Source organism: Streptomyces sp. NPDC056734 (genome assembly GCF_042790455.1).
In the GTDB taxonomy this organism is placed as follows: domain Bacteria; phylum Actinomycetota; class Actinomycetes; order Streptomycetales; family Streptomycetaceae; genus Streptomyces.
Window position 1 is genome coordinate 178,928 of the sequence record NZ_JBHTZD010000002.1, and the last position, 56,489, is coordinate 235,416.

Sequence of the window (56,489 nt, forward strand, 5' to 3'; positions counted from 1 at the left end):
GGAACGCTCGGGGCCGATACCGGCAGGCTCGGCAGGGACGGCAGGGACGGCAGGCCCGCCAGGTCGGGGGCGGGGAGCCCGCCGCCGAGGAGCGCGGCGGCCAGGACGTTGACGAGGCCGGTGACCACGCCGGTCGCCGCGGGCGCGACCTTGCCTGCGTCGCCGGAGGTGGCCGCCGCGATCAGGGCGTCGACCGACTTCTGGAGCGCGGCGAGCGCGTCCGCCTCGATACCGGCGGTGCCCGCGGGCGCCCTGTCGTCGGCATCGGCGGCGGCATCGTCATCGGCGGCGTCGCCGCCGTCACGGGCGGGCGGTGCGACCGGGGCGACCGGAGCGACCGGCGCGGCGGCGCTCACCTCTCCGATGGCGCTCTTCGCCGCGTCCGCGAGCTTGGTCGCCTGGTCGGGGGTGAGCTGGCCGTTGTCGGCGTTGAGCGCGGTGCCGAGGAGTTCGGTGACCGGGGTGAGGACACCGCCGAGGCCACTGAGACTCCGGGTCTGGGCGAGCAGCGTGTCCACGCCGGGGACGAGCGCCAGGGACGCCGCGGTGACATGTTCCCCGGCCGGTCGGTGCTCGGCCGCGACCGCCGGGGCGGCGATCCCGAGGACGAGGGTGGCGCAGAGTGCGGTGGAGGCGATACGCCGCTTGGACAGACCACGCATGCGGATTCCTTTCGAGTGACGCGCACAGCGCGGCCGCACTGGTGTGCGCGGCCGTCACCCCACCGTGCGAGCGGTCGTCGCACTCCGCAACCGAGCGGGCACGTGGCACCACACCCCGGCCGCCGCGCCGCCTCCCCCCGGACGACATCGGCCCTGCTGGGACGGTCCCCCAGGCCCCCCGCGCCGACTCCCGTGACCCACACCCCCATTCGGGGCAGCGCACCGGCGTGGCCACACACGAACCGGCCGCCCTCCCCGGCGGGGGGAGGACGGCCGGTCGCGAAGAGGCGGCGTGACGTCAGTCGTTGACGCAGACGTTGCCGAACGCCGGGTTCAGCAGACCGATGACGTCGATGGTGTTGCCACAGACGTTGACCGGAATGTGGACCGGGATCTGGATGACGTTGCCCGACAGCACACCCGGGGAGTGCACGGCGGCACCCTGGGCGCCACTGTCGGCGGCGGCGACACCGGCGCCACCGGCGACGGCCGCGGCGGCAACGGAGGTCAGGACCAGGCCCTTCGCGATACGCGACATGGAGAAATGCTCCTTGGGATTGACACAGACATGCGGGCGGGATGCCCGGCGCTGTGTCAACGGACCACGCCCTTCCGGGTTGTGCCGCCAAAGGGGTGATGTCCCCCGCGCAACAAGCTTCACGATTCCGACACACTTGTCCGCTTTCGGTGGATTAGTACGGATAGCAGCTAGAGTTGCGGACCGTTCGACGTCCCTGTACAGCGCCCGTCAGCCCGTCCATCGCACGAAAGGGCACGCCGGTCATGCCGCACTCCCTGGGTCCGCTGCGTGGGCCCGTCCGGTGGATCACCGCGACGCCACGGCGATCCGCCACGCGGGCCCTGGGCCGTGCGACGGTCGGCGGTGTCGCCCTCGCCGGGCTGCTCGGCCTCGCCGCGCACACCTCGCTCTCCGCGCTCGCCTCACCGGACAGCGCCTCGGCCCCGCCCGCCGCCGAGGCCGAGCGCCTCGCCTTCGCCGAACGTCACCGCGCGGTCCAGCACGGCGGGTTCGTGCGCGCCGCCAACACCTCTCTCACCTGCGGTACGACCCCGTCCTGCGACGGCGCGCGGGACGGCCGGGCCGGCGCCAACGACGACTTCGCCATGGAGTACGTCGACATCGACGACGACCCGCGCACCGCCAACTCCTCCCGGGCGGAGGTCCGCCTCCCCACCGGCGCACGGGTCACGTACGCGCGCCTGTACTGGGGCGGCAATCTGCTGGCCGGCGAGCGCAGGGCGGCGAAGGACAACGCGCGCGTACTGCTCGCGGCACCCGGCGGCGCCTATCACGAGGTCCGCGCCGACACCGTCGTGGGCCACCGCACCGCCCGAGGCGCGGACGCCTTCCAGGCATCGGCGGACGTCACCCGACAAACCCACACGGGCGGCCCCGGCCTGTACACGGTCGCCCAGATCAACGCGGCACGGGGGCGGTCGGGGGGCGGGGCGGGGGTCGAGGGGGCGGGGTCCGGCAAGGCACAGCCCGGCAAGGCCGGGTCCGCGGCGCAGGGCGCCGGGGCCTGGGCCGGGTGGACGTTGGTGGTGGCCTATGAGCATCCGGCCGAGCCGCTGCGGCGGCTGGTGTTGTGGGACGGGTTCGAGGCGCTGGACCGGGCCGGGCACGAGATCCGGGTGACCGGTCTCGGTGCACCGCCCGGCGCCTGGGGACAGGCGGGCCTGGTCGCCTACAACGGCGACCGCGGGCGCGGCGGCGACACCCTCACCGTCTCCGCCGACCGCCGGGCGCCCGTCCCGCTCGGCGACGCCTCCAACCCCTTCGACGACGTACTGAATTCCACCGTGACCGGCGCCCCGGGCCGACGCGAACCCGCGTACGAGCAGACCCTCGGCTACGACTCCGACGTGTTCGAAATCGGGTCCGCGCTCCGGCGCGGTGGTGACCAGCTGGCCTTCCGGCTCGTTTCCCAGCCGGACGCGGCCTGGGCCGGGGTGCTCTTCGTCGCTGTGGATGTCCCGAGGTAGGCGCGTTCCCGCCCGTTTGCCAGCACCAGCCGTGAGCGAGGAAAACCGCGCCATGCACCAGCCAGCACCCGTCCCCCGGCCGCGCGTCCTCCATCTGACGCAACCCGTCGACGGCGGGGTGGCCAGGGTCGTCGCCGAGCTGACCCGCGCTCAGCTCGCCACCGGCTGCGCGGTCACGGTGGCCTGTCCCGAGGGGGCGCTCGCGGCCGAGGTGAGGGCGCTGGGCGCCGGAGCGCGTTCCTGGCGTGCGTCGCGCGCGCCGGGGCTTTCGCTGCTCCAGGAGGTCCGGGATGTCGCACGGATGATCGAAGCCGTTCGGCCGGACGTGGTGCACGCGCACAGCGCCAAGGCGGGGCTCGCCGGGCGGCTGGCGGTGCGCGGGCGGATCCCGACCGTGTTCCAGCCGCACGCCTGGTCCTTCGAGGCCGTCGGCGGGGCGACCGCGGAACTGGCGCTGCGCTGGGAGCGGTTCGCGGCGCGCTGGGCGGCGCGCACGGTGTGCGTGAGCCGGGCCGAGCGGGAGACCGGCGTCGCGGCCGGGATCGCCGCGCGCTGGACGGTCGTACCCAACGGCGTCGACACCGAGCGCTTCCGCCCCGCCGCCCCCCGGGCCGTTCGGGCGTCGCTGCTGCCCGGCGTCGCCCCGGACGTGCCGCTGGTGGTGTGCGTGGGGCGGCTGTGCCGGCAGAAGGGGCAGGACGTGCTGCTGGCGGCGTGGGAGGCCGTGCTGCGCCGGGTGCCGGGCGCGCGCCTGGTGCTGGTGGGCGACGGACCCGACCGGGACCGGCTGGCGGCGGCCGGGGGCGGGCGCGTGCTGTTCGCGGGGGCCGTCGCCGACCCCGTGCCCTGGTACCGGGCCGCCGATCTGGTGGTGCTGCCCTCGCGCTGGGAGGGCATGGCGCTGGCGCCGCTGGAGGCGCTGGCGTGCGGGCGGCCGGTGGTGATGAGCGAGGTGGCCGGGGCGCGCGAGAGCCTGCCACCGGTGCTCGCGGCGCACGGCCTGGTGCCGCCGGACGATCCGGCCGCGCTGGCCCGCGCGATCACCACGCTGCTGCTCGACCCGCCGCTGGGCGAGGAACTGGGCGCCCGGGGACGTACCCACGTCCGGTCCGCGCACGACGTGCGGCACATGACCGAGGCGGTCGCCCAGGTGTACGGCGATCTCCTCGGCGCCGGCCAGGCGGAGCGCGTCGCGCCCCCCGAGTACAGGGAGTCGATCCACTCGTGACTGCGGAAAGCACTGCGAAGAGCACCGTGAAGAGCACTGCGAAGAGCACCGGGCAGAGCACCGTGAGGACCACTGCGAAGACCACTGCGAAGACCACCGGGCAGAGCACCGGGCAGAGCACCGCGGAAAGCCCCTTTCCCTTCCCCGGACCCCCCGGGCCCCCCGGACCCCCCGGGCCCGGCTCTCCTCAGTCCGCCGGGAAGTCCCCAGGGAAGCCCGGAGGGAAATCCCCGGGGAAGTTCCCCGGCATGCCCGCAGGCAAGTCCGCAGGCAAGCCCGCAGGCACGTTCCCCGGGAAGTCACCCGGACCCCAGACCCGGGAGCGCAGACCCTCGGCCCTGGCCGTCCTGCCGCATCGGCGCCGCGACGGCGCCTTCCGGATGCCGGTGCGGCGGCGGCCCCCGGCCCGCCCCCTGATCCCGTCGCCGCTGCTGCTCGCGGACGGCGCCGCCGCCCTGCTCGGCGCGCTCGCCCTGCTCGGCCACCGCCTCGTCCTGCCCGCGCTCCTGGTGGCCGTATCGATACTGCTGCGCCCGCACCGCCCACCCCGGCGGCTCCAGGGTGTCCTGGACGAACTGCCCACCGTCTGCGGCCGGATCGCCGTCGGCTGGCTCGGCCTCGCCGCGCTGGTCGCCGCCCTCGCCCCGCACCAGGCGCTGTCCGCCCGCACCCTCGCGCTCGGCCTCGCCGCACAGACCACGGCCGCCTGCGCCGGACGCGCCCTGGTGCACCGGCGCCGCCGCGCCCGGCTGCGCCACCATCCGCGCGCCGCGCTGGTCGTCGGCCCCGCGCCCACCGCCCAGCGGGTGGCCGCCGCGGTGCTGCGCCACCCGGCGTGCGGGGTGCGCCCGGTCGGGATCGTCGCCCAGGCGCCGGACGGCCCCGACGGGCTGCCGGTGCTGACCACCGGCGAGGAGGTGCAGCGGGCGCTGATCCAGAACGGCGTACGGGAGGTGCTCACCGTCCATCCGGCGGTGCGCCGGGAGCACGGGCCGCTGCTGCGGGCGCTCGCCGAGTCCGGGTGCGCGCTGTGGGAGCTGGACGCCGACTCACCGTCGTACGAGGCGCGCGAGCAGCTCGCCGGGTTCGCCTGCCGGCGGCTCGACCTCGGGTCGGGGCGGCGCGGCGACCTCGGCAAGCGGGCGCTGGACGTGATCCTCGCCGGGCCGGCGCTGCTGCTGGTCAGCCCGCTGCTGCTGGTGTGCGCGGTGGCGCTGCGGCTGATCGACGGGCCGGGGGTGGTGTTCCGGCAGGAACGGATCGGCAAGGACGGACGGCCCTTCACCCTGCTGAAGCTGCGCACCCACCGACCGGTCGACGAGCACGAGTCGGCGACCCGGTGGAGCGTCGCCGAGGCGCACGGCATGTCATGGTTCTGCCGCTTTCTGCGCCGGGCCTCGCTGGACGAGCTGCTCCAGCTGTGGAACGTGGTGCGCGGCGACATGAGCATGGTCGGCCCCCGCCCCGAACGCCCGTTCTTCGTCACCCAGTTCAGCCAGTCCTACCCCGGCTACGCGGCCCGCCACCGGATGCGGACCGGCATCACCGGCCTCTCCCAGATCAACGGCCTGCGCGGGGACACCTCCATCGAGGACCGGGCCCGCTTCGACAACGCCTACATCGACAACTGGTCGCTGTGGCAGGACGTCTGCATCCTGCTGCGCACCGCGACGGCGCTCGTGCGCTCGGCGGGGAGCTGAGCGATGACTCTCGCGCCACCGCTGCCGCCCCGCCGGGTCCCGCCGCCGCGCCGGGCCCTGCCACCGCGCCCACCGCTGTCCCGGGTGTCCCCGGTGTGGCCGGTGGTGGCCGTCATCGCCCTGCTGGGCCTGCCGCTCACCGGCGGCGAGGGCGGGGCCGGTCCGGCCGACGCGCTCTCGGCGCTCGTCGTCGGCTTCTGTGTGATCCGGCTGCTGCGCGGACGCCGCCGCCCGCTGTCCCGCGCGGCGGCCGTGGTGTTCGCGCTGCCCGTGATCGGGCTCGCGGTGGCCGCCGCCGGGGCGTCCTCGCCGGACGCCGGGCTGACCGGGCTCGGCCGCTATCTCCAGATCTTCGTCCTGGTCCCGGTCGCGGTCGCGCTGCTGATCCGGGGCCGCGCCGACTTCCGGCTGCTCGCCTGGACGTTCGTGGCACTGGCCGGCTGGGAGGGCGCGGTCGGGGTCCACCAGTACGTCACCGGCACCGGCGCCTCCTACCAGGGGCAGCTGATCCGGGCGGTGGGCACCTTCGGGGCGCAGGACGTCATGGGGATGGCGACGGTGGTGTCCCTGGGCGTGATCTGCGCGACCGGCCTGGCGCTGGGCGCCGGTCCGCTCCGGCGACGGGCGCTCGCGGCGGCCTGCGCGCTGGCGCTGCTGCTGCCGCTCGCCCTGTCCTTCAGCCGGGGCGCCTGGATCGCCACCGCCCTGACCTGCGCGGTGCAACTGCTCCTCGCCGGAGTGCGGCGGGCCCTGAAGGTGACGGCCGTGGCGGTCGCCGCCGGGGTCGTGCTGGCCGGCGGTTTCGGGGTGGGCTCGGCGCTGCTCCAGGAGCGGATCGGCAGCATCACCCAGGTCACCGCGGCGCCGGACCAGTCGGTGACGGACCGGTACGCGATGTGGGCGGCGGCCGGTGCCATGTGGCGCGAGCACCCGGTGACCGGCGTCGGCCTCAAGGGCTTCCCCGAACACCGCGACGCGCACGCGTCCCTGGCGCTGTCCGCGGGCAGCGACACCGAGAGCGCGGGTGAGGCGTTCCGCCGCCAGCCGCTGCTCTCCCCGCACAACATGTATCTGCTGGTCCTCAGCGAACAGGGCCTGCTCGGCCTGCTCGCCCTGGCGGGCAGCTGGCTCGCCCTGCTGGCCTGCGCCCTGCGCGCCCTGTTCCGCGCCGGGCCGGACGGCCGGGACTGCGGCCTGATCGCCTGCGGTCTGCTCGTCTGGCAGCTCACCGACTTCGTGTACGCCGATATCGGCGGCCCCACGACCGTCCTGACGGCCGTGTGCCTGGGCCTTGCCGCCTGGTGGGGCCTGGTGGACGCCGAGCCGCCCGCTCCGGAGGGGACCCCGGCCCCGTGTCCGCCGGTCCGGGAAGGGGCCGGAGCCCGATGAACGTGCGTGACGCCGAGCCCGGTACGGGGAGTGCGGCCCCCCTGGTCCCCGCGCCCCGCGCCACGGCCGCCCCCTCGCTCTCCCCCTCGCTCGAGCCCTCCGAGGAACCGGGCCACAAGGAGCCCGGCACGAAGGAGCCCGGTACCAGGGAGCCCGGCACGAAGGAACCCGGCAACTTCCTCGCCCGCGCCGCGCTCCTGACCGGCGCGCTGTCGGTCGCCGGGGCGCTGCTCGGGCTGGTCCGGGACCAGGCGCTGGCCCGGCTGTTCGGGGCGGGGGCGGAGACGGACGCGTTCCTGGTGGCGTGGACCGTCCCGGAGTTCGCCTCGACCCTGCTGATCGAGGACGGGCTGGCGTTCGCCCTGATCCCGGCGTTCAGCCTGGCGCTGGCGCGGCGGGCGCGCGGGGCCGCCGGGGACCCGGTACGGGCGCTGGTCGCGCGCACGCTGCCCCGCCTCACGCTGGTCCTGATCGCCGTCGCCGCCGCCCTCGTCCTGCTCGCCCCGTACCTGGTGCGGGCGCTGGCCCCCGGGCTTTCCGATCCCGCGCTCGCCGTCGACTGCACCCGGCTGGCCGCGGTGTGCGTGGTCGGCTTCGGGCTCGCGGGCTACTGCTGCGCCGCGCTGCGCGCCCACCGCCGCTATCTCGCCCCGGCGGCGATCTACGTCGCCTACAACACCGGCATCATCACCGCGATGTTCGTCCTCGGCGGCCACTGGGGCGTGCGCTCGGCGGCGGCCGGGGTCGCGGTCGGCAGCGTACTGATGGTCGCGGTGCAACTGCCGTCGCTGGTAAGGCGGTTGCGGCGCAAGGGCGTCGCCGAGGTGCCCGCCGGGGCGGCGACGCCGGAACCGTCGGTCGGGCTCGGCCTGGTGGCCGCCATCCTGCTGTTCGCGCTGTGCCGTCAGTCGCAGGTGCTGATCGAGCGGTTCCTCGCCTCGCATCTGGAGTCCGGCGCGATCTCGCACCTCAACTATGCGCAGAAGGTCGCGCAGATCCCCATGACCCTGTCGCTGATGCTGGTCACGGTCACCTTCCCGGTGGTCGCGCGGGCCCTGGCCGAGGGCGACACGGAGAAGGCGCGCGGGCGGGTGGAGCGGGATCTGGCGCTGGCCGGCTGCATGGTGCTGTTCGGCACGGCGGCGGTCGTCGCCTGCGCGCCGCAGATCGTCGAACTCCTCTTCCAGCGGGGCGCGTTCACTGCCGAGGACACCGCGGCGACCGCCTCCGTGATGCGGGTGTACGCGCTCGGACTGCTCGCCCAGACCCTGGTCGGCGCGCTGATCCGGGCCTACTTCTGCGCCGGGCGCCCCACCTGGTACCCGCTGGCCGCGATGACCGTCGGGGTCGTGGTGACCGCCTGGATCGGCGCCTGGGCCGTCGGCCCGTGGGGCGTGTCCGGCATCGCCGCCGCCAACGCCGCCGGCATCACCGTCACCGCCGCGCTGCTGCTGTCCGGCACCCGTTCGACCGGGACCCTGCCGATCCGCCGCCGGGCGGTGCTGGCCGAACTGAGCCGCCCCGTGCGCGCCGCGCTGCTCGCCACGGCCGCCGGGGCACTCGCCGCGAACGCGCCCGCGTCACCCGCGCTGGGGCTGGCCGCCGGGGGTACGGCGGTGACCGTCGTGTTCGTCCTGACCGGCGCGGGCCTGGGCGCCCAGGGCTGCGCACCCGCACTGCACCTTGTAGGCACCGCGACCCGAAGGCTCCGCCATGCGCTCTTCCACTGACCCCACACCCTTCCCCGACCCAACCGGCGCCACGGCCCTCGCCGAGTCGGCCGGCCCAACGACCCTGGCCGAGTCGGCCAGTCCGACAGCCCTGGCTGACGCCACCGTCCCCGCGGCCTTGGCCGACCCCGCCAATCCCACAGCCCTGGCCGACCCAACCGGCTCCACCGCCTCCGTCAATCCCGCCAACCCCTCGGCCCCGGCCGACCCAACCAGCCCCACGGTTCTCGTCGACCCCGCCAACCCTGCGGCCCCCGGCTACCCAACCGGCCCCACGGCCCCCGCCGACCCTGCGGCCCTCGCCGACCCCGCCGACCCCGCGTCCGCGGTCAACCCCACCGCCCCCGCAACCCCCGCCGACCCCACGGCCCCCGCCACACCCTCCCCACTCACCACACCCACCACCCCCACCCCCACCCCCACCCCACCCGCGTCCCTCCCCTGGGTCGCCATGTATCACTCCGTCAGCGACTGCTCCGACGACCCCTACCGGATCACCGTCACCCCCGACCGCCTGGCCCGCCAACTGCGCTGGCTGGACCGGCGCGGTCTGCGCGGCGTGTCGATGAGCGACCTGCTCGCGGCCCGCGCACGAGGTCAGGGGCAGGGCCTGGTCGGGCTCACCTTCGACGACGGGTACGCCGACTTCCTCGACCACGCCCTGCCCGTACTGCGCCGCTTCGGCGCCGGCGCCACCCTGTTCGTCCTGCCCGGCCGGTTCGGCGGCGACAACGCCTGGGACCCGCTGGGCCCGCGCAAGCCGCTGCTGAGCGCCGACGGAGTACGCCGGGCGGCCGACGAGGGCATCGAGATCGGCTCGCACGGACTCACCCACGTCGACCTCACCCGCGCCGACGACCTCACCCTCAAGGCGGAGGTCGAGGACAGCCGGGCCCGGCTCGCGGAGCTGACCGGCACACGGATCGCCGGGTTCTGCTACCCGTACGGCACGATCGACACCCGCGTGATCGGCGCCGTGCGCGACGCCGGGTACGGCTACGCCGTCGCCATCGACCCCGGCCCGCTCGGCTCCCGCCACGCCCTGCCGCGCGTGCACATCGGCCGGCAGGACACCGCCGTACGGCTCCATCTCAAGTACCGGCTGCACCGGCTGCGCCGCCGACCCGTGGCGGGGGTCTGACATGCGGGCCCTGCACATCATCACCGGCCTCGGCGTCGGCGGCGCCGAACAGCAACTGCGGCTGCTGCTGCGGCATCTGCCGATCGAGGCGGACGTCGTCACGCTCACCAACCCCGGCGCGGTGGCCACCGGCCTGCTCGCCGACGGGGTCCACGTCACCCACCTCGGCATGGCCGGCAACCGCGATCTCGCCGCACTGCCCAGGCTGGTCCGCCTGATCCGCTCCGGCGGCTACGACCTCGTCCACACCCACCTCTACCGCGCCTGCGTCTACGGCCGGCTCGCCGCCCGGCTCGCCGGGGTCCGCGCGATCGTCGCCACCGAACACTCCCTCGGCGACTCCCAGATGGAGGGCCGCCCGCTCACCCGGGGCGTGCGCGGGCTGTATCTGGCGAGCGAGCGGCTCGGCCGGACGACCGTCGCCGTGTCCCCGGCGGTCGCCGGCCGGCTGACCCGCTGGGGCGTCCCCGCCCCCCGGATCGAGGTGGTGCCCAACGGCATCGACCTCGGCCGCTTCCGCTTCGACGCGGTCCAGCGCCATCGCGTCCGACGCCGGCTGGGCCTGCCCGAGGAGGCGTTCGTCGTGGGCGCGATCGGGCGGCTCACGGCGGGCAAGCGCTTCGAGGTGGCGGTGCGCGCGCTGGCCGGGCTCCCCGGCGACTGCTGGCTGCTGCTCGTGGGCGGCGGCCCGGAGGAGAACGTGCTGCGGCGCACCGCCCACGAGGCCGGTGTCGCCGACCGCGTGCTGTTCGCCGGGGAGCGGCCCTACCTCCCCGACGGCACCCCCGGCCCCGATCTGCCGTCCCTGGTCTTCGCGATGGACGCCCTGGTCTCGCCGTCCCCCGAGGAGGCGTTCGGCCTGGCGATCGTGGAGGCGCTGGCCGCCGGGCTGCCGGTGCGGTACGTGTCCTGCCCGGCGATCGACGGCCTGCCCCCGCACCCGGCCACCGACGCCGCCCGCGTGCCGTGCGACCCCACCGCCTTCACCCACGCCCTCACGGAGATCCGCGCCCGCGCCCCACGCCCCCGCACCACCCCCGACGCCGCCCACCACTACTCCATCACCCACAGCGCGTCCCGGCTCATGGAGGTGTACGAGGGTGCGGTGGCAGGGCGTGCGGTGGCAGGGCGTGCGGTGAACGGGGACGGAGACGGGGACGGGGACCCGGCCTCGCCGTCACCGGTCATGCCGACGCCACCCCCCGTACCCTCACCGTCCCCGCAGCCGCCGCGCCCCCCGGCACCCCTCTCCTCCCCCGCGTCCCCCTCCCCCACGTCCCCCGCGTCATCCCTTGGAGTCAGCCCGTGATGTCCGACCGCCGCCGCTCCTCCCGGCCGCAGCGCCCCGCCGCCCGCGTGCTCGCCCGTGCCAAGGCACTGCCCCCCTGGTCCCTGCTCGCGGCCGGGATCGTGGCCGGCGGACTGGCCGGCGGCGGCTACGGCGCCCTGAGCACCCCCTCCTACACGGCGACCAGTTACGTCGTCGCCGTCCCCACCGAACCGTCCGACCCGGCCGCCGCGCTGGGCTTCGCGCAGGCGTACGGCCGGGTCGCCACCCAGCTCGCGGTGCTCGGGGACGCCCAGGTCTGGGCGGGCGTGCCGGTCCGCACCCTTCAGGACAATGTGACGACGGCGACCTCGCCCGACGCCCCGATGGTCGCCATCACGGCCACCTCGCCCCGCCCCGACCTGGCCGCCGACATGGCGAACGCGGTCGCCCGCGCGCTGACCGGACACGCGAGCGACAGCAAGGACGCGACACACGTCGAACTCGAGCAGTTCGCACGGGCGGTGAAGCCGACCGCGCCCTCCTCGGCGGGCCCCGTCATGACGGGGCTGGTCGGGGCGTGCGCGGGCGGGCTGCTGGGCGGGCTCGCGCTGCTGGTCCGGCCGCGCCGGGCGGGCGACGCCGGGGCCCCGCACGGCAGCGGCGGCGGCAGCGGTGACGGGGACGGCGGACGGGCGGCGGCCGTGCCGGGTCCGGCGGTGGCGGCGGACGCGAGCGGCCGGCTGTGACGCCGCGATTCGATACACGGGGTGTGAAGCCGGGGAGCAGCACACCCCCTGTGAATCGCGTTCACACCCGAGGGGACCGCAGCGGGACCACCGCCAACACCCCCGTGAACTGCGTTCACACCAAGGACCGGGACGGAACACCACCCCCACACACCACCCCCTCCCCCACCCCTTCCCCCTCCCTCACCCCTTCCCCCACCACTCACCCCACCCCCTACACCACCCACCTCTTCACCGACGCGGACGCCTTCGCCGCCCTCGCGCCCGACTGGCGGCGGCTCTACGGCCGCTGCGCCGCCGCGACCCCCTTCCAGAGCCACCCCTGGCTGCACTCCTGGTGGCTGTCCTACGGCGGATCCGCCCGGCTACGGGTGGTGCTGGTCCGCGACGACGGCGGCCGGCTGGTCGCGGCGGCCCCCCTGATGCGCGTACGGCGTCCGCTGCCCGCGCTGGTCCCGCTCGGCGGGGCCATCTCCGACTACACGGACGTCCTCCTGGACGACGAGCACGGCCCGGCCGCCGCCGACGCCCTCACCGCCGCGCTCGCCACCGCCGCCCGCACCGCGCTGCTCGACTTCCACGAGGTCCGCCCCGGCGCCGCCGTCGAGCAGGTGTACGACCGCTGGCGGGGCCCCCGCCGCCGGGTGGACGACTCCGTCTGCCTGGAACTGCCCGCCCTCCCCCTGGACGACCTGATCACCCGGCTGCCCTCGGCCAAGGCCCAGCAACGGGTGCGCGCCAAACTGCGCAAGCTGGAGGCGCTCGGCGTGCACCGCCGGATCGCCGGGCCCGACGAGGTGGACGGGGCGCTGCGCCGGCTGATCGAACTGCACCGGCTCCAGTGGCAGGGCCGCAAGGTGACCACCGAACACCTCCAGACCCGGTTCAGCGACCATCTGGTCCGCTCGGTCGGCCCGATGGTCCGCTCCGGCACGGCGGTCGTCACCGAGTTCCGGATGGACGGCGAGGTGGTGGCCGTCGACCTGACCCTGATGTCCCCGCGCCTGGCGGGCGGTTACCTCTACGGGGCCCACCCCCGGCTGCGCGAACGCAAGGCGGACGTGGCCGTGATGCTGCTGGACGCCTGCGCCACGCACACCCGCGTGGCCGACGGCGGCCCGGACACACTGAGTCTGCTGCGCGGCAACGAGCCGTACAAGCATCACTGGCGGCCCGAACCGGTCGTCAACCGGCGGCTGCTGCTGGCCCGAAGACACACCGCCCCGCTGCTGGCGGCGGCCCTCGCCGACGCGACCGCGCGGGCCCGCGGCAAGGAGTTGCTGCTGCGCTGGAAGGAACGCGACGGTGGCGGCGGATCCTGAACGGGCCCGCCGCCACCGCGGACTCAGTGCCGGTTCACCGGCTGCGCGACCACCAGTCGAGCCGGACACAGAGCTTGCCGCCCAGCCAGTGCTCCACCCAGTCGCCCAGCTCCAGCGGCGAACAGCGGGGCGGATCCACCGGCGTCGGCTGCGGCGTCGGCTGCGGGGTCGGCACGGGCGTCGGTACCGGCGTGGGCTCCGGAGTCGGCTGCGGGACGGGCTCGGTGACCGGCCCGCCGCGCCCGGACAGCACACTGCGGTACACCTCGGACGCCCGCGGGTTGTTCTCGCACTGCCACACACCGTGCGGGCAGTAGTCGGTCAGCGTGTTGTACAGCGGCTTGTGCTCATCCATCCAGGCGAGCATCCGCCGCATGTAGTCGGGGTTGTCCCCGTTGCGGAACAGCCCCCACTCCGGGTACGAGATCGCCTTGCCGTGCTCCTTGGCGAACTCCACGTGGTCGCGCAGCCCGAAGGGTTCACTGATCTGCTGGTCGAAGGACATCCCGGACGGCTGGTCGTAGGAGTCCATGCCGATGATGTCGACGGTGTCGTCCCCCGGGTAGCAGCGCGTCCAGGCGACGGCGTCCCGGCCGCGGCTGGGCGTCCAGTCGAACTTGAACTGCTGCCCCGGCACCGCTCGCATGGTGGTGACGATCCGGTTCCAGTACTTCTTCCACGCCTGCGGGTCGGGACCGCAGCGGTGGGTGTAGGTGATGCCGTTCATCTCCCAGCCGAGCACGATCACCGTGTCCGGCACCTTCAGCTCCACCAGCCGCTCGGCGAGTGCCCGGTAGTGCTGGTCGAAGGCCCCGGCCGCGCCCTGCCGCAGCAGCCGGCGCACCTCGGCGTCGGAGACGCCCTCCTCGTTGCGCTCCAGCATCGGCACGTTGAGCACGAACATCCGGTCGGCGTCGGCCCGCCGCCAGTCGGCCCACGGCTGAAGGAACTCGGGCCGCCCCTCGATGTTCGACCACAGATCACCGGGCAGGTAGGTGTGCCCCACCCGCAGATCGGCCCCGCCCAGCCACCGGCTCAACTCGGCGATCCGGGAAACCCCGCGAGGCCCGTAGTCGAGGTAGGCCCCGAAGGCGGGGATGTCTTGCACGGGCACGTCGGCAGACTCCTTCACGGCCTCCTTGACCGGCTCCTCGCCGACCCCCTTGACCGGCTCCCCCGCGGGCCCCTTGGCGGGCTCCTCGGCGGCCTCCTGCGACCCGGCGACGGGAGCGGCCGACTGCCCCGCCTTCCCGGACTGGCCGGCCTCCCCGGACTGCCCTGCGGGCCCGGTCGGTGGTGGCGCCGCCGCGGCCGGTTCCGGAGCGGGCGGATCGGCGACGACCACCACCCCGAGCCCCGCGGCGAACACCGGTCCGGACGCCAGGGCCGCCGACGCGGCGACCGTCGCCGCGATCAGAGCCACCCGCCGGGACCGGGACCGTCGCTGCTGCTGTGGGGCCATGCCAGCTCCTCTCTCCACACGCGTACTTTCTGACGTGCTCTCTCATTCCGTCCGCATGCCTGTTACTGACACTCAGTCATATAAAAGCCCGTCACGCCACCGCCGTTGCGGCGTCCGAGTGCCCCACTCGCCCGCACGGGTGACACCGGCCGAAGGAACCGAACGAAAGGTGCCCGAGCCGCCGCACACATGCGAAAGCCCCGGACGACGGTCAACTGTCGTCCGGGGCCCGGTGTCCCGCTGCTCACCGCCGCGAGGCGACCCGGCCTCGCCGGTAGAGCAGGGCCCCACCCGCGATCAGCGCGGCACTGGCCAGTGAGCCACCGAGAAGGGAGACATCACTACCGGTCTGCGCCAAGGTGGGCGGCTGCTCCGGACGCCCACCGCGCGGGGGCTGATGCTCGCCGCCGCCGGGAGGTTGCTCACCGACACCGGGAGGCTGCTCCCCACCGCCGGGCGGCTGCTCGCCGCCACCAGGGGGCTGTTCTCCCCCACCGGGGGGTTGCCCGCCAGGACCGGGGGGCTGTTCTCCCCCACCGGGGGGTTGCCCGCCGGCACCGGGGGGCTGTTCTCCCCCACCGGGAGGCTGCTCACCGCCACCAGGAGGCTGCTCACCATACCCACCAGGCGTGTCGTCGTCCCCGTACCCGGAGTCGTCGCCATACCCGGAGTCATCCCCGTACCCCGAGTCACCTCCGTACCCCGAATCCGACCCGTACCCGGCCTCGTCCGCGTGCCCGGAGTCACCCCCATATCCGGAGTCGTCCCCGTACCCGGAGTCGTCCCCGTAGCCGGAGCCACCCCCATAGCCGGAGTCACCCCCGTACCCGGAGTCGTCCCCATACCCGGAGGAGTCACCCCCGTAAGAACCCTCCTCGGCCGAATCCCCCGCATTGGCACAGGAGTTGCCGAAGGCGGGGTTGAGGGCGCTGGCCACGTCGACCGTGTTGCCGCACAGGTTGACCGGGACTGTCACCGGGGCCTGGAGGCTGTTGCCCGAGACAACGCCGGGCGAGCCCTGCGCGGCCCCGCTCGCCGAGGCGTCGGCGAGTACGGGGGTGGCGCAGAGGGAGAGAATGCCGGTCGCGGCAGCCGCCGCAACCATCGACCTGCTCAAGGTCTGTCGCAATCTTGATCTTTTCCTGTCCTGCTCGATCAAAGAGCTTGCAGAGTCGGGAAAGGCCGACCCTGGGACCGGAAACCGAGTGGTCCGAGGGCCGGCCGTAACGCAGCCGGTAAGGCTGGTGTCACACCGTCACTTGTTGATGCAGGTGTTGCCGAACGCCGGGTTCAGCAGACCGATGACGTTGATGCTGTTGCCGCAGACGTTCACGGGGACGTGCACGGGGATCTGGATGACATTGCCGGACAGGACACCCGGAGAACCGACGGCGGCACCCTCGGCACCGGAGTCGGCGAACGCCGGGGCGGCCCCGCCCAGGGCAAGGATCGCGCCCGCGAACACGGCAGCGGTCTTCTTCATGAACTTTCCCTTCTCTGCGGTCATGCCCCTATGACGGCCGAAACCGAGCGAGCACAACGGATGGCTCGCACCATGACCGGCAGGCTGTAGAACGAGGGATAGACAGCGGAAGAAACTCCGGAACGTGTGTCGCAGGGTAATTCACTCGAACGCCAAGACATCGTTGACGCGGCGATCGACCCGGCCGTCGACCCGGCCCCCGACACGAGAGGAAACGCTTCGCCTGAGTGGCGGAGAGAAAGACAAAGAATTGCGGTGGGGCGTTTGGGGAACGAATTTTCGCGGCGCTTCAACGCCTTTCGGAGAATCCGTTGACGCATTCGGCAGAATCCGCCCCGGACGGCCCGCGGGGGAGGTCGCGGGCCGTCCGGGCGGATGCCCTGCGGCGTTCGTCAGTTGTTGGCGACGCCGTTGCCCGACAGCACCGAGATGTCGTCCAGGATGTGCGACAGCGGCTCGTCGCCCTTGGCCTGGGTGGAGTTCTCGGCGCACTGCTGGTTCTGCGGGGCCGACAGGATCGGGATGTCCTGCACGGCGACCGGCACCAGCAGACCGAACAGCGGACCCACGTTGGCCTTGGCCGGCAGACCCACGCACAGCTTGTTCAGCGAGCCCTGGACCAGGGTGGCCTGCGGGCTCATCTTGCCGAACGTGGCCGAGTTGCCGAACGCCGACGACGCTCCGTTGCCGCTCGCGGACGTGGTGCCCTGGTCGTTACCGATGGCAAGCGCCTGCGGGGCGGCCATCGCCGTCGCACCGACCACGGACGCGGCGACCGCCGCCGCGGCCATTGCCTTCTTCAGCATTTCCGTTTCCTTTCCGACGCGGACACCCACTGCCGGTCCGTATGTTTTCCGGCCCGGTCGTCACGGGGTGTTCCTGCCCTCGCATCAACCCGGGGCACGGCGAATGGTTGCGGCCTTTCACTCGTACGGTGCTCGCGATTTCGGTGAACCGACGGGGGGAGAACTCGCAGCACACGTCGGGGGCGCTCGCCGCAGCCTGTGCGCCGTCGGCCATCGGAGTGAATGGGGGCAACCAAGCGGGCTCTGGGGAGTTGTCCAGAACGCTCCGGTGGACGGGGTTTCTTCTGAAGGGACTAGCAAGTGATCAAGAAGGTTCTGGCTTCCGCCGCGGTCGCCGCTTCCGTCGTCGGCGCGTCTGCTGCCGCCGCTCCGTCGGCGCTCGCCATCGGCAATGACAGCGGCACCACGTCCGCCAGTGGCAACGGCGCGTCGCAGGTGTACGGCAACTCGGCGACGTACGGGAACATGAGCCCGCAGCTGGCGCTCATCCAGGGTTCGTTCAACAAGCCCTGCATCGGTCTGCCCGCCAAGGCGAACGTCGGCTCGCTGATCGGCCTGATCCCGATCGCCGTGCAGGACGTCCCGATCCTGTCGGCCCCGCAGAACCAGCAGTGTGTCGAGAACTCCACCCAGGCCAAGGGCGACGAGCCGCTGTCGCACATCCTCCAGGACATCTCGCTGCTCGCGGGCAACGGCGCCGCCAACAACTGAGCCGCCCCCGCCCCAGCGGGCCGCCGGTCATCCGGCGGCCCGCTGTTCCATGTCAGGCCCCATGTCACCCCCCATACGACCCCCGTCATACGGCGTTGACCCCGACGTGAACATCACGCCGGACATTCATCCCATTATGGGAAAGAACTGAGCCAATCGGGGCAAAACCCACAACCCGCGGCGCTCCGGAACCGTTGATGATCACGCAACTCCCCACCGGAGTCCGCTTTTCGAAGGGAAAGAACATGAAGAAGCTGTGGGCCACCGCGGCTATCGCCGCCTCCGTCGCCGGCCTGGCGGCCACGGCCGCCCCCCAGGCACTGGCCATCGGCAACGACAACGGCACCACCTCCGCCAGCGGCAACGGCGCTTCGTCCGTGTTCGGCAACTCGGCCACGTTCGGTCACCAGAGCCCGCAGCTCTCGCTGATCCAGGGTTCGCTGAACAAGCCGTGTGTCGGTCTGCCGCTGAAGGCCAACGTCGGCTCCCTGATCGGTGCCGTGCCGATCGCCGTGCAGGACGTCCCGATCCTGTCGGCCCCGCAGAACCAGCAGTGCGTCGAGAACTCCACCCAGGCCAAGGGCGACGAGCCGCTGTCGCACATCCTGGACGACATCTCGGTGCTGTCGGGCAACGGCGCCGGCAACCGCTGATCCGTACCCCGCACCCGCGAAGGCGGGCCACCGGTTCCCCCGGTGGCCCGCCTTCGTCATGTGCGCCCCCGTCACAGCAGACGGTCCGCCCGGTCGATCGTCTCCGCCAGTTCCGCGACCGCCTCGTCCTCCGTGTCCCCGGCGAGGCCGTGGGCGAGCTGGGCCAGGTCGTCCAGCGTGGGGGCGCCCGGCAGCCGGGTGGCGCGGGAGTCCTCGCGGCGCAGGGCGTCGGCGAAGTAGGCGGCGACGGCGGTGATCTGGAAGCGGTCGGAGGCGCTGCCCATGCCGTCGGCGAGGCCGGCGCCCTCCAGTGAGCCCGACTCCTCGTGCGGGGTGCGGCTGTCGGGGTCCTGCCAGCGGACGGTGGCCGTGGCGAGATGCCCGGCGGCGCCCGGCTCGGTGCGCACCGCGTACAGCGCGGTCACCGTGTGGCCGGGGCCGATCTCGCCGCCGTCCACGCTGTCGTCGCGGAAGTCCTCGTCGGCGACCTGCCGGTTGTCGTAGCCGATGAGCTGGAACTCCTCGACGGTCTCCGGGTCGAAGGCGACCTGGGCCTTGGCGTCGCGGGCGGTGAGGTCGATGTTGCGGGGCAGGTCCTCGCAGAAGACCTCGCGGGCCTCCTCGGAGGTGGACACATAGGTGGTGTGGCCGTCGCCACGGTCGGCGAGCTGTTCCATCAGGTCGTCGCCGTACTCGCTGCCGACGCCGACGCCGAACAGGGTGATGCCGTGCTCGGTGCGGGCCTCGGCGATGTTCTCCAGGATGGTGTCCGCGTCGGTGTCGCCGGTGTTGGCGAGCGCGTCGGAGACCAGCACGACCCGGTTGGTGGCGTCCTCGCGCAGGCCCTCGACGGCGGTGGCGTAGCCGGTCTCGACACCGGCGCCGAGGTTGGTGGACTGCTGGGTCTCCAGCTCGTCGATGGCATCGTGGATGTCGTCGCGGTTGCCGTCGAGCCGGGTCATCGGCAGCACGATCTCGGCCTCGTCGGTGAAGGTGACCAGGGCGATGGAGTCGTCGTCGCGCAGTTGGCCGGTCATCACGCCGAGCGCCTCCTTGGCCAGGTCGAGGCGGCCGGGCTCGGCCATGGAGCCGGAGACGTCCAGGACGAAGGTGAGGGCGGCGGGCGGGCGTTCGTCGTCGTCCCCGGCCGGGCGGGTGGCGAGTCCGACCCGGACCAGGGACCACTCGTCGTCGCTGGTGCGGGCGCCGTCGACGGTGACCGTGAAGCCGTTGCCGTCGGGACGCTCGTAGTCCTGGCGGAAGCTGTTGACGAATTCCTCCGGGCGGACCGTCGCCGGGTCGGGCACCTGGCCGTCCGCGAGGGAGCGGCGGGCGTAGCCGTAGGAGGCGGTGTCGACGTCCAGGGCGAAGGTGGAGAGGAAGTCGGGCTCGGGCGCGATGTCGCGTTCCGCGCTGTCCCACTCGTCCGTGCCGTCCGTGCCGTCGTCGGGAAGGACCTCGCCGCCGTCCGGCGCGGCGGGCGCGGGCCAGCCGTCGCTCTGCCCGTGCGCGTCGCTGGTCTCGGCCCGGCCGCCCCCGCCGCAGCCCGCGAGCAGTGCGCAGGCCGCGGTGACGGCGAGCAGCCCGCCGCCCAGCCGTCGTGTCCGGTGTCGCTTCATCTCCGTTGCCCCCAGCGTCCATTGCGGCCGATGTCAGTGACTGTGACGGCGCCGGGGGCCGGAATGTGCGTTCCGGGGAGTTGCGGATGGGTCTCGAAGTGGGCACGGAGGGCGCCCGCCGAGACCGGTGGGTGACCCTCCGTTGACCTACGGGACATTCACATAGGACAGGTTGGCCTACGAGACGTGGCCTACGACACGATGTCCTTGCGGGCGAAACCCCTGAACGCCAGCGCGAACAGGATGAGCGCGTACGTGACCGAGACCGCGGCGCCCTGGATCATGCCGGACCATTCGAGGGTGGGCTGGACGGCGTCCGCCCAGGCGAACTGCCAGTGCGCGGGCAGGAAGTCACGCCAGTCGCCGAGGGCGGTCACCTGGTCCAGGACATTGCCGACGATGGTCAGTCCGACCGCGCCGCCCACCGCGCCCAGCGGCGCGTCCGTCTTGGTGGAGAGCCAGAACGCGAGCCCGGCGGTGACCAGCTGGGAGACGAAGATGTACGCCACGACCACCACGAGCCGCTGCGCCGCCGTCGCCGGGTCCAGCTCGCCGCCGGTCGGGATGTACAGCGGGCCCCAGCCGTAGGCGACGGTGCCGACGGCCAGCGCGACCAGCGGCAGCAGGATCATCGCGGCCAGGCTCATGCCGAGCGCGACCACCAGCTTCGACCACAGCAGCCGCACCCGTGGCACGGGCGCCGCCAGCAGATAGCGCAGCGAGGACCAGCCGGCCTCGGCGGCCACCGTGTCCCCGCAGAACAGGGCCACCGGGATCACCAGCAGGAAGCCCGCCGACACGAACAGCGCGACGGCCCCGAAGTTGGCGCCGGAGGCGGTGGCCGTGTCCATCAGGGTGACCGAGTTCCCGCGGCCCTCCGGATCCCCGCCGACCGCGAACGCGATGACCAGCACGAACGGCAGCAGCGCGAGGATCGCGCCCATGACCATGGTGCGGCGCCGCTTGAGCTGGCGGATCAGCTCGACGCGCAGCGGCAGGGTGCGGCCCGCGCGATAGCCGGTGGCCGTGTCGCCGGACGGGGGCGCCTCCGCCGGGGTGCCGGGGTCCCGGGGTTCCGTGTTCTCGGCGTCCACGACGTTCTCGGCGTTCTCGGCGTTCTCGGCGTTCTCGGCGTTGTCGACGGCCGTGCTCACGACGAGCCTCCGATCAGGGTCAGGAAGGCGTCTTCCAGGCGGCGGTTGGGGCCGACCGACTCCACGGGCACCTCCAGGCGGACGAGTTCGGGCACCAGGCCCGCCGCCGTGCCGCCCGCGTCGAGCCGGACCAGGAGCCCGTCGTCGGTGCGCACGGCCGAGGCGACGCCCGGCAGCGCGGCGACCTTCTCGGCGAGCGGCCCGTCCACCGGCGTACCGGTGCCGACGAGCAGGGTGTCGCCGGAGCCGATGATCTCGCTGACCGGGCCGGCCTGGACCAGTCGGCCGCGGTCCATGACCACGAGATGGGTGCAGGACTGCTCGACCTCCGCCAGCAGATGGCTGGAGACGATCACGGTCCGCCCGGCCGCCGCGTACCGGATCATCACCTCGCGCATCTCGCGGATCTGGGGCGGGTCGAGTCCATTGGTCGGCTCGTCCAGGATCAGCAGGTCCGGCAGGCCGAGCATGGCCTGGGCGATGGCCAGGCGCTGGCGCATGCCCTGGGAGTAGGTGCGCACCGCGCGGGCGAGGGCGTCGCCGAGTCCGGCGATCTCCAGGGCCTCCTCGATGTGCGCGTCCCCGGCGGGGCGGCCGGTGGCGGCCCAGTACAGCTCCAGGTTCTCCCGCCCGGAGAGATGCGGCAGGAATCCGGCGCCCTCGACGAAGGAGCCGACCCGGGACAGGACAGGTGCGCCGGGCCGGATGGCGTGCCCGAAGACGCGGATCTCGCCGCCGTCCGGGGTGATCAGGCCCATCAGCATGCGCAGGGTCGTGGTCTTGCCCGCCCCGTTGGGTCCGAGCAGACCGAGCACCTGGCCCTGTTCCACCCGGAACGACAGGTCCTGGACCGCGTACCGGTCGCTGGAGCGGGAGTAGCGCTTGCTCAGCTCGGTGATCTGGAGCGGGACCTCGGCGAGCGCCGGGTCGGGGGCCGGGGCGCTGGTGCGGCGGCGGGCGGTGAACAGCAGCAGCGCGGCGATCACCGCGCCGGTCAGCGGCAGCCACCACACCCAGGACGGCAGGCCGCTCTCGCCGGTCGTCACCTCGGGGGCGGTCGGCACGCTCAGGCCGCCCTGGACGGAGACCGTGTAGGTGGCCGGGGCCGCCGGGGAGGCGTAGGCGAGGTCGGTGGAGGCGAGGACCAGGCGCAGCCGGTGGCCCTGCTGGACCTCGTGGTCGATGGCCGGGAGGGTGAGGGTGACCTCCTGGCCCTCGGCGGCGTCCGTGATCCGGACCGGGGTGACCAGCTGCGAGGGCAGCACCTGCTGGCGGCCGTCGGGGCCGACGTCGTACACCTTGGCGAACAGGACCGCGTCCTGGCTGGTGGAGGTGACCTGGACCGTTGCCGTGGGGGAGCCGGTGATGCGCAGGTCGTCGGCGAGCGGGGCGGAGTCGAAGGCGGCGAACTGGCCGGGGAAGTCCAGCGAGACGCCGACGCCGAGGGAGGACAGCTGGGACAGGCCGCCGCCCGCGCCGAGGCCGGGCAGCGCGGAGATCGCGGGCGGGCTGGCGCCGGCCGGGTTGGTGATCTCCTGCTCGTCGCCGGTCAGGGCGAACTCGCGGGGGTCGGAGCGCAGGCCCGGGTAGCTGTCGGCGCTCGCGCCGCGCAACTGGGCCTCGCCGTCGGTGGAGTCGATGCCTCCGGTGCGGGTGACGCGGAAGGCGGGGCCGGTGGCGGCGGCCGTGTCCTCCTTGAGATACCGGTCGAACCACTCGGTGACCCGCTGTTCGACCCGGTCGGTCTCCAGGTCCCCGCCGTCGTGGCCGCCGGAGATCCAGTCGACGTCGACGGGGGCGCCGTTGGCGCTGATCGCCGCCGCGGCGGCGTCGGCCTGCCCGAGCGGGAACAGCGAGTCGCTCTGGCCCTGGAACAGCAGGGTCGGTACGTCGATCCGGTCCGCGACGGCCGACGGCGAGCGCGCTTCGAGCAGTTCACGCGCCTCGGCGTCCGGGGTGCCGGACTCGGCGACCCGGTTGTACATCTGGCACAGCTCGGTCTCGAACTGTGTGCAGCCGCCGCCGGAGTTGAAGAAGATGCCCGCCCACAGCTTCTTGAAGACATCGTCCGGGAACAGGGCGTCGGCCAGGTTCCAGTACGTGATCGCGGGGGCGATGGCGTCCACCCGGTCGTCGTACCCGGCCGCCAGCAGCGCGATCGCGCCGCCGTACGAGCCGCCCGCCAGGCCCACCCTCGGGTCGCCGTCCGTGTCCAGCTCGACCTGCGGCTGTTCGGCCAGCCAGTCGAGCATCCGGGAGACATCGGCGACCTCGGCGTCCGGGTCGTTCAGCCCGATCTGCCCGGTGGACTCGCCGAAGCCGCGCGCCGACCAGGTCAGCACCGCGTAGCCGTCGCGGGCGAGGTCCTCGGCCTGCGCGCGCATGTCGTCCTTGCTGCCGCCGAAGCCATGGCCCAGCAGCACGGCCGGGCGTCTGGTGTCCGCCGGACCGGAGGTGAAGTACGCGGTGTCGACGCTCACCCCGTCACCCATGTCCATCATCCGGTCGCTGCGCAGCACGGGGGCCGCGTCCTGTGACGCGACGGCCGTCCAGGTCCCGGCGCCGGCGAGTACGACGACGGCGGCAGCGGCGGCCAGCAGCCTCCGCGACCGCCGTGCCCGCCGTATCCCGCGCAGCCCGGGGAGTCGAAGATCCATGGCGCCCACAGTACGGGGCCCTGCTGTCGGCCCGGACAGCTTGCGGGCGGAGGCCGGACGCCTCCCAGGGGCGTACACGGGACGGGTGGCGTACTGCGAGCGCGGTACGCCACCCGGGGGATGCGTCAGGGGCGGGGACGGGGCGGGGGACGCGGGACGGAAAACGACGGGGTGGCGACGGTCCGGCTGGCCGAGATCGTATTCAGTCCGCCGTTCGGGAGGCCACTCGATGCGCTGAAGGATCGGGTAAACCCGCATGTCGCGCGCGATCACGGCTTTGCCTGGGACGGTCGGCCCCCTGCGAACGGAGACGCCCTGTGCGCATCACTGACATCCAGCGCTGCGAGGTCCGGCCGGGACGGCTCGTCGAGTGGACGCTGAGCCCGGAGACCGTCGCGACCGCGGCGGGCCTGCCGGACGATATCCGGCCACCCGCCTATATCCAGGAGTCGCATTTCAGAACGGCGCGAACGGTGCGCGAGGACGGCCTGTTCGTGCCGACCTGGCTCGGCGCCGCCTTCGATCTGCCCGGCCCGGTCGACCTGGACGCCCTCCAGGAGGCGCTGTGCGGCTGGATGCGGCGGCACGAGACGCTGCGCAGCGGCTTCCGGCTGACCGCCGGTGACGAACTGCGCCGGTTCACCCTGGACAGCGCGTCGATGTCCCTGCACCGGGAGGTCGTGGGTGACTTCACCGACCCGGCGGTGCTGATCGCCCATCTCCAGCACCGTTTCGATGTGGCGGCGGACGCGTTGCGCTGGCCCAACCTGATCTTCACGGCGGTCGTGCGCGAGGCCGACACCAGCGTGTACATGGCGTTCGACCACAGCAATGTCGACGCCTACTCCCTGCACCGCATCCCGTCCGAGATCCATGAGCTGTACGCGGCCGCGGTCGCGGGCCGGGTCCTTCAGGGGCCGCCGGTCGGCAGTTACATCGACTTCTGCGAGAGCGAGCGGGCGGACGCCGACCGGATCGACGCGAGCCATGAGATCGTCGGCCGCTGGCGGGAGTTCATCCGGCGCTGCGACGGACAGCTGCCCGGGTTCCCTGTGGATCTGGGGCTGGAGCCGGGCGGCGGCCCGCTGCCGCCGCAGAAGCTGCTGCGCGAGCCGCTGGTGGACGCGGCAGCCGCCGCCGGCTTCGAGGCGCGGTGCCGTCCCTACGGCGGCAGCGGCGTCGGCGTGCTCGCGGCGACGGCGCTGGTGCTGCGGGAGATCGGCGGGCAGCCGGTGTACCGCACGGTGCTGCCGCTGCACACCCGGGCCAAGTCCCGCTGGTCGGAGTCGGTCGGCTGGTACGTCGGCGGCGCCCCGATCGAGGTCCCCCTGGACGCCGACCTCGACTTCTCCTCCGCCCTGCGGACCGTACGCGCCGAACTGCACGCCAACCGCTCGCTGGCCCGGATGCCGCTGGCCCGCGTCCTGAGCCTGCTGGGCACGGACTTCCGGCCGACCTCCCCCGACATGTACTCGATCGTCTCCTACGTCGACGCCCGCTCCCTGCCCGGCGCCGCGGACTGGGCCCGGCTGTCGGCGTACGGGCTGATCAGGGTGTCGTACGGCGATCAGGTGTGTGTCTGGATCAACCGGGTGCCCGAGGGGCTGTGGCTGGCCAGCCGCTATCCGGACACGGACATCGCGCAGAAGAACATGCGGTGGTACGTGGAGCGGCTGCGGGATGTGATCACTTCGGTGGCCGCCGGGGACTGAGGTGGCGCGTGCGGGGGCGCGTCCTCGTGCCGGGGTTCTCCGGGGTTCTCCGGGGTTCTCCGGCGGTGAACGGCGTCATCCCCGCCGCGCGGCTCTCCGCACGACGGGGATGACGGTCGGCCGGGTCGGCCGGGGTGCTGCTCAGTGGTTGCGCGGGAAGCCCAGGTCGACTCCGGTCGGGCCCTCGGAGGGGTCCGGCCAGCGGGTCGTGACGACCTTGCCGCGGGTGTAGAAGTGGGTGCCGTCGTTGCCGTAGATGTGGTGGTCGCCGAAGAGGGAGTCCTTCCAGCCGCCGAAGCTGTGGTAGCCGACGGGGACCGGGATCGGGACGTTGACGCCGACCATGCCGGCCTCGATCTCCAGCTGGAAGCGGCGGGCGGCGCCGCCGTCGCGGGTGAAGATCGCGGTGCCGTTGCCGAACGGCGAGGCGTTCATGAGGGCCAGGCCCTCGTCGTACGTGTCCACCCGCAGCACGCACAGGACCGGGCCGAAGATCTCGTCCTGGTACGCCTTCGCGGTGGTCGGCACCTTGTCGAGCAGCGAGATGCCGATCCAGTGGCCGTCCTCGAAGCCCTCCACGGTGTGGCCGGTGCCGTCCAGGACGACCTCGGCGCCCTCGGCGGCGGCGCCCGTGACGTAGGAGGCCACCTTGTCGCGGTGGGCGGCGGTGATCAGCGGGCCCATCTCGGAGGTGGGGTCGTTGCCGGGACCGATCTTGATCTTCTCGGCGCGCTCGCGGATCTTCTCGACCAGTTCGTCGCCGATCGCGCCGACGGCGACCACCGCGGAGATCGCCATGCAGCGCTCGCCCGCCGAACCGTAGGCCGCGGAGACCGCCGCGTCGGCGGCGGCGTCGAGGTCGGCGTCCGGCAGCACCAGCATGTGGTTCTTGGCGCCGCCCAGGGCCTGGACGCGCTTGCCGTTGGCGGAGGCGGTGGTGTGGATGTGGCGGGCGATCGGGGTGGAGCCGACGAAGGAGATCGCCTTGACGTCCGGGTGGGCGAGGAGGCGGTCCACGGCCACCTTGTCGCCGTTGACGACGTTGAAAACGCCGTCGGGCAGACCGGCCTCGGCCAGCAGCTCGGCGATCTTCAGGGAGGCGGACGGGTCCTTCTCCGAGGGCTTCAGGACGAAGGTGTTGCCGGTCGCGATGGCCAGCGGGAACATCCACATCGGGACCATCGCCGGGAAGTTGAACGGCGTGATGCCCGCGACGACGCCCAGCGGCTGGCGGATCGAGGCCACGTCGACGCGGCTCGCGACCTGCGTGGACAGCTCGCCCTTGAGCTGGACGTTGATACCGCAGGCCAGGTCGACGACCTCCAGGCCCCGGGCGACCTCGCCGAGCGCGTCGGAGTGCACCTTGCCGTGCTCGGCGGTGATCAGCTCCGCGATGGCGTCCCGGTTGGCGTCGAGCAGCGCGCGGAACCGGAACAGGATGGTCGTGCGCGCGGCCAGCGAGGACTGGCCCCAGGTGGCGAAGGCGTCCTTGGCGGCGGCCACGGCCGCGTCGACCTCGTCCACGCTCGCGAAGGCGACCTTGGTGGTGACGGCGCCGGTCGCCGGGTCCGTGACCGGCCCGAACGTGCCCGACGCGCCTTCGACGGTCTTCCCGCCGATCCAGTGGTTGACGATCTTCGTCATGACCGAGTACTCCTTCACAGATGGCGGCGTCGGGTGGAGACGTGCCGTTCATACAGCTCACGGGCCTTGATCGCGGACGGTCTGGTCGCGGTCTCGGCCACAGGAACATCCCACCAGGCTTGCGCGGGGGGCGCTCCCGACACTGTGTCGGCCGTTTGGGTCTCCGCGTAGACAGATGTCTCCAGGTCGGCGCCTGTCTGCACATCGGCGCGGGTCTCCACATAGACGCAGGTGGGGGTGCGGGCGTCGCGGGCCTCGGCGAGTGCCGCCCGCAGTTCGCGTACGGTACGGGCGCGCAGCACCCGCATGCCCAGGCTCTCGGCGTTGGTGGCCAGGTCCAGGGGCAGCGGGGCGCCCGTGAAGGTGCCGTCGGGGGCGCGGTGGCGGTAGGCGGTGCCGAAGCGCTCGCCGCCGGTCTCCTCGGAGAGGCCGCCGATGGAGGCGTACCCGTGGTTCTGCACCAGGATCAGCTTGATCGCGATGCCCTCCTGCACGGCGGTGACGATCTCGGTCGGCAGCATCAGATACGTGCCGTCGCCGACCAGCGCCCACACGGGCCGGTCGGGCGCGGCCAGCTTCACGCCGATCGCGGCGGGGATCTCGTAGCCCATGCAGGAGTAGCCGTACTCCACGTGGTACTGGTCGAAGGACCGGGTCCGCCAGAGTTTGTGCAGGTCACCGGGCATGGATCCGGCCGCGTTGAGCAGGATGTCCGAGCCGTCCACGAGCGCGTCCAGGGCGCCGAGGAGCTGGGGCTGGGTGGGGGGCGCGTCGGGGTCGGGGGCGGTGTAGGCGGCGGTGACGCGCCGCTCCCAGCGCGCTTTGTCCGCGGTGTAGGCGGTGAGGTACGCGTCCGTCACCGTGTGGTCGTGGACGAGGAGGGCCTCGGTGAGTTCCGCGAGGCCGCTGCGGGCGTCGGCGATCAGGGGGAGACCGGCGAGCTTGTGGCCGTCGTAGGGGGCGATGTTGAGGTTGAGGAAGCGGACGCCGTCATCGGCGAAGAGGGTGCCGGAGGCGGTGGTGAAGTCGGTGTAGCGGGTGCCGACGCCGATCACCAGGTCGGCGGCGCGGGCGAGGTCGTCGGCGGTGGCGGTGCCGGTGTGGCCGATGCCGCCGACGTCCTGCGGATGGTCGTACGGCAGTGAGCCCTTGCCCGCCTGGGTGGCAGCGACCGGGATGCCGGTGGTCTCGGCGAACTCGGCGAGCGCGGCCTCGGCGCGGCTGTGGTGGACGCCGCCGCCCGCGATGACGAGGGGCCGGCGGGCGGCCCGGATCGCGGTGACCGCCTCGGCCAGCTCGGTCGGGTCGGCGCCGGGCCTGCGGACCGTCCACACCCGCTCGGCGAAGAAGCCCTCCGGCCAGTCGTACGCCTCCGCCTGCACGTCCTGCGGCAGGGCGAGGGTGACGGCTCCCGTGTCCACCGGGTCGGTGAGGACGCGCATGGCCTGGAGGGCGGCCGGGATCAGGGCCTCGGGGCGGGTGACGCGGTCGAAGTAGCGGGAGACCGGGCGCAGGGTGTCGTTGACGGAGAGGTCGCCCGCGTAGGGGACTTCGAGCTGCTGGAGCACCGGGTCGGCCGGGCGGGTGGCGAAGGTGTCGCCGGGGAGGAGGAGCACCGGGAGGTGGTTGATGGTGGCGAGGGCGGCGCCGGTGACCAGGTTGGTGGCGCCGGGGCCGATGGAGGTGGTCACGGCGTGGGTGGAGAGGCGGTTGGACTGACGGGCGTACCCGACGGCCGCGTGGACCATGGCCTGTTCGTTGCGGCCCTGGTGGAAGGGCATCGCGTCCGCGTACTCGACCAGCGCCTGCCCGAGCCCGGCGACATTGCCGTGCCCGAAGATGCCCCAGGTCGCGCCGATGAGCCGCCGCCGGACGCCGTCGCGCTCGGTGTACTGGGAGGTGAGGAAGCGGAGGAGGGCCTGGGCGACGGTGAGGCGGGTGGTGGCGGAGTGGTGGGAGGTGGGGGTCTGGTGGGTGGGGCCGGTGGGATTCTCGGGGGCCGTCATCGGTATCCCTCCGTGCTCGCTGTGTGGTCGGGGTGGAAGCAGATCCGCCATTCCCGGGTCGCCCCCGGGCCCGCCATGACGTTCAGGTAGTACATGTCGTGGCCGGGCTGGGCGATGGAGGGGCCGTGCCAGCCGTCGGGGACGAGCACGGCGTCGCCGGAGCGGACCTCGGCGAGGACGTCGGCGCCGCCCGCGCGGGAGGGGGAGACGCGCTGGTAGCCGAAGCCGGGGCGCGCGCGAGTCCCGTCGATCCCGGGGGTCCCGTCGGTCATGGCGCTCGCGGCGATCTCGAAGTAGTAGATCTCCTCCAGCTGCGACTCGACGCCGGGCCGGTGCTCGTCGTGTTTGTGCGGTGGGTACGAGGACCAGTTGCCGCCGGGGGTGATCACCTCGACGGCGATCAGCTTGTCGCAGTCGAAGGCGTCGGCGGAGGCGAAGTTGCGGACCTGGCGGGCGCAGTTGCCGCTGCCACGCTGTTCGACGGGGACCTCCGACGCGGGGCCGTAGCGGGCGGGGAGTCGTCGCTCGCACTTCGCTCCTGCCAGGGCGAAGCGGCCTCCCGCGTCGGAGGAGATCTCTGCCCGGGCATCACGGGGCACGTACGCGAAGTCGGTGACCGACGCGAACACGCTCTCGCGGCCCAGGAGTCGGAGGGTTTCGCCCCCGACCTGCACGGTACAACCGCCTTCGAGAGGCAGCACGATCCATTCGCTGTCGCCGGCCGTGAGGATATGGACACCGCCCGGCTCCAGGGCGACGATCCGAAGGCCGCTGTGCGTCCAGCCGGCCAACTCCGGGTCGATGGACAGGACGTGGCGGTCGTCGGCGGTACTGCCGCCGGGGACGTACAGGTCCTGATTCCTGTCGTACGGGGCATTGCTCATGGGGCCCTCACAGCAGTCCTACGGCGGTGTCGACGGCGGCGGCCACATCGCCGTCCGCCGGGTAGAGCAGCGTCCTGCCCACCACCAGCCCGCGCACGGTGGGCAGTCGGAGGGCGCCGCGCCACTTCTCGTACGCCCCCGCCTGGTCCGCGGGGGAGCCGCCGGCCTCGCCGCCGAGCAGGACGGCGGGCAGGGTCGAGGTCTCCATGACCCGGGCCATGTCGTCGGGGTTGTCGGTGACGGGGAGTTTGAGCCAGGTGTAGGCGGAGGTGCCGCCGAGGCCGGAGGCGATGGCGATGGAACGGGTGACGGCGGCGGCCGAGAGGTCGTTGCGCAGCCGTCCGCTGTCGTCGCGGCGGCTGATGAACGGCTCCACGAAGACCGGCAGCCGCCGCTCCGCCATCGCGTCGATCGCGCGGGCGGCGGACTCCAGGGTGGTCAGCGAGCCCGGGTCGGAGTAGTCGAGGCGCAGCAGCAGCTTGCCCGCGTCGAAGTGGAGGCGGGTGAGGTCCTCGGGGCGGTGGCCGGTGAAGCGGTCGTCGAGTTCGAAGGCGGCGCCCTGGAGTCCGCCGCGGTTCATCGAGCCGATGACGACCTTGCCGTCCAGGGCGCCGAGCAGCAGCAGGTCGTCCAGGATGTCGGCGGTGGCGAGGACTCCGTCGACGCCGGGGCGGCCGAGTGCCAGGCAGAGGCGTCCGAGCAGGTCGGCGCGGTTGGCCATGGCGAACGGGCGGTCCCCGACGCCGAGGGCGCCCCGGGCCGGGTGATCGGCGGCGACGATCATCAGCCGCCCGGTGGGGCCGAGCAGCGGACGCCGGGGGCGGCGGGCGGCGGCCTCGGCGACGGCTTCGGGGTGCTGGGTGCGGATACGGACCAGCTCCGCGATGTCGACGCTCAGCGGGCGGCTTCCGGGGATCGCCGGAGGGCTTGCGGGGACAGTTGGACGGCCCCCGGGGCTTCCGGGGCTCACGGGCAGGCTCCCGGGGCTCACTGGACGGCTCCCGCGGCGAGGGCCGTCTCGACTTCCTCCGGGGTGGGCATCGCCGAGGAGCACTCCAGCCGGGAGGCGACGATCGCGCCGGCGGCGTTGGCGTGCCGCATGGTCCGCTCCAGGTCCCAGCCGGCCAGCAGGCCGTGACAGAGCGCGCCGCCGAAGGCGTCGCCCGCGCCGAGGCCGTTGAGGACGGTGACGGGGAGCGGGGGGACCTCGGCGGTCGCTCCGTCGCGGGCGAGGGCCAGGACGCCGTTGGGGCCCTGCTTGACGACGGCGAGTTCGGCACCGGCTTCGAGCAGGGCGCGGGCGGCGGCGTGCGGTTCACGGACGCCGGTCGCGATCTCCACCTCGTCCAGATTGCCGACGGCGACGGTGGTGTGGCGCAGGGCCTCGGTGTAGTGGGCGCGGGCCTGTGCGGGGTCGGGCCAGAACATGGGGCGCCAGTCGAGGTCGAAGACGGTGATGCCGGTCCTGGCCCGGTGGCGGAGCGCGGTGAGGGTCGCCGTACGGCTGGGCTCCTCGCTCAGGCCGGTGCCGGTGACCCAGAAGATCCGGGCGTCATGGATCGCGTCCAGGTCCAGCTCGCCGGGGTCGATCTCCAGGTCGGGGGCCTTGGGCTGCCGGTAGAAGTACAGCGGGAAGTCATCGGGCGGGAAGATCTCGCAGAAGGTGACCGGCGTGGGCAGTCCGGGGACGGGGGTCACCCAGCGGTCGTCCACGCCGAAGCCGCGCAACGCCTCGTGCAGGTAGGTGCCGAAGGGGTCGTCGCCGGTGCGGGTGATCACGGCGGTGTCCCGGCGGAGCCGGGCCGCGGCGACCGCCACGTTGGTCGCGGAGCCGCCCAGGAACTTGCCGAAGGACGTCACCTGCGGCAGCGGGACCCCGGTCTGCAACGGATACAGATCCACCCCGATCCGCCCCATGGTGATCAGGTCGTACGCCATCGAGTTCCCTCCGTGCCGTCGGTTCGGCTCACTCCGGTTTCTAGTCCCGCGCCGGTGATCCTGTCAATGATTTGTCCAGACATCCTTACCACGATGGGCATAGGTAATCGCGGGTAATCGCGGTTTGATCACCCCATGAACCATTGATTCACCTCCACCACCAACATCACCTTTGTGTCACATATGTCCCGCGTACGCGGATGTTCCGTCACACTTGGTCAACAGAACCGGCCCGCTCCTCACTCTGTGTCGCTCACCGGCTCAGGCTTGGTGATCGCCAGCGCAGCGCCCGGCTCCCCCGTCGGCCGCCCCAGGGCCACCGCCGCGGCGCGCGCAGGGAGGTGCCGCTCATGACCGACCGACGGCTCTGGTCCTACAAAGAGATCGCCGCGCACATCCGCGTCCAGCCGGACACCGTGCGCTCCTACCGCAAACACGGCCTGCTCCCCCCACCGGACCACGTCGAGTCCGGCAGGCCGTACTGGTACGCCGACACCGTCCACGCCTGGGTGGCCACCCGCCCCGGAAACCGGAACCGGCGGGAGGGGTGGGACGGGTGAGGGGGACGGGGTGACGGGACGGGTGAGTCTGGTGAGCCTGGTAGGTCTGGTGAGACAGATGAGCCCGGTGAGGCGGGCGCCCTAATTCCGTTGCCCGGCGGGCGAGGCGGCGCGCAGGATCCTGGGATGAGTTTTCTGGACAAGCCCCTGCTCACCGGCGCGAAGACCGTGCTGCGGCCGTTCACCGAGGCCGACGCGCGCACCGTGTGGGAGATCCTCCAGGACCCGGAGGTCCTGCGCTTCACCTCCGAACCCTCCTCGGACGACTTGACCTTCGAGCACGTACGGTCCTGGTACGCCACCCGTGCCGATCAGCCCGACCGGCTCGACCTCGCCGTCACCGACCGCGCGAGCGGCGAACTGGTCGGCGAGGTCGTCCTCAACGAGTGGGACCCGCACAACCGCAGCTGCAACTTCCGCACCCTGATCGGCCCCCAGGGCCGAAACCGTGGCCTCGGCACCGAGGCGATTCGCCTGATCGTCGGCCACGGCTTCGAACACCTCGGCCTCCACCGCGTCTCCCTGGAGGTGTACGCCCACAACGCCCGCGCCCGCCGCGCCTACGAGAAGGTCGGCTTCCGTCAGGAGGGCATTCGCCGCGAGGTCTCGCTCCGCGAGGGCAAGTGGGTCGACCAGATCCTGATGGCCATCCTGGAAGGGGAGTGGGCGCGGCATCGGGGGTGGGCGGAGAGCGCGGATCAGGGGCGGGCGTAGGGCCGCCGCCGTCCTGGCGGCGGTCCGGAGGGGGCCAGTCGGGCGACCGGACCGGAGGGGCTGGTCCGGAGAGGGGCCCGGAATGGGGCGGTCCCCGAGGGGTCCTGAGGACATCTGCGGCGAGGACATCGGCGGCGAGGACCTTTGTCCAGAGGAGACCGGTCCGGGGTGCGCCGACCGCACGGGAATTGGGCCGAGGGAGCCGGTCACGGGAGCGCCGACCGCCAGGGGGTTGGGTCGGAGCGGAGGTCCGAGCGCCGGCTCCACAGGTGCCGTCCCCCAGGACGCCGGCCGCGAAGGCACCCGACCCAAGGGCCTCAGCGCCACGGGTTGATCACGGTCACCCCCGCTGTCGCCGCCCCGGGTCTGCCCGGCGGGCCGCCCATGGCTGCCAGGGCCTTGGGGGCGGCTTCCAGGCCGATCTCGGCGGTGACCAGTAGGTCGGGGCAGAGGGCGCCTGCGGTGATCAGGTTCAGCAGGGCCGGGTAGTCGTGGGCCGGCATACCGTGGCTGCCGAGGATCTCCAGTTCCAGGGCGATCGCGCGGGCCAGCGGGACGGGGGTGGTGCCGGTGGCCGAGGGGAGCAGGCCCACCTGGATGTGGCGGCCCCGGCGGCGCAGGCCGTTCACCGACGCGGCGCAGGTGACGGGGGCGCCGAGGGCGTCCAGCGACACGTGCGCGCCGCCGCCGGTCACGTCCCGTACGGCCGCCGCCGTGTCGTGCACGGTGGACGCGTCCACGCACTCCGCCGCCCCGAACCCGCGCGCCAGCTCCAGCGCCCCGGGGGAGACATCGACCGCCACCACCCGGGCCCCGGCCGCCGCCGCGATCATCACCGCCGACAGACCGACCCCGCCGCAGCCGTGCACCGCGACCCACTCCCCCGGCGCCGCCCGGCCCTGTCGCACCACCGCCCGGAACGCCGTGGCGAACCGGCATCCCAGCGATGCCGCCGTCGCGAACGACATCGCCTCCGGCACCGCCACCAGGTTCACGTCGGCGTGGCCCAGCGCCACGTACTCGGCGAAGGAACCCCAATGCGTGAAGCCGGGCTGGGTCTGCCGCTCGCACACCTGCTGGTCGCCGGACGCGCAGGAGGGGCAGGCGCCGCAGGCGCAGACGAAGGGGACGGTCACCCGGTCGCCGGGACGCCAGCCGGTGACCCGGTCGCCGACCGTCTCCACCACTCCGGCGAGTTCATGCCCGGGGACATGCGGGAGGGTGATGTCCGGATCGTGCCCCTGCCAGCCGTGCCAGTCGCTGCGGCACAGCCCGGTGGCCTCGACCCGCACCACGACCCCGTGCCCGGCCGGCTCCGGCTCGGCCACGTCCCGCACCTCGGCCGGCTGCCCGAACCGCTCGAACACCACCGCGCGCATACGCCGCCCACCACCCCGAGATCGCCACCGGCCGCCTTCGCCCTGCCTCCTGGCGAACCGTAACGCGTGACCCCACGAAGGGCCCCCGGCCCACACCTAGCTCCGCGAGGTCTCCTTCTCCCGCTCGTCGGCCCGGCCCTCCTCGCCCGCCGGGCGCCGCCCGCTCTCCCCCTCGCTCAGCCCGAACCGCTCGTGCAGTCTGCGCAGCGGGCCCGGGGCCCACCAGGTCGCCCGGCCGGTGAGGCGCATCACCGAGGGGACCAGGAGGCTGCGGACCACCATCGCGTCCATCAGGACCGCCAGGGCGATGCCCAGGCCCAGCATCTTGGTGTTGGTGACCCGGGAGGTGCCGATCGCGATCAGGACGAGCGCCAGGATGACCGCCGCCGCCGTGATCAGACCGCCCGTGCGCTGCAAGCCGTGCCGTACGGACTCCTGGTGGTCGCCCGTTCTGTCGTACTCCTCCTTGATGCGGGAGAGGAGGAACACTCCATAGTCCATGGAGAGACCGAAAGCGACACAGAACATCAGGACGGGGACGGTCGTCTCGATGGAGCCGGGGCTGGTGAAGCCCAGCAGGCCGGAGAGATGGCCGTCCTGGAAGACCCAGACCACCGCGCCGAACATCGCCGTGAGGCTGAGCGCGTTGAGCAGCACGGCCTGGACCGGTATGAGCACACTGCCGGTGAGCAGGAAGACCAGGATCAGGGTGACGACGGCGATGAAGGCCACCCCCCAGGGCAGTTGCTCGGCGATCGCGTCCTTCGTGTCGACCAGGACCGCCGCCGCGCCGGTCACCTTGGTGTCGAACGGGGCGTCGACCGCGCGCAGTTCACCCACCAGCCGCTGGGCGGGGTCGTCGACGGACTCGCCGCTGGGCTGGACCGTGAAGTACGCCGAATCGCCGTTCACCAACGGGCCTTCCACCCGCTGGACATCGGGCAGCGCGGCGATCCGCTGCTTGTAGTCGGCGTACTGCGCCTCGGTCGCGCCCCCCTCGGCGAGCACCTCAAGACCGCCGCCGGGGCTGCCGGGGAAGCCCTCTCTGATGTGCTGCTGGACGACATGGGACTCGGCGGTCGAGGGAAGCTGACGGTCGTCGGCCGTGCCGAACCTCACGCCCAGGAACGGCAGCCCCAGCAGCACCAGCACCGCCGTCGTGCCCAGGGCGAAGAACGGGGCCCGGCGCATCACCAGCGTCGCCGTACGCCCCCATGCCCGGCCTTCCTCCGCCGCCGGCCCCGGCTTCCGGCCGCGGCGCAGCAGCCGGCGCAGATCCAGGGAGTTGACCCGGTGGCCGAGCAGCAGCAGGGCCGCCGGGAGCAGGATCAGGGCCGCCGCCGCGGCCAGCAGGACGACCGCGATCCCGGAGTAGGCGAAGGACCGCAGGAAGTACTGCGGGAACAGCAGCATCGCCGCGAGCGAGACCGCCACCGTGAGGGCGGAGAACAGGACCGTACGGCCCGCTGTGCGCACGGTGGTGGCGACGGCGGTCAGCGGATCGTGTCCCGCGGACAGCTCCTCGCGGAAGCGGCGGACGATGAACAGCGCGTAGTCGACGGCCAGGCCCAGGCCGAGGGCCGTGGTGAGGTTGAGGGCGAAGACGGAGACATCGGTGATCTCGGTCAGACCGCGCAGCACCGCGTTGGTGCCGAGGATCGCGACGATGCCGATGCCGAGCGGCAGCAGCGCGGCGACCGCGCTCCCGAAGACCATCACCAGCAGCACCAGCGTCACCGGCAGGGCGATCAGCTCGGCCCGCACCAGGTCCTCCTGGATGATCGTCTGCATTTCGTGCCGCACCGAGACCATGCCGCCGAGCTGTACGTCCACCGGGCCGTGCGTGCCGCGCAGTTCGGGGGCGATGCGCTCCAGGGTCTTGGCGGCCTCGCTCTCCTCGCCGGTGATCCGGGCCGCTATCAGCGCCTCGTGCCCGTCCTCGGCGCGCAGGGCGGGTGAGCGGGTCTGCCAGTAGGAGCCGACGCCGATGACGCCCTCCTCGGCGGCGAGCCGCTCCGCCAGCCGGTTGGCCTCGGCGGCCACGGCGGGGTCGTCCACGGACGCCTCGCCCGCGTCGATCAGCAGCAGGAAGTTGGGCTGGGAGGCGGGGAACTCGCGCTCCAGGGCGCGGGTGGCGTACGTCGACTCGGCGGCCGGGTCCTCCCAGCCGCCGCTGCCCAGCCGGTCGCCGACCCCGCTGCCCGCCAGCACGGCGAGCGCGGTGAGCACCAGTGCCACCAGCAGGGACAGCCGGGGCCGGGCGGTGACGAACCGGGTCCAGCCGCCGGGCCGCGGCGGTCGCGGTGCCGTGTTGACTTCGGTCATTGTGCGGTGTCCCCTTCACCATGACTTCACTGTGACCCGTGCTGCTGTACCGGGCGTGCGCATGCGTACGCAGGCAGGCGGCATGGGTCTGCCATTGCCATAGACTGGCAAACACGAGACATCGCTCGCGTTTCTCCAGAATGCGAGTGACCACTCGTATTTGTCAATCGCGTTCGGAGAGCCTGGGGACAACTCATGCCCGACACACCCGCACCCGCGAAGGCGGACGAGCACGCGACGCCGGATGGGCACGCGACGCCCGACGAGGGCGCGACACCGGACGAAGGCCCGACGCCGGACGAGGGTGCGACATCGGCCCGCGGCACCCGCCGGTCGCCCGCCGACGAGCGCCCCAAGCGGCGTCAGGCCCGCGGTGAGCGCCGTATCGCCCAGCTCCTGGAAGCCGCCGCCACCGTCTTCACCACGACGGGCTACACGGCCGCCAGCACCAACGCCATCGCCCGTGAGGCGGGCGTGTCACCGGGCACGCTCTACCAGTTCTTCCCGAACAAGGAAGCGATCGCGATCGAGCTGGGCGAGCGGCTGATGCGCGAGATGCGGGAGGCGTACGGCGAGGCCCTCGGCCCGGTCGCCCCCCGGACACCACTGGAGGAGGTGGTGGGCGGGGCCGTGGACCGGTTCATCGCCTTCAACTGCCGGCACCCGGTGTTCTTCGCACTGATGCACGGCCCGGACGTCCCCGGCCGGATCGCCGAGGAGCACGACGCCCTGCACGTCACCCTGCTCGGCCGGGTCCAGGACCTGCTCCGGTCGATCCTGCCGGCCGCCCCGCCGGCCGACGTCGAACGCGTCGCCACCGTCTGCCTCAGCATCTACATGGCGGGCCTGGAGCTGATCCTGCCCCGCGAGGGCGCCGAGCGCGACGCGTACGTGGCCGAGCTGAAGTCGGTCCTGATCCGGTACGTGGAGCCGTTCGCCGCCACCTGGGAGCAGCGGCCCGAGTCCGGCGGGGAATCCGGTACGGCGTCCGTCGCGGAGTCCGCCGTACGCACGACCCCCTGAGCCACCGGACCCGACCCGACCGCCTCCCCCGCCCCCCCGATCTGCGCCCCGCCCCCACCCCTCGTAGGGTCGGACAAATCGGCCAGAAATGGTCGACCGTATGCCACCAAGTCGATCAAAGATGGACCGTAGTGGTACGTACCGCAGCCCAGGAGTGACGAGGGACCCACCGTGACCCACACCCCACCGCCGTACGGCGCACCCCCGGCCCGCTCCCCCGGCCCGCAGCAGCCACCGCCGCCCCCGACGCGGCCGCCGATCCGGGCCGGGCTGTGGAAGCGCTGCCTGTGGGGCGGGCTCGCCCTGTGGGTGCTGACCGCGCTGGTCACGTACGCCACGAAGAACAGCACCCTGCTGCCGACCCTGATCCTGCTCGGCAGCTTCCTGGTGCCGGTGACCTTCGCGCTGTGGGCGTACGAGCGGCACGGGCGGGATCTCGGGGTCGGCCTGATCCTCGGCTGCTTCCTGACCGGCGGCACGCTCGGGGTGCTCGGCGCGTCGGTGATGGAGTACTACCTGCTGCATCCGTCGCTGTGGATGTTCCTGGGCGTGGGGCTGATCGAGGAGGCGGTGAAGCTCGGCGCGCTGATGTTCGTGGTGCGCCGGCAGACCTGGGTCCGGGGCCTGCGGGCGGGGCTCGCGCTCGGCGCGACCGTGGGCTTCGGGTTCGCCGCGCTGGAGAGCGCGGGTTACGCCTTCAACGCGGCCGTCTCGACACAGGGCATCGATCTGCGGGCGCTGCTGGAGACGGAGATCCTGCGCGGGGTGCTGGCCCCGTTCGGGCACGGCCTGTGGACGGCGATCGCCGGTGGCGTGCTGCTGTCGTACCGCCGCCCGGACGGGCGCTTCCGGATCACCGGTGCGGTCGTGGCGACGTATCTGGGCGTCTCCGTGCTGCACACCCTTTGGGACTCGACGCACGGGATCGCGGTCTGGCTGGTGACCCTGCTGACCGAAACGGGCCTTCAGCGTCAGTTGTTCGCAGAGGGATACATTCCGCATCCGACCGGGGAGCAGCAGCATCTCTTCACGGTGTTCTCGATCGGCGGGATGGTCGTGGTGGCGTCGCTGGGACTGGTCTGGGCGTGGTCGCTCTCCCGGCGGGACCCCTCTTGGAGAAATACCCCCTAGGGGTATACAGTGGAGTGCGTGAGCCCCTCATGGGCCACAGCCGTTCCACCTGACCCGAACCACGTTCCAACCCTGCCCAGACCTTGCGTCCACGAGGAGACCGACATGACCACCCAGACCGACACCTCCGGTTCCGTCACCACCGTCTACAAGGTGAGCGGAATGACCTGCGGACACTGCGAAGGAGCCGTGACGCAGGAGATCACGCAGCTCGCCGGCGTCAGCTCGGTGCAGGCCGTCGCGTCGTCCGGCGAGGTCACCGTCGTCTCCGCCGCCCCGCTGGACGAGGAGGCCGTGCGCGCCGCCGTGGACGAGGCCGGTTACGAGCTGGCCGGCCGCGCCTGAACCAGGACCCGGCGCGGAAGTTACCGACGGTTCGCCCGAAGTCGTGACCTGGGACCCTCTGGAGTCCGGCGCGACCCTCACATAAGCTCTTCACAAGGCTCTTGCATCTTCCTTACGCTTGAGCCCCGTTCATCTCATCGAGCCTCTTGCGTATCAAACGGGACATATGCAAGAGACGCAGATCACAGTGATGTGAACGTAACCATCGAAGGGGTTCGAAGGTCTAAGTTGACGATGTCAGACGGCGTCTTGGGGGGCGTCGGATGGCGTCTGAGGATGTCTTGGGGGACTTCCTCGGAATTGCGTTGCCGGGACACGTACACCGGGAAGCTTTGAGCGGCCCTCCCTGCGTGCGCTGTCCCGGCAGATGCACCGGCTGCCCCGCAGCCGGACAGCCACACAGCACCACCGCACCACCGAGCACCACATAGCACCACATAGCACCACCGCACCACACAACTGCACAGCCGTGAACGTTGCGGCACCCGAGTGCGACGAGTTCTGCTCGTTGTGCTCAGACAGCGAATTCAGGCGCTGGTCTCACAGACGCCCGGCCGGATCCCGTGGGGGGAATCCGCACCGGGACATGGGAAGGCGCCCTGGTCGTCGGCCCGTGGGGGGACTGGCGCCGGGGCGCCTTCTGTCATGCCGGGCCCCTCACCTCCGTACCGCGACGGCCCTCACCTCCGTACCGCGACGCCCACGCGCGCCCACCCCATGCCCCTCTGCCCGCAGCCGCAGCCGCAGCCGCAGCCGCACGACGCAATGCAACAGGCCCCGTACTCCCTCACCATGGAGTACGGGGCCCGGGGCCGAATCGTTCAGCGTTGGTGCGAGAAATCGCTCAGCGGCCCTCGACCGGTACGAAGTCGCGCTCGACGACGCCCGTGTAGATCTGGCGCGGGCGGCCGATGCGGGAGCCCGGCTCCTTGATCATCTCGTGCCACTGGGCGATCCAGCCCGGCAGCCGGCCGAGGGCGAACAGGACCGTGAACATCTCGGTCGGGAAGCCCATCGCGCGGTAGATCAGGCCGGTGTAGAAGTCGACGTTCGGGTACAGCTTGCGCTCGGTGAAGTAGTCGTCGGAGAGCGCGTGCTCCTCCAGCTTCAGCGCGATGTCCAGCAGCTCGTCGGACTTGCCGAGCGCCGAGAGGACGTCGTGCGCGGCGGCCTTGATGATCTGGGCGCGCGGGTCGAAGTTCTTGTAGACCCGGTGGCCGAAGCCCATCAGGCGGACGCCGTCCTCCTTGTTCTTCACCTTGCGGATGAAGGTGTCGACATTGCCGTCGCTGTCGCGGATGCCCTCCAGCATCTCCAGCACCGACTGGTTGGCGCCGCCGTGCAGCGGGCCCCACAGGGCGCTGATACCGGCGGAGATCGAGGCGAACATGTTCGCCTGCGAGGAGCCGACCAGGCGGACCGTGGACGTCGAGCAGTTCTGCTCGTGGTCGGCGTGCAGGATGAGCAGCTTGTCGAGAGCGGAGACCACCGTCGGGTCCAGCTCGAACTCCTGCGCGGGGACCGAGAAGGTCATCCGGAGGAAGTTCTCGACGTAGCCGAGGTCGTTGCGCGGGTAGACGAACGGATGACCGATCGACTTCTTGTACGCGTACGCGGCGATCGTCGGGAGCTTGGCGAGCAGCCGGGTGGTGGAGAGATTGCGCTGCTTCTCGTCGAACGGGTTGTGGCTGTCCTGGTAGAAGGTCGACAGCGCGGAGACCACCGACGACAGCATGGCCATCGGGTGGGCGTCGCGCGGGAAGCCCTTGTAGAAGTTCTTGACATCCTCGTGCAGCAGGGTGTGCTGCGTGATGTCGTTCTTGAACACACTCAGCTCGTCGACGGTCGGCAGCTCACCGTTGATCAGCAGGTACGCCACCTCCAGGAAGGTGGAGCGCTCGGCCAGCTGCTCGATCGGATAGCCGCGGTAGCGGAGAATGCCCTCTTCACCGTCGAGATAGGTGATGGCGGATTTGTAGGCCGCGGTGTTGCCGTAGCCGCTGTCCAGGGTCACGAGCCCGGTCTGGGAACGCAGCTTCCCGATGTCGAAGCCCTTGTCCCCGACGGTGCTGTCGATCACCGGGTAGGTGTACTCGCTGCCGTCGTACCGCAGTACTACAGAGTTGTCGCTCACGTCATCCCTCACCGACGTAGTGCCTCATCTTCGAGGTGCCCTGACTGTCTCTACCATCCCCCATTTGGCGCAGGAGAGTGCACTCGGGGTCGACCATTGGGCTGTCTGGCGGCACTCAGTGCCGCCAACCTGCCATCCTGCCCGGTCCGTCCGGCATCCGGAAGTCCTCTGTGACCTTTGTGACTCATTTGATCGATCATCTTTCAGACGGTTACGGACGGGGCATCCAACCGTGATCCGGAGCGCCTGCACCGCGGAGCCTGAAGTCGAGTGCGGTGCACCGGCGTCCCGCCGACACGGTGCGCACCGCCTGCCCGATCGCCTTGCGCGAGCCGACCAGGACGACCAGCTTCTTCGCCCTGGTGACGGCGGTGTAGAGCAGATTCCGCTGAAGCATCATCCAGGCCCCGGTGGTGACGGGGATCACCACCGCAGGATATTCACTGCCCTGCGAGCGGTGAATGGTCACCGCGTAGGCGTGTGCCAGTTCATCCAGTTCATCGAATTCGTATGCAATCTCCTCGTCCTCGTCCGTCAGTACGGTGAGGCGCTGGTCGACCGGGTCGAGCGCGGTGACCACGCCCACGGTGCCGTTGAAGACACCGTTCTCCCCTTTGTCGTAATTGTTACGGATCTGGGTGACCTTGTCGCCGACCCGGAAGACGCGTCCGCCGAGCCGTTTCTCGGGGAGGTCGGGGCGGCCCGGGGTGATGGCCTGCTGGAGCAGCCCGTTGAGGGTGCCGGCTCCGGCGGGCCCGCGGTGCATGGGCGCGAGCACCTGGATGTCCCGGCGCGGGTCGAGCCCGAATTTGGCCGGAATGCGACGGGCGGCGACGTCCACGGTGAGGCGTCCGGCGGCCTCGGTGTCGTCCTCCACGAAGAGGAAGAAGTCCTTCACGCCGTCGGTGAGCGGGTGCTGCCCGGCGTTGATCCGGTGCGCGTTGGTGACCACACCGGACTGCTGGGCCTGGCGGAAGACCCGGGTGAGCCGCACCGCGGGCACCGGGGAGCCGTCCGCGAGCAGATCCCGCAGCACCTCCCCCGCGCCGACGCTGGGCAGCTGGTCCACGTCCCCGACGAAGAGCAGATGCGCGCCCGGCGGTACGGCCTTGACCAGCTTGTTGGCGAGCAGCAGGTCCAGCATGGACGCCTCGTCCACGACCACGAGGTCGGCGTCGAGCGGGCGGTCCCGGTCGTAGGCGGCGTCGCCGCCGGGCCTCAGCTCCAGCAGCCGGTGCACGGTGGACGCCTCGGCACCGGTCAGCTCGGCGAGCCGCTTGGCGGCCCGGCCGGTGGGCGCGGCCAGCACCACCTTCGTCTTTCTCGCGCGGGCCAGCTCCACGATCGAGCGGACCGTGAAGGACTTGCCGCAGCCGGGGCCGCCGGTGAGGACGGCGACCTTCTCGGTCAGCGCCAGCTTGACGGCGGCCTCCTGCTCGGGCGCGAGATCCGTGCCCGTACGTCCCTTCAGCCAGGTCAGTGCCTTGTCCCAGGCGACGTCCCGGAAGGCCGGCATGCGGTCCTGGTCGGTGCGCAGGAGGCGCAGCAGCTGGGCGGACAGGGAGAGTTCGGCGCGGTGGAAGGGGACGAGGTAGACGGCGGTGACGGGCTCGCCGCCGTCGGGGCCGGGCACGGACTCCCGTACGACCCCGGGTTCCTCGCCCTCCTCGCCGGGGGCGGCGAGTTCGGCGAGGCACTCGATGACGAGCCCGGTGTCGACCTGGAGCAGCTTCACCGCGTCGGCGATCAGTCGCTCCTCGGGCAGATAGCAGTGCCCCTGATCGGTGGACTGCGAAAGGGCGTACTGGAGGCCCGCCTTGACGCGCTCCGGGCTGTCGTGCGGGATGCCGACGGACTGGGCGATCTTGTCGGCGGTGAGGAAGCCGATGCCCCAGACGTCGGCGGCGAGCCGGTAGGGCTGGTTCTTGACGACGGAGATGGAGGCGTCGCCGTACTTCTTGTAGATGCGCACGGCGATGGACGTGGACACCTCGACGGTCTGGAGGAAGAGCATCACCTCTTTGATCGCTTTCTGCTCCTCCCAGGCGTCGGCGATCTTCTTGGTGCGTTTGGGGCCGAGGCCGGGCACCTCGATGAGGCGTTTCGGCTCCTCCTCGATGATCGTCAGCGTGTCCAGCCCGAAGTGCTGGGTGATGCGGTCGGCGAAGATCGGCCCGATGCCCTTGACCAGCCCGGATCCGAGGTAGCGGCGGATGCCCTGGACGGTGGCGGGCAGGACGGTCGTGTAGTTCTCGACGGTGAACTGCTTGCCGTACTGCGGATGCGAGCCCCAACGCCCCTCCATCCGCAGCGACTCCCCCACCTGCGCCCCGAGCAGCGCGCCGACGACGGTGAGCAGATCGCCGCCGCCTCTGCCGGTGTCGACCCGGGCGACCGTGTAGCCGTTCTCCTCATTGGCGTACGTGATCCGCTCCAGCACGCCTTCTAGCGTGGCGAGCCGCTGCGTGGGGGTGGGGGTTCCCGGCTGGTTGGCCATGGGGGTGACAGTACCGGCGGGGGGTGACAGGGCCCGGGGGCCACCTGTGCGGGAGGGTGTGGCGGAGAGGATCGGGGGACCCGGTGTCGGCGGGTGGCCGAGGGGGCCGCGCGCCCGGTCAGGATCTGAGCTGCGCCCACTGGACGTCGTAGCAGATCAGGCCCATCGAGTCGGCGAGCCGCGCCGCGTACGCGGATGCCTCGCCGGCTCTGCTCCAGCTCATCGGGAAGTGGATGAGGGGACCTCGGGCCTCGCCGATCAGCGGCCCGGTCGCCCAGGGGGACGTGCCCTCGTCGTCCTCCGTGATGTCGCACCACCGGTCGAGCAGCGCGGCGACGTAGGTGGCTATGCGGTCGGTGGGTGGGTGTGGGGGCGCCTCGTCGTCGCCCATGTACTGGTCATAGAGGTTGCTGAAGACCTCACCGGCGGTTTCGTCGTCCGCCGGCCGGTCGCCTTCCCAGACCGCCAGGTCGTAGCTCATGGGGAGAGGGTGGCAGGGGGCACTGACAATCGCCGGTCACCTGCCGGTGGGGGGTGGGGACTTGAGGGTTTCCAGGAAGGTGAGGAAGGCGGGGGTGGGGAAGGTGAGGGGGGCGTAGGTACGGTCCTTGGAGTCGCGGACGCCCACCCACGTGTGGGTGCTGGCGATCTCCACGCACTCATTGCCGTCATCGGGGCCTGAGTAGGACGACTTCCGCCACTTGTCCATCTGCTGCCTCACAGCTCCTTCGCCAACCTGTGGATGAGGTCACGCGACCGTTCCGGGTCGAGTGCCACGGCTTCCACCTTACGGAAGCGCGTTCGAAACGCACTCAGCTGCGCCTCGGAGTCGATAAAGGCTGAGCCATGGGGAACGTCTCGCACCACGGTGTCCAACTCGGGAACAGTCCCTCCGATATACGTCATGGTGCTTGCCGCTCTGGCGAAGCCATCCAGGTCGAAGGGGAGTACCCGGACAGTGACGTTGGCAGCCTCGGAAAGTTCCAGGAGCTTGGCCAGCTGGGCTCCGGACGCGGCGCGGTCACTGACCCTGATACGCAGCGCCGCCTCATGGACAACCAACTCATACGGAATCGCGATCACCTGGCCAACCATTCGATGCCGAACGCGCAGTTCAAGTTCATCAGCCGCAAGCTGAGGCACACGGCTTGCGAAGACGGCGCGAGCGTACTGTTCCGTCTGGAGCAGGCCCGGCACGTACAAGATGGCAACATCTCGCCGGAACGTAGCGTGGTGATTCAGTTCCGAGAGGTCTAGGAAGGACGTCGGCAGCAGCCCTCGGTACTCCTCCCACCAGCCCCGTGTCCGGTCCGTGGCCATGGCGACCAAGGCATGGATGAACCTCTCGTCCGTGCACGCGTAGTGGGACGCAAGACGGCGGAGGCGCTTCTCACTCACACCCGCCAGTGCCGACTCGATGTGGGTGATCTGCGCGGGACCCACTCCGAGTAGCGCCGCCGCCTCACGGGCGTTGAGCCCTGCCGCCTCACGGAGTCTGCGTAGCTCGACAGCCAGACGCCTCTGCCGGACCGTGGGTTCGCGCCTCAGCGCCATCTACGTCTCCATTGTTCAACGCGCCTGGGAGCGCGACTCGTTCAGGCGACAGAATATGCGACTCGCTTGCAAAACATGAATCCATAGACCTACCTTCAGTGATGTACCGAGTACTTAGCGGAAGCGCACCGCCCCGCCCCGCCAAGACGGCTGCGGCATGCCACCGCACGCGAAATCCCCCCACCCCAACGGAGTTGATCACCCATGCCTGAAACCTGGGACTACACGCTCCACATCCCCAACGACCTCAGAGCGGTCACGGTGTGCCGTCGTACTCTGCGGCTGATCCTCACCATGCATGGGCTGATCAAGCTCGTGGACATCGCCGAACTGGTCGCCACGGAGCTGGTCTCGAACGCCGTACGGCACACGGACGGTCCCGCCGCTCTGCGGGTACGGCGGACCACATACGACATGGTCTGGATCGGGGCCTGGGACGCGGATCCGGAACCGCCCGAGCCGCCCAGGCCGCTCGAACAGCTCGGGGATGTAGAGGACGGGCGTGGGCTCGGGATGATCGTCGCCTGCGCGGACTGCTGGGGCTGGCAGCCGTCCTCCCGGTTCGGCGACAAGGGCAAGTACGTGTGGTGCGAGTTGGCCGCGGTCTAGGGTCTGCCTGATGTTGTGGTCACTCTTCGGGTTGCCGTGGGGCGCGCTCTCCCCTGAGGACGCGCTCCTGAGCCCTGGCGCGCCGGGCGTTCCTGGACCGCTCCATGGTCCCTGGCTCGTACGCTGACGGGAAAGAGCCCGTGGCGCAATGGAGGGGACCGGAATGACCGCGTCAGGCGAGCACCTGACCATGCATATGACCGGCGGAGCCGTGCAGGTGCCGTCCACGATCCGGGGAGTCCGCGAGTCCCTGCCCGAGGAACTTCGCGCGGAGTTCACCGCCGACATCGAGAACGCCCCCGCCGACCAGCTCCGGTTCACCCTGCTCCGCTGGGCCATGAACATCCCTACCGAGCACGACGAAACCGAAGAGGATCTGGCCGGCCGCGTCCGGTCCGGGGACACCACCGGCATCACCTTCGCCGAGGACCTCGGGGACGATGCATACCGGGGCATCGAATGAGTTACCGCATCGCCTACACCAACGAGGCCAGATCCGGGCTCGACACCCTCTCCGTCCCAGCCCGCAAAGACTTCAACACCCGCATCGCCGACATCGCCCGCAACCCGTACGGCTGCGGCTCCACCGCGGTTCGGGGTGATCGCGAACGGCGTGATGCCGCGATCGGCCACATCGCGATCATCCGCTACGAGGTCAGCCCCAGCGTGGTCACGGTGACCGTCCTGCGTGTCATCAGCCTCTGACCAGGTAGAACCCGGACAGGCGCCCGAGTCTCTGCCACGCGCCGACCGCCTCGGACCGGCGAGGGTACGTATCAGGCGTCGCGACGCCCCGGAGATCCGTCAGAAGGGCCCCACCAGGAGTGGGCCCACGCCGGACGTCCCCCGCCGGGCGTGACCGATGAGTCTGATGTGCCGATGCGGTCTATGCCTTAGTGACCGCGCCGTACCGATGGACGGTCGCACCATGCAAGGAGCGCCATGATCATCATTTCCGGGAAGCTATGGGTCGACGCCGGTGAGCGTGACGCCTATCTCGCCGGGTGCACGGAGGTTGTCAAGCAGGCCAGGGCCGCTGCCGGGTGCCTTGACTTCGCCTTGTCGGCCGATCTGATCGAGCTTGATCGGATCAACGTGTACGAGCGCTGGGAGACCGATGAGGATCTCGCCCGCTTCCGTGGCGCGGGCCCGGAACCCGAGCAGACGGCACAGATCCGCGATGCCGAGGTGAGCAAGTACCGGATCTCCGGCGTTGAGGCGCCATAGGGCGTCTCCAATGCCGGCAGGGGCTCGGCCGTCACCATCCGCACCGATTGACGGCTAACAGCATTAGCCTTAGAGTTTGGCTAACGGCATTAGCCAGCCTGGCTGTGCCCACAGACCTAAGGAATGGCGACCCATGAAGTCATCCACGCTCACTTCCGCCGTCCAGACCCAGGCCGCCGCTCAGCCCGAGGCTCCCGCCCGGGCCTCGCTGAGCGGCTCGCTTCGAGTCCTCTGGTTCGTCGTCGCCCTGTTCTGGACGGCCTTCGCCATCCTGGAAGGGGTCAATCACGGCTGGCCGGCGATCCTGATGGCGGTGGTGTTCTTCGTGGCGCCCGATCTGACCATGCTGATCGCCGTTCGCGAGGCGCCGCGGCTCGCCAAGGGGCAGCTTCCCGCGCGGGCTGTCCCCTACTACAACCTCGCGCACCGGGCGCTGATCCCCTTCAGCCTCGCCGTGCTCTACTCCTTCACCGCGCCCAAGGAATGGGCGCCGCTCTTCGCGGCCCTGTGCGCCTGGCTCGCCCACATCTCGTACGATCGCGCCTTCGGGTACGGACTGCGGACGAAGGACGGTTTCCAGCGTGGCTGAGCGGCGGCGGACCAGCACGAATCCTCCTGACGGCGACCCCACCGACCCCTCGGCGCGGCTCACCCCCCGGGCGAGGGAGATCGTCGACGCCGCTCGGGTCCTGGTCGAGGAGTCGGGCCTCGCCGCACTCACCATGCGCGCGCTCGCCGAACATCTGGGCATCAAAGCGCCCTCCTTGTACAAGCACTTCCCCGACAAGGCCGCCGTGGAGGTGGAACTGATCGCCCTGAGCCTGATCGAAACGGCACGGACGTTGGAAGAGGCAGAGGCCGGATACGCGCCGTCCGCCAACGGCCCCACTCTCCTCGCGGCCCTGGCCGACGCCTACCGTGCCGACGCCCTCGCCCACCCGCACCTCTACTGCCTCGCCACCGAGGGCCCGTTGCCTCGGCACGCACTGCCCGAAGGGCTGGAGGAGCGCGCGGCGATGCCGCTGCTGCGCGCGTGCGACTTCGACATCGATCGAGCACGAGCGATCTGGGCGTTCGCTCACGGCATGGTGATTCTGGAGATCCACGGCCGGTTTCCGGACGGGGTGGACCTGACTGCGGCCTGGCGGGCGGGTGTGGAGGCCCTGGAGCGCCACTGACTCTGCTCGGATGGTTGACCAGGTGGTCGGTTGGGGCCGAGTTGCTCGGGACGGGAATCGCCTGCTCGGCCATGCGCTCGTGCGCGTCCTCGACGCCCCGGGTGATCGCTTCGATCGCTTCAGTGTCTCCCTCTCACCTCCCCGGTCACGATTCGGTCTCGTGCCGGTCTCGCCCCTTGCCTTTGGTTTGTGTAATCGATTCCAATCCTTCGTGCGGGGGGGATGTAATCGATTTCAGGCGGGCGGGTCGGCAATGGCGAGCATCAAGGATGTCGCCGCCGCGGCGGGTGTGTCCGTCGCCACGGTGTCGCGGGTGCTGAACGACCATTCCTCGGTCAGCGCCGACGCGCGTACGCGGGTGCTGGCCGTCGTCGACACGCTCGGGTACCGGCCGAACGCCGTCGCCCGATCGCTGCGGACGGATCAGACGCGCACCTTCGGTCTGGTCATTCCGGATGTGCTCAACCCGTACTTCACCGAACTCGCCCGGTCCGTCGAGGAAGAGGCCCGTTCGCTCGGCTACAGCGTGATCATCGGGAACGCGGACGAACGTCCCGAGGTCCAGGACCATCACGTACGCACGCTGCTCGACCGGCGTATCGACGGGCTGCTCGTGGCGCCCACCGAGGGCGGGTCGTCGCTGATCGCGGATGCCGTGCGCGGGGGGACGCCGATGGTGTTCGTGGACCGGTGGATCGCGGGCGTCGACGTGCCGGTCGTCCGGTCCGACGGGCGGGCCGCCGTGCGGGAACTGGTCGCGCATCTGTGGTCGCTCGGACATCGGCGGGTGGCGATCATCGCCGGGCCGGAGGCCACCACCACCGGAAGCGAACGCGTCGCCGCCTTTCGGGAGGCCATGGCGGCGTACGGGCTGCCGGTGCCGGATGTGTACATCGGGCAGGGCGATTTCCAGGCCGAGAGCGGGCGGCGGGTCACCGCGGGGTTCCTCGCGCTGCCGGAACCGCCCGACGCCGTCTTCGCCACCGACAATCTGATGGCGCTGGGCGCGCTGGACGCCGTACGCGCGCGTGGGCTGCGGGTTCCGGACGACATCGCGCTGGTCGCTTTTGACGACATCCGGTGGTTCGTGCACACCGATCCGCCGATCACCGCCATCGCCCAGCCGACGGGCGAGCTGGGGCGGGCCGCCGTGCGGGCGCTGGTCGAGGTGATCGCGGGACGGCGGCCCGACTCCGTGACGCTGCCCGCGCGGCTGGTCGTACGGCGGTCCTGCGGGGCCCCGGCCGTCCAGGGCGTCCAGGGCGTCCAGGCTGTGGTCGTCGAGGACAACGTGGACAACGTTGGTGAATTCGCCGGCTGAGCGATCGAGGGAGACAACTGATGTACGACTACGACCTGCTGGTCGTGGGATCGGCCAACGCCGATCTGGTGGTCCAGGTGGCGCGGCGGCCGGGGGCCGGGGAGACCGTGCTCGGGTCCGATCTGGTGGTGCACCCGGGCGGCAAGGGCGCCAACCAGGCGGTCGCGGCGGCCCGGCTCGGTGCCCGTACGGCGCTGCTGGCCAGGGTCGGCGACGACGGGCACGGCCGGCTGCTGCTGGAGGCGCAGCGGGCGGCGGGCGTGGACACGGTGGGTGTGCTGGTCGGTGGCGCCCCGACCGGGGTCGCGCTGATCACCGTGGATCCGTCCGGGGACAACAGCATCGTGGTGTCGCCGGGGGCGAACGGGCGGCTGCTGCCGCAGGACGTGCGGGCCGCGGGCAGCCTCTTCCATGCCTCGCGGGTGGTGTCGGCGCAGCTGGAGATCCCGCTGGAGACGGTCGTGGAGGTGGTGCGCACTCTGGCGCCCGGGAGCCGGTTCGTGCTCAATCCCTCGCCGCCGCGTGCGCTGCCGGGGGAAGTGCTCGCGGCCTGTGATCCTTTGATCGTCAACGAGCACGAGGCGCGGGTGATTCTGGGCGACGCGTGCGTGAGCGATTCCCCGGCGGACTGGGCGCGGCTGCTGCTCGCCAAGGGGCCGCGTTCGGTGGTGGTGACGCTGGGCGCGGAGGGGGCGCTGGTGGCGACCGGGGAAGGTGTCGCGCCGGTGGCGTCCGTGAAGGTGGACGCTGTGGACACCACGGGTGCCGGGGACGCGTTCACCGCGGCGCTGGCGTGGCGGCTCGGGCAGGGCGAGTCCCTGGTGGAGGCGGCCTCGTACGCGGCGCGGGTCGGGGCGGCGGCCGTGACGAAGGCGGGGGCGCAGGAGTCGTATCCGACGGCCGAGGAGGTCGCCGGGCTGTGACCGGGGAGGGTGTGCCGGGCTGTGACCGGCGGGGAAAACGGGAGGGACCCGGTCCGTCGACCGGGCCCCCCTGCTTTCCCCTCCTGAATCAGAACCCCCTGTGATCCCCCCCCGGGTCCCCCCAGAGGTTCTGACGCCAAGTACGACCCGTGGGTGTGGGAAACGGTTGCACGCTCGCTCGGAGAAATTTCGTCCCCTGGGAGTCCGAGTCCGGAGAACGAACCGTGTTCAGTCGATCACGTACATCAAGAACCGTTCGGCGGTCTCGGTCAGGACCTCGTGGCCGTCCCGTGCCCACAGTCCGGTGTTGAACAGTTCGATCTCGATCGGTCCGGTGTAGCCGGCGGCCTCGACGTACGCCCGCCACTCGCGCATGTCGATCGATCCGTCCCCGATCTGTCCACGCCCCTCCAGCACGCCTTCCGGCAGCGGGGTGATCCAGTCGGCGAGCTGGAAGGCGTGGATCCGGCCTGCCGCGCCCGCGCGGGCGATCTGTTCGGGTGCCTGGTCGTCCCACCAGATGTGGTACGTGTCCACGGTGACGCCCACCTGATCGGCGGGGAAACGCTCGGCCAGGTCGAGCGCCTGGGCGAGGGTGGAGACGACACACCGGTCGGCGGCGTACATCGGGTGCAGCGGTTCGATGGCCAGCCGCACCCCGCGCTCCTGCGCGTACGGTCCCAGTTCCGCCAGCGCGTCCGCGATCCGCTCCCGGGCGCCGCGCAGGTCCCGCGAGCCGGGCGGGAGGCCGCCGGAGACCAGGACCAGCGTGTCCGTCCCCAGGGTGGCGGCCTCGTCGACGGCCCGGCGGTTGTCGTCCAGGGCCGCCGCGCGTTCCTTGGGATCGAGGGCGGTGAAGAAGCCGCCGCGGCACAGGGTGGTCACGTTCAGCCCCGCGTCGCGCATCAGGCGGGCGGTGGCGTCGAGCCCGAACTCGTGCACGGGGGCACGCCACAGGCCCACGCCCTGGATGCCCAGCTCGCCGCACGCCTTGGCGAGTTCGGGCAGGGACAGTTGCTTCACCGTCATCTGGTTGATGGAGAAGCGGGTCAGATCGGCGGCCATCGCGCGCACCAGTCCCTTCATCGGGCCACTCCGTACACGGCGAGGAGGTCCGTCATCCGGCGCCGGGCGAGTTCCGGGTCGGGGAACAGGCCGAGGCCGTCGGCCAGTTCGTACGCGCGGGCCAGGTGCGGGAGGGAGCGGGCGGACTGCTGGCCGCCGACCATGGCGAAATGGCTCTGGTGGCCGGCCAGCCAGGCCAGGAGGACCACTCCGGTCTTGTAGAAGCGGGTGGGGGCCTGGAAGAGATGCCGGGAGAGTTCGACCGTCGGGTCGAGCAGTTCCCGGAAACCGATCACGTCCCCCGTGTCCAGAACCCGTACCGCCTGCGCGGCGAGCGGCCCGAGGGGATCGAAGATGCCGAGCAGGGCGTGGCTGAAGCCCTGGTCGTCTCCGGCGATCAGTTCGGGGTAGTGGAAGTCGTCGCCGGTGTAGCAGCGCACACCGTCCGGCAGAGCGCGCCGCAGATCGATCTCGCGCCCGGCGTCGAGCAAGGAGACCTTGATCCCGTCGACCTTGTCCGGATGCGCCTCGATGACATCGAGGAACGTCCGCGTGGCCACGTCCAGATCGGTCGAGCCCCAGTAGCCCTCCAGGGCCGGATCGAACATCGGCCCGAGCCAGTGCAGGACGACCGGCTCACGGGCCTGGCGCAGCAGCTGTCCGTAGATCTCCAGGTAGTCCTCGGGGCCGCGGGCCACGGCGGCGAGCGCGCGCGAGGCCATGACGACGGCCTGCGCCCCGGCCTCCTCCACCACGGCCAGCTGCTCCTCGTACGCAGCTCGGATCTGATCGATTCCGTAGGGGTACCCGGCCTCCGTGCTGATCAATTGATCACTGCCGACGCCGCAAACGATCCGTCCGCCGACGGCCCGTGCCTCGGCGGCGCTGCGCCGGATCAGCTCCGCCCCGCCCGCCCAGTCCAGGCCCATGCCGCGCTGGGCGGTGTCCATGGCCTCGGCGACACCGAGCCCGTGGGACCACAGATGACGGCGGAAGGCGAGCGTGGCGTCCCAGTCGAGCACGGCGGGCGAGCCGGGCGTGACATCGGCGAACGGGTCGGCGACGACATGGGCCGCGGAGAAGACCGTACGGGAGCGGAAACCGGCACCCGGGGAGAGAGCGAGGGGGGCGGGGCGCGGGTGGTAGGCGCGCAACTCGCCCCTGGCGTCCGGGAGCCGGATGATCGCCGTCACAGGGAGATCTCCGGTACGTCGATGCGGCGGCCCTCGGCGGAGGAGCGCAGCCCCAGTTCGGCGAGCTGGACGCCGCGGGCGCCGGCGAGGAGGTCCCAGTGGTAGGGGGCGTCGGCGTAGACGTGCCTGAGGAACAGTTCCCACTGTGCCTTGAAGCCGTTGTCGACGTCGGCGTTGTCGGGCACCTCCTGCCATTGTTCGCGGAAGGCGTGGGTGGCCGGGAGGTCGGGGTTCCACACCGGCTTGGGCGTGGCGGCGCGGTGCTGTGCGCGGCAGGTGCGCAGTCCGGCGACGGCGGACCCTTCCGTGCCGTCCACCTGGAACTCGACCAGTTCGTCGCGGTGGACGCGCACGGCCCAGGAGGAATTGATCTGGGCGATCGCACCGCCCTCGATCTCGAAGATGCCGTAGGCGGCGTCGTCGGCGGTGGCGGCGTAGGGCTCGCCGTTCTCGTCCCAGCGGCGCGGGATGTGGGTGGTGGCGAGGGCCTGTACGGAGGTGACGCGGCCGAACAGTTCGTGGAGGACGTACTCCCAGTGCGGGAACATGTCGACGACGATGCCGCCGCCGTCCTGTGCGCGGTAGTTCCAGGAGGGGCGCTGGGCGGGCTGCCAGTCGCCCTCGAACACCCAGTAGCCGAACTCTCCCCGGATGGACAGGATCCGCCCGAAGAAGCCGCCGTCGATGAGCCGCTTCAGCTTGAGCAGGCCCGGCAGGAAGATCTTGTCCTGGACGACGCCGTGCTTGATGCCCTTCTCCTGGGCGAGCCGGGCGAGCGCGAGGGCGCCGTCGAGTCCGGTGGCGGTGGGCTTCTCGGTGTACACGTGCTTCCCGGCCGCGATCGCTTTCCTGATCGCCTCCTCGCGCGCGGAGGTGACCTGGGCGTCGAAGTAGAGGTCCACGGAGTCGTCGGCGAGGACAGCGTCCAGGTCCGTGGAGAAGTGATCAAGTCCGTGCTGTTCGGCCAGCGCCTTCAGGGCGTGTTCGCGCCGTCCTACGAGGATCGGTTCCGGCCACAGGGTGGTGCCGTCGCCCAGGTCGAGCCCGCCCTGTTCGCGCAGGGCGAGGATCGAGCGGACGAGGTGCTGGCGGTAGCCCATGCGCCCGGTCACGCCGTTCATGGCGATGCGGACCGTCTTGCGTGTCACGTTGTTCCCTTCACGGGTGGCAGTAAGCGCTTTCTATCGCCCTAGACGCTAGCCTCTGCGCACGGGGTGGGACAAGGGGGGCGGGTTATCCGGGTGATCTGGGCGATCTGGTGATCTGGGCGATCGGGGGAGCGGGTGCCTGGTCCGGATGGTCTGGCGGCTGGTTCGGTCGGCGGGCGACTGGTTCGGATGGCGGGTGCCTGGTCCGGATGGCCTGGCGCTCGTGCCGGGTGATCGGATGATCGAGTGATCGAAGATCGAGTGATCTCCTGGTCCAGTGATCCGGTGATCGGGTGATCCGGTGATCGGGGTGACCCTGGAGACTCGGGTCGCCCGGTGATCGGGATGACCGGCGATCGAGGGCGACCAGGTGGTCCAGGTGACGCGGTGGCCCAGGTGACCCGGTGATCCGGCCAAGGGCCTGGCCATCGACCCGTACGACAAGAGACGCGCGACCGGAGGACGACGACATGACGGTGACCCTGGCGGACGTGGCGGCCCGTGCGCGGGTCTCGCCCGCGACGGTGTCGCGCGTGCTGAACGGCAACTATCCGGTGGCGGCGGCGACCCGGGAGCGGGTGCTGGGGGCCGTCAAGGAGCTGGACTATGTGCTCAACGGTCCCGCGAGCGCGCTGGCGGCGGCGACCTCCGATCTGGTGGGGATCCTGGTCCATGACATCGCCGACCCGTTCTTCGGCGTCATGGCGAGCGCGATCCAGTCTGAGATCGGCGGGCCGGGGGGCCGCGCGGGCGGCGAGCGGCTGGCGGTGGTCTGCAACACGGGGGGTTCGCCGGAGCGGGAGCTGACGTATCTGACGCTGCTGCAACGCCAGCGGGCGGCTGCGGTCGTACTGACGGGTGGCGCCGTGGAGGACGCGACGCACGGGGCGGCGGTGGCGGCGAAGCTGCGCAGGCTCACCGACGCGGGGACGCGCGTGGTGCTGTGCGGGCGCCCTCCGGTGCCGGACGCGGACGTGGTGACGCTCGCCTTCGGGAACCGTGACGGCGCGCGGGAGCTGACGGAGCATCTGCTGGGGCTGGGGCATCGGCGGATGGGGTATCTCGCGGGTCCGGCGGACCGTACGACGACCCGGCACCGCCTGGAGGGCCATCGGGCCGCGCTGGCGGCGGCGGGGGTCGCCGAGGATCCGCGCCGGACGGTGCACGGCGGCTACGACCGGCGTTCGGGGTACGAGGCCACCCGGGAACTGTGCGCCGCCGATCCGTCGCTGACGGCGGTGGTCGCCGCGAACGACTCGGCGGCGCTGGGGGCGTGTGCCGCGCTGCGGGAGGCGGGGCGGCGGGTTCCGGACGATGTCTCGGTGGTCGGCTTCGACGACCTTCCGTTCAGCGGGGACGCGGTTCCCGCGCTGACGACGGTCCGGTTGCCGCTCGCGGAGGCGGGCGCGCGGGCTGGGCGGATCGCCATGGGGCGCGAGGAGGCGCCCGCGGGTGGGGTGGCCAAGGTGCGGGGGGAGCTGGTGGTACGGGAGTCCTCCGGGCCTGCGCGCGGGGAGTGACCTGCGTCTACTTCTGCGTGATGCCTCCGGCGGGGTGGACGCCCGGATCGGCCCGAGGACGACTGACGGCCTACGGGCCCCAGGCCCCAGGCCCAAGGCCCAAGGACCAAGGACCCAGCCAATCACCGGCGGCTCCTACCATTCCGGCCCATGACCATCACGTACGTATGGCGCGGCGGCTTCGACCTGCGCGGACGCGGTATCGGCACCGGACTGGTCGCCCACGCGGTCACCCACGCCCGTGCGGCGGGGTGCGCGTGGCTGCACGTCGATTTCGAGGAACGGCTGCGCGGCTTCTACTTCGGCGCCTGCGGCTTCGCGCCGACGGACGCGGGACTCATCGCCTTGCGCTGACCCCATCGCCTTGCGCTGACCCCAGCCCCTCCCTCCCGCTCTCCCTTGACCTCAAGTCCGCTTGATGTACGAGGCTCGCGCCATGACCGAGACCTCGGAAACCATCCCCGACCCCACCCTCGTCCACCACCTCGTCCACCGCCTCTTCCGCGCTCTGGACGCCCGTGACCTTCAGCCCGACCGGATGCGCGAGTTCGTCACCGAGGACGTGCGGATGGAGACGCCTGTCGGGGCCGGGGTGGGGGCCGACGCGGCGCGTGGGGCCGAAGAGGCGCTCGCGCCGTTCGCCGGCACGCAGCACATCGCGTCCGGGATTCTCCTCGACGCGCACGACCCGGGCGGCGGCACCGCCCGGGTCTCCTGGA

Annotated in this window: 51 protein-coding genes and 1 pseudogene (2 of these 52 running past the window's edge); 28 read left to right on the forward strand and 24 right to left on the reverse strand. The window is 71.8% G+C overall.

From position 1 onward, the window contains the following. Window positions 1-662, reverse strand: the 5' portion of a protein-coding gene (locus ACFRFC_RS02810; protein WP_382681784.1) for a hypothetical protein. The gene continues 103 nt to the left of window position 1, outside the view; the window shows 662 of its 765 coding nt (coding positions 1-662); its start codon is at window positions 660-662; its stop codon lies off the left edge, out of view. A 298-nt stretch (window positions 663-960) separates the two neighbouring features. After that, the gene (chpG, locus tag ACFRFC_RS02815) at window positions 961-1,200 is read right to left on the reverse strand and encodes a chaplin ChpG (RefSeq protein ID WP_382681781.1); all 240 of its coding nucleotides are present in this window, start codon (window positions 1,198-1,200) and stop codon (window positions 961-963) included. 245 nt (window positions 1,201-1,445) lie between these two features. Between chpG and ACFRFC_RS02820 the strand changes: the two genes are divergently transcribed. The 9 genes from ACFRFC_RS02820 (at window position 1,446) to ACFRFC_RS02860 (ending at window position 13,195) form a co-directional block, all read left to right on the forward strand. Continuing rightward, window positions 1,446-2,669 carry a DUF3344 domain-containing protein gene (locus ACFRFC_RS02820; RefSeq protein ID WP_382681778.1) on the forward strand — a complete coding sequence of 408 codons (1,224 nt, stop codon included), beginning with the start codon at window positions 1,446-1,448 and terminating at the stop codon, window positions 2,667-2,669. A gap of 52 nt (window positions 2,670-2,721) precedes the next feature. Beyond that, window positions 2,722-3,897, forward strand: coding sequence for a glycosyltransferase (locus ACFRFC_RS02825; protein WP_382681775.1), 1,176 nt, complete (start codon window positions 2,722-2,724; stop codon window positions 3,895-3,897). 248 nt (window positions 3,898-4,145) lie between these two features. Then, on the forward strand, window positions 4,146-5,597 hold the full coding sequence (locus ACFRFC_RS02830) for an exopolysaccharide biosynthesis polyprenyl glycosylphosphotransferase (protein ID WP_382681772.1): 1,452 nt from the start codon (window positions 4,146-4,148) through the stop codon (window positions 5,595-5,597). 3 nt (window positions 5,598-5,600) lie between these two features. After that, window positions 5,601-6,986: an O-antigen ligase family protein gene (locus tag ACFRFC_RS02835; protein ID WP_382681769.1), complete on the forward strand. Its 1,386-nt coding sequence runs from the start codon at window positions 5,601-5,603 to the stop codon at window positions 6,984-6,986. Next, window positions 6,983-8,716, forward strand: a complete 1,734-nt coding sequence (murJ, locus tag ACFRFC_RS02840; protein WP_382681766.1) for a murein biosynthesis integral membrane protein MurJ — start codon at window positions 6,983-6,985, stop codon at window positions 8,714-8,716. The genes ACFRFC_RS02835 and murJ overlap by 4 nt, the downstream gene beginning before the upstream one ends. 451 nt (window positions 8,717-9,167) lie before the next feature. Continuing rightward, entirely contained in the window at window positions 9,168-9,857 is a 690-nt protein-coding gene (locus ACFRFC_RS02845; RefSeq protein WP_382682098.1) for a polysaccharide deacetylase family protein, read from the forward strand. A gap of 1 nt (window position 9,858) precedes the next feature. Beyond that, on the forward strand, window positions 9,859-11,166 hold the full coding sequence (locus ACFRFC_RS02850) for a glycosyltransferase (RefSeq protein ID WP_382681763.1): 1,308 nt from the start codon (window positions 9,859-9,861) through the stop codon (window positions 11,164-11,166). Next, a complete protein-coding gene (locus tag ACFRFC_RS02855) occupies window positions 11,166-11,873 on the forward strand; it encodes a lipopolysaccharide biosynthesis protein (RefSeq protein ID WP_382681760.1) in 708 nt (235 codons plus the stop codon). The genes ACFRFC_RS02850 and ACFRFC_RS02855 overlap by 1 nt, the downstream gene beginning before the upstream one ends. Window positions 11,874-11,977: 104 nt before the next feature. Further along, window positions 11,978-13,195: a GNAT family N-acetyltransferase gene (locus ACFRFC_RS02860; RefSeq protein WP_382681757.1), complete on the forward strand. Its 1,218-nt coding sequence runs from the start codon at window positions 11,978-11,980 to the stop codon at window positions 13,193-13,195. A gap of 34 nt (window positions 13,196-13,229) precedes the next feature. On the opposite strand, the gene ACFRFC_RS02865 is transcribed toward ACFRFC_RS02860, so the two are convergent. The 4 genes from ACFRFC_RS02865 to ACFRFC_RS02880 form a co-directional block, all read right to left on the reverse strand. Next, window positions 13,230-14,657 carry a glycoside hydrolase family 26 protein gene (locus tag ACFRFC_RS02865; protein WP_382681754.1) on the reverse strand — a complete coding sequence of 476 codons (1,428 nt, stop codon included), beginning with the start codon at window positions 14,655-14,657 and terminating at the stop codon, window positions 13,230-13,232. A gap of 244 nt (window positions 14,658-14,901) precedes the next feature. Continuing rightward, window positions 14,902-15,786: a chaplin gene (locus ACFRFC_RS02870; RefSeq protein WP_383112580.1), complete on the reverse strand. Its 885-nt coding sequence runs from the start codon at window positions 15,784-15,786 to the stop codon at window positions 14,902-14,904. Between the two features lie 126 nt (window positions 15,787-15,912). After that, a complete protein-coding gene (gene chpD, locus ACFRFC_RS02875; RefSeq protein ID WP_382682095.1) occupies window positions 15,913-16,140 on the reverse strand; it encodes a chaplin ChpD in 228 nt (75 codons plus the stop codon). Window positions 16,141-16,532: 392 nt separating this feature from the next. Further along, a complete protein-coding gene (locus ACFRFC_RS02880; RefSeq protein WP_382681748.1) occupies window positions 16,533-16,946 on the reverse strand; it encodes a rodlin in 414 nt (137 codons plus the stop codon). Between the two features lie 300 nt (window positions 16,947-17,246). On the opposite strand from ACFRFC_RS02880, the gene ACFRFC_RS02885 reads away from it, so the two are divergent. After that, on the forward strand, window positions 17,247-17,657 hold the full coding sequence (locus tag ACFRFC_RS02885; RefSeq protein WP_382681745.1) for a rodlin: 411 nt from the start codon (window positions 17,247-17,249) through the stop codon (window positions 17,655-17,657). 245 nt (window positions 17,658-17,902) lie between these two features. Next, window positions 17,903-18,310, forward strand: a complete 408-nt coding sequence (locus ACFRFC_RS02890; protein ID WP_382681742.1) for a rodlin — start codon at window positions 17,903-17,905, stop codon at window positions 18,308-18,310. Between the two features lie 71 nt (window positions 18,311-18,381). On the opposite strand, the gene ACFRFC_RS02895 is transcribed toward ACFRFC_RS02890, so the two are convergent. The 3 genes from ACFRFC_RS02895 to ACFRFC_RS02905 all read right to left on the reverse strand — a co-directional run bounded on the left by ACFRFC_RS02895 (window position 18,382) and on the right by ACFRFC_RS02905 (window position 23,740). Next, window positions 18,382-19,929 (reverse strand): von Willebrand factor type A domain-containing protein, encoded by a 1,548-nt coding sequence (locus ACFRFC_RS02895; protein ID WP_382681739.1) that lies wholly within the window; start codon window positions 19,927-19,929, stop codon window positions 18,382-18,384. 191 nt (window positions 19,930-20,120) lie between these two features. After that, a complete protein-coding gene (locus tag ACFRFC_RS02900; protein ID WP_382682093.1) occupies window positions 20,121-20,927 on the reverse strand; it encodes an ABC transporter permease in 807 nt (268 codons plus the stop codon). A 152-nt stretch (window positions 20,928-21,079) separates the two neighbouring features. After that, the gene (locus ACFRFC_RS02905; RefSeq protein ID WP_382681736.1) at window positions 21,080-23,740 is read right to left on the reverse strand and encodes an alpha/beta fold hydrolase; all 2,661 of its coding nucleotides are present in this window, start codon (window positions 23,738-23,740) and stop codon (window positions 21,080-21,082) included. Window positions 23,741-24,057: 317 nt separating this feature from the next. Here ACFRFC_RS02905 and ACFRFC_RS02910 point away from each other — a divergent pair, with 317 nt between their 5' ends. Then, window positions 24,058-25,452 (forward strand): condensation domain-containing protein, encoded by a 1,395-nt coding sequence (locus ACFRFC_RS02910; protein ID WP_382681733.1) that lies wholly within the window; start codon window positions 24,058-24,060, stop codon window positions 25,450-25,452. A 141-nt stretch (window positions 25,453-25,593) separates the two neighbouring features. On the opposite strand, the gene mmsA is transcribed toward ACFRFC_RS02910, so the two are convergent. The 5 genes from mmsA to iolC form a co-directional block, all read right to left on the reverse strand. Continuing rightward, window positions 25,594-27,096, reverse strand: a complete 1,503-nt coding sequence (gene mmsA, locus ACFRFC_RS02915; RefSeq protein WP_382681730.1) for a CoA-acylating methylmalonate-semialdehyde dehydrogenase — start codon at window positions 27,094-27,096, stop codon at window positions 25,594-25,596. A gap of 14 nt (window positions 27,097-27,110) precedes the next feature. Further along, on the reverse strand, window positions 27,111-29,102 hold the full coding sequence (gene iolD, locus ACFRFC_RS02920; RefSeq protein ID WP_382681727.1) for a 3D-(3,5/4)-trihydroxycyclohexane-1,2-dione acylhydrolase (decyclizing): 1,992 nt from the start codon (window positions 29,100-29,102) through the stop codon (window positions 27,111-27,113). Further along, window positions 29,099-29,986 carry a 5-deoxy-glucuronate isomerase gene (iolB, locus tag ACFRFC_RS02925; protein WP_382681724.1) on the reverse strand — a complete coding sequence of 296 codons (888 nt, stop codon included), beginning with the start codon at window positions 29,984-29,986 and terminating at the stop codon, window positions 29,099-29,101. The genes iolD and iolB overlap by 4 nt, the downstream gene beginning before the upstream one ends. A 7-nt stretch (window positions 29,987-29,993) precedes the next feature. After that, a complete protein-coding gene (locus ACFRFC_RS02930) occupies window positions 29,994-30,884 on the reverse strand; it encodes a deoxyribose-phosphate aldolase (protein ID WP_382682091.1) in 891 nt (296 codons plus the stop codon). An 89-nt stretch (window positions 30,885-30,973) separates the two neighbouring features. Beyond that, on the reverse strand, window positions 30,974-31,924 hold the full coding sequence (iolC, locus tag ACFRFC_RS02935) for a 5-dehydro-2-deoxygluconokinase (protein ID WP_382681721.1): 951 nt from the start codon (window positions 31,922-31,924) through the stop codon (window positions 30,974-30,976). A 350-nt stretch (window positions 31,925-32,274) separates the two neighbouring features. On the opposite strand from iolC, the gene ACFRFC_RS02940 reads away from it, so the two are divergent. Next, window positions 32,275-32,484, forward strand: a complete 210-nt coding sequence (locus ACFRFC_RS02940) for a helix-turn-helix transcriptional regulator (RefSeq protein WP_382681718.1) — start codon at window positions 32,275-32,277, stop codon at window positions 32,482-32,484. A gap of 126 nt (window positions 32,485-32,610) precedes the next feature. Beyond that, window positions 32,611-33,198 carry a GNAT family N-acetyltransferase gene (locus tag ACFRFC_RS02945; RefSeq protein ID WP_382681714.1) on the forward strand — a complete coding sequence of 196 codons (588 nt, stop codon included), beginning with the start codon at window positions 32,611-32,613 and terminating at the stop codon, window positions 33,196-33,198. A 317-nt stretch (window positions 33,199-33,515) separates the two neighbouring features. Here ACFRFC_RS02945 and ACFRFC_RS02950 read toward each other — a convergent pair whose 3' ends face one another. Further along, window positions 33,516-34,577: a zinc-dependent alcohol dehydrogenase family protein gene (locus tag ACFRFC_RS02950; RefSeq protein ID WP_382681711.1), complete on the reverse strand. Its 1,062-nt coding sequence runs from the start codon at window positions 34,575-34,577 to the stop codon at window positions 33,516-33,518. 96 nt (window positions 34,578-34,673) lie between these two features. Then, window positions 34,674-36,902, reverse strand: coding sequence for an MMPL family transporter (locus tag ACFRFC_RS02955; protein ID WP_382681708.1), 2,229 nt, complete (start codon window positions 36,900-36,902; stop codon window positions 34,674-34,676). Between the two features lie 195 nt (window positions 36,903-37,097). On the opposite strand from ACFRFC_RS02955, the gene ACFRFC_RS02960 reads away from it, so the two are divergent. From ACFRFC_RS02960 to ACFRFC_RS02970, 3 genes are all read left to right on the forward strand, one after another. Continuing rightward, on the forward strand, window positions 37,098-37,925 hold the full coding sequence (locus tag ACFRFC_RS02960) for a TetR family transcriptional regulator (protein ID WP_382681705.1): 828 nt from the start codon (window positions 37,098-37,100) through the stop codon (window positions 37,923-37,925). Window positions 37,926-38,096: 171 nt separating this feature from the next. Further along, complete coding sequence (locus ACFRFC_RS02965; protein WP_382681702.1) at window positions 38,097-39,056, forward strand: PrsW family intramembrane metalloprotease; 960 nt, start codon at window positions 38,097-38,099, stop codon at window positions 39,054-39,056. Between the two features lie 105 nt (window positions 39,057-39,161). Then, complete coding sequence (locus ACFRFC_RS02970; RefSeq protein ID WP_382681699.1) at window positions 39,162-39,401, forward strand: heavy-metal-associated domain-containing protein; 240 nt, start codon at window positions 39,162-39,164, stop codon at window positions 39,399-39,401. A gap of 844 nt (window positions 39,402-40,245) precedes the next feature. Here ACFRFC_RS02970 and ACFRFC_RS02975 read toward each other — a convergent pair. The 5 genes from ACFRFC_RS02975 to ACFRFC_RS02995 all read right to left on the reverse strand — a co-directional run bounded on the left by ACFRFC_RS02975 (window position 40,246) and on the right by ACFRFC_RS02995 (window position 45,586). After that, complete coding sequence (locus ACFRFC_RS02975; RefSeq protein WP_382681696.1) at window positions 40,246-41,535, reverse strand: citrate synthase; 1,290 nt, start codon at window positions 41,533-41,535, stop codon at window positions 40,246-40,248. Window positions 41,536-41,746: 211 nt separating this feature from the next. Then, entirely contained in the window at window positions 41,747-44,032 is a 2,286-nt protein-coding gene (locus ACFRFC_RS02980) for an ATP-dependent RecD-like DNA helicase (protein WP_382681693.1), read from the reverse strand. Window positions 44,033-44,150: 118 nt separating this feature from the next. Then, entirely contained in the window at window positions 44,151-44,513 is a 363-nt protein-coding gene (locus ACFRFC_RS02985; RefSeq protein ID WP_382681690.1) for a hypothetical protein, read from the reverse strand. Window positions 44,514-44,549: 36 nt separating this feature from the next. Next, a complete protein-coding gene (locus ACFRFC_RS02990) occupies window positions 44,550-44,741 on the reverse strand; it encodes a DUF397 domain-containing protein (RefSeq protein WP_382682089.1) in 192 nt (63 codons plus the stop codon). An 8-nt stretch (window positions 44,742-44,749) separates the two neighbouring features. Further along, a complete protein-coding gene (locus ACFRFC_RS02995) occupies window positions 44,750-45,586 on the reverse strand; it encodes a helix-turn-helix transcriptional regulator (protein ID WP_382681688.1) in 837 nt (278 codons plus the stop codon). A 204-nt stretch (window positions 45,587-45,790) separates the two neighbouring features. Between ACFRFC_RS02995 and ACFRFC_RS03000 the strand changes: the two genes are divergently transcribed. The 8 genes from ACFRFC_RS03000 to ACFRFC_RS03035 all read left to right on the forward strand — a co-directional run bounded on the left by ACFRFC_RS03000 (window position 45,791) and on the right by ACFRFC_RS03035 (window position 50,844). Next, window positions 45,791-46,195 carry an ATP-binding protein gene (locus ACFRFC_RS03000; RefSeq protein ID WP_382681685.1) on the forward strand — a complete coding sequence of 135 codons (405 nt, stop codon included), beginning with the start codon at window positions 45,791-45,793 and terminating at the stop codon, window positions 46,193-46,195. Between the two features lie 163 nt (window positions 46,196-46,358). Continuing rightward, window positions 46,359-46,658, forward strand: a complete 300-nt coding sequence (locus ACFRFC_RS03005; RefSeq protein ID WP_382681682.1) for a hypothetical protein — start codon at window positions 46,359-46,361, stop codon at window positions 46,656-46,658. After that, a complete protein-coding gene (locus ACFRFC_RS03010; protein WP_382681680.1) occupies window positions 46,655-46,900 on the forward strand; it encodes a hypothetical protein in 246 nt (81 codons plus the stop codon). Before ACFRFC_RS03005 ends, ACFRFC_RS03010 begins: the two co-directional genes overlap by 4 nt. Before the next feature lie 237 nt (window positions 46,901-47,137). Further along, on the forward strand, window positions 47,138-47,422 hold the full coding sequence (locus ACFRFC_RS03015) for a putative quinol monooxygenase (RefSeq protein WP_382681677.1): 285 nt from the start codon (window positions 47,138-47,140) through the stop codon (window positions 47,420-47,422). Between the two features lie 133 nt (window positions 47,423-47,555). Next, complete coding sequence (locus ACFRFC_RS03020; RefSeq protein ID WP_382681674.1) at window positions 47,556-48,011, forward strand: DUF4260 family protein; 456 nt, start codon at window positions 47,556-47,558, stop codon at window positions 48,009-48,011. 79 nt (window positions 48,012-48,090) lie between these two features. Continuing rightward, a complete protein-coding gene (locus ACFRFC_RS03025) occupies window positions 48,091-48,600 on the forward strand; it encodes a TetR/AcrR family transcriptional regulator (protein WP_382682087.1) in 510 nt (169 codons plus the stop codon). A 253-nt stretch (window positions 48,601-48,853) separates the two neighbouring features. After that, window positions 48,854-49,921, forward strand: coding sequence for a LacI family DNA-binding transcriptional regulator (locus ACFRFC_RS03030; RefSeq protein WP_382681671.1), 1,068 nt, complete (start codon window positions 48,854-48,856; stop codon window positions 49,919-49,921). 20 nt (window positions 49,922-49,941) lie between these two features. After that, a complete protein-coding gene (locus ACFRFC_RS03035) occupies window positions 49,942-50,844 on the forward strand; it encodes a ribokinase (protein WP_382681668.1) in 903 nt (300 codons plus the stop codon). A 228-nt stretch (window positions 50,845-51,072) separates the two neighbouring features. Here the strand turns inward: ACFRFC_RS03035 and ACFRFC_RS03040 are convergent, their stop codons facing one another. Genes ACFRFC_RS03040 through ACFRFC_RS03050 form a run of 3 tightly spaced genes read right to left on the reverse strand, consistent with a single transcriptional unit; the run spans window position 51,073 to window position 54,250 of the window. Beyond that, a complete protein-coding gene (locus tag ACFRFC_RS03040) occupies window positions 51,073-51,909 on the reverse strand; it encodes a sugar phosphate isomerase/epimerase family protein (RefSeq protein ID WP_382682085.1) in 837 nt (278 codons plus the stop codon). 17 nt (window positions 51,910-51,926) lie between these two features. Beyond that, window positions 51,927-53,102, reverse strand: a complete 1,176-nt coding sequence (locus ACFRFC_RS03045) for a dihydrodipicolinate synthase family protein (protein ID WP_382681665.1) — start codon at window positions 53,100-53,102, stop codon at window positions 51,927-51,929. Continuing rightward, the gene (locus ACFRFC_RS03050) at window positions 53,099-54,250 is read right to left on the reverse strand and encodes a Gfo/Idh/MocA family protein (RefSeq protein ID WP_382681663.1); all 1,152 of its coding nucleotides are present in this window, start codon (window positions 54,248-54,250) and stop codon (window positions 53,099-53,101) included. Before ACFRFC_RS03050 ends, ACFRFC_RS03045 begins: the two co-directional genes overlap by 4 nt. Before the next feature lie 470 nt (window positions 54,251-54,720). Here ACFRFC_RS03050 and ACFRFC_RS03055 point away from each other — a divergent pair, with 470 nt between their 5' ends. The 3 genes and pseudogenes from ACFRFC_RS03055 to ACFRFC_RS03065 all read left to right on the forward strand — a co-directional run. Beyond that, window positions 54,721-55,770, forward strand: a complete 1,050-nt coding sequence (locus ACFRFC_RS03055) for a LacI family DNA-binding transcriptional regulator (protein WP_382681660.1) — start codon at window positions 54,721-54,723, stop codon at window positions 55,768-55,770. A 189-nt stretch (window positions 55,771-55,959) separates the two neighbouring features. Continuing rightward, a pseudogene (locus tag ACFRFC_RS03060) lies at window positions 55,960-56,124 on the forward strand (GNAT family N-acetyltransferase); the annotation flags it as partial. Window positions 56,125-56,206: 82 nt separating this feature from the next. Then, on the forward strand, window positions 56,207-56,489 hold the 5' portion of the coding sequence (locus tag ACFRFC_RS03065; protein ID WP_382681657.1) for a nuclear transport factor 2 family protein. Its footprint extends 212 nt past the window's final position; 283 of the gene's 495 nt are visible here — the first part of the coding sequence; its start codon is at window positions 56,207-56,209; its stop codon lies off the right edge, out of view.

Coding starts and splice junctions, on each gene's coding strand:
- ACFRFC_RS03015 (WP_382681677.1), top strand. CDS start 47,138: ATGATCATCATTTCCGGGAAGCTATGGGTCGACGCCGGTGAGCGTGAC.
- ACFRFC_RS02980 (WP_382681693.1), bottom strand. CDS start 44,032: ATGGCCAACCAGCCGGGAACCCCCACCCCCACGCAGCGGCTCGCCACG.
- ACFRFC_RS02845 (WP_382682098.1), top strand. CDS start 9,168: ATGTATCACTCCGTCAGCGACTGCTCCGACGACCCCTACCGGATCACC.
- ACFRFC_RS02865 (WP_382681754.1), bottom strand. CDS start 14,657: ATGGCCCCACAGCAGCAGCGACGGTCCCGGTCCCGGCGGGTGGCTCTG.
- ACFRFC_RS03000 (WP_382681685.1), top strand. CDS start 45,791: ATGCCTGAAACCTGGGACTACACGCTCCACATCCCCAACGACCTCAGA.
- ACFRFC_RS03030 (WP_382681671.1), top strand. CDS start 48,854: ATGGCGAGCATCAAGGATGTCGCCGCCGCGGCGGGTGTGTCCGTCGCC.
- ACFRFC_RS03020 (WP_382681674.1), top strand. CDS start 47,556: ATGAAGTCATCCACGCTCACTTCCGCCGTCCAGACCCAGGCCGCCGCT.
- ACFRFC_RS02950 (WP_382681711.1), bottom strand. CDS start 34,577: ATGCGCGCGGTGGTGTTCGAGCGGTTCGGGCAGCCGGCCGAGGTGCGG.
- ACFRFC_RS02990 (WP_382682089.1), bottom strand. CDS start 44,741: ATGGACAAGTGGCGGAAGTCGTCCTACTCAGGCCCCGATGACGGCAAT.
- ACFRFC_RS02895 (WP_382681739.1), bottom strand. CDS start 19,929: ATGAAGCGACACCGGACACGACGGCTGGGCGGCGGGCTGCTCGCCGTC.
- ACFRFC_RS03035 (WP_382681668.1), top strand. CDS start 49,942: ATGTACGACTACGACCTGCTGGTCGTGGGATCGGCCAACGCCGATCTG.
- chpG (WP_382681781.1), bottom strand. CDS start 1,200: ATGTCGCGTATCGCGAAGGGCCTGGTCCTGACCTCCGTTGCCGCCGCG.
- ACFRFC_RS02985 (WP_382681690.1), bottom strand. CDS start 44,513: ATGAGCTACGACCTGGCGGTCTGGGAAGGCGACCGGCCGGCGGACGAC.
- iolB (WP_382681724.1), bottom strand. CDS start 29,986: ATGAGCAATGCCCCGTACGACAGGAATCAGGACCTGTACGTCCCCGGC.
- ACFRFC_RS02940 (WP_382681718.1), top strand. CDS start 32,275: ATGACCGACCGACGGCTCTGGTCCTACAAAGAGATCGCCGCGCACATC.
- mmsA (WP_382681730.1), bottom strand. CDS start 27,096: ATGACGAAGATCGTCAACCACTGGATCGGCGGGAAGACCGTCGAAGGC.
- ACFRFC_RS02830 (WP_382681772.1), top strand. CDS start 4,146: ATGCCCGCAGGCAAGTCCGCAGGCAAGCCCGCAGGCACGTTCCCCGGG.
- ACFRFC_RS02850 (WP_382681763.1), top strand. CDS start 9,859: ATGCGGGCCCTGCACATCATCACCGGCCTCGGCGTCGGCGGCGCCGAA.
- ACFRFC_RS03005 (WP_382681682.1), top strand. CDS start 46,359: ATGACCGCGTCAGGCGAGCACCTGACCATGCATATGACCGGCGGAGCC.
- ACFRFC_RS02890 (WP_382681742.1), top strand. CDS start 17,903: ATGAAGAAGCTGTGGGCCACCGCGGCTATCGCCGCCTCCGTCGCCGGC.
- ACFRFC_RS02960 (WP_382681705.1), top strand. CDS start 37,098: ATGCCCGACACACCCGCACCCGCGAAGGCGGACGAGCACGCGACGCCG.
- ACFRFC_RS02995 (WP_382681688.1), bottom strand. CDS start 45,586: ATGGCGCTGAGGCGCGAACCCACGGTCCGGCAGAGGCGTCTGGCTGTC.
- iolD (WP_382681727.1), bottom strand. CDS start 29,102: ATGACGGCCCCCGAGAATCCCACCGGCCCCACCCACCAGACCCCCACC.
- ACFRFC_RS02835 (WP_382681769.1), top strand. CDS start 5,601: ATGACTCTCGCGCCACCGCTGCCGCCCCGCCGGGTCCCGCCGCCGCGC.
- iolC (WP_382681721.1), bottom strand. CDS start 31,924: ATGGCGTACGACCTGATCACCATGGGGCGGATCGGGGTGGATCTGTAT.
- murJ (WP_382681766.1), top strand. CDS start 6,983: ATGAACGTGCGTGACGCCGAGCCCGGTACGGGGAGTGCGGCCCCCCTG.
- ACFRFC_RS03055 (WP_382681660.1), top strand. CDS start 54,721: ATGACGGTGACCCTGGCGGACGTGGCGGCCCGTGCGCGGGTCTCGCCC.
- ACFRFC_RS02970 (WP_382681699.1), top strand. CDS start 39,162: ATGACCACCCAGACCGACACCTCCGGTTCCGTCACCACCGTCTACAAG.
- ACFRFC_RS02955 (WP_382681708.1), bottom strand. CDS start 36,902: ATGACCGAAGTCAACACGGCACCGCGACCGCCGCGGCCCGGCGGCTGG.
- ACFRFC_RS03010 (WP_382681680.1), top strand. CDS start 46,655: ATGAGTTACCGCATCGCCTACACCAACGAGGCCAGATCCGGGCTCGAC.
- ACFRFC_RS02880 (WP_382681748.1), bottom strand. CDS start 16,946: ATGCTGAAGAAGGCAATGGCCGCGGCGGCGGTCGCCGCGTCCGTGGTC.
- ACFRFC_RS02855 (WP_382681760.1), top strand. CDS start 11,166: ATGTCCGACCGCCGCCGCTCCTCCCGGCCGCAGCGCCCCGCCGCCCGC.
- ACFRFC_RS03040 (WP_382682085.1), bottom strand. CDS start 51,909: ATGGCCGCCGATCTGACCCGCTTCTCCATCAACCAGATGACGGTGAAG.
- ACFRFC_RS02820 (WP_382681778.1), top strand. CDS start 1,446: ATGCCGCACTCCCTGGGTCCGCTGCGTGGGCCCGTCCGGTGGATCACC.
- ACFRFC_RS02825 (WP_382681775.1), top strand. CDS start 2,722: ATGCACCAGCCAGCACCCGTCCCCCGGCCGCGCGTCCTCCATCTGACG.
- chpD (WP_382682095.1), bottom strand. CDS start 16,140: ATGAAGAAGACCGCTGCCGTGTTCGCGGGCGCGATCCTTGCCCTGGGC.
- ACFRFC_RS02905 (WP_382681736.1), bottom strand. CDS start 23,740: ATGGATCTTCGACTCCCCGGGCTGCGCGGGATACGGCGGGCACGGCGG.
- ACFRFC_RS02945 (WP_382681714.1), top strand. CDS start 32,611: ATGAGTTTTCTGGACAAGCCCCTGCTCACCGGCGCGAAGACCGTGCTG.